This is a genomic window from Pseudomonas sp. LjRoot277, from assembly GCF_964253845.1.
Lineage (GTDB): Bacteria > Pseudomonadota > Gammaproteobacteria > Pseudomonadales > Pseudomonadaceae > Aquipseudomonas.
Genome location: NZ_CAXURI020000001.1, coordinates 4,532,004 through 4,589,151, shown reverse-complemented (window position 1 = coordinate 4,589,151; position 57,148 = coordinate 4,532,004). Strand labels below are relative to the sequence as shown.

The 57,148-nt window shown below is 59.0% G+C and carries 50 protein-coding genes and 1 pseudogene (2 of these 51 only partly in view); 17 read left to right on the top strand and 34 right to left on the bottom strand.

Annotated features, from left to right (window positions below; all coding sequences use genetic code 11):
* From ACSQ87_RS21605 to ACSQ87_RS21595, 3 genes are all read left to right on the top strand, one after another.
* Positions 1-1,285, top strand: partial view of an efflux transporter outer membrane subunit gene (locus ACSQ87_RS21605; protein ID WP_436274344.1) — the 3' portion only. It extends 185 nt beyond the left edge of the window; 1,285 of the gene's 1,470 nt are visible here — the last part of the coding sequence; its start codon lies off the left edge, out of view; it ends in the stop codon at positions 1,283-1,285.
* Positions 1,286-1,300: 15 nt separating this feature from the next.
* Complete coding sequence (locus ACSQ87_RS21600) at positions 1,301-2,503, top strand: HlyD family secretion protein (RefSeq protein WP_436274343.1); 1,203 nt, start codon at positions 1,301-1,303, stop codon at positions 2,501-2,503.
* A gap of 65 nt (positions 2,504-2,568) precedes the next feature.
* On the top strand, positions 2,569-4,098 hold the full coding sequence (locus tag ACSQ87_RS21595) for a DHA2 family efflux MFS transporter permease subunit (protein WP_095128971.1): 1,530 nt from the start codon (positions 2,569-2,571) through the stop codon (positions 4,096-4,098).
* Positions 4,099-4,221: 123 nt separating this feature from the next.
* On the opposite strand, the gene lpxH is transcribed toward ACSQ87_RS21595, so the two are convergent.
* On the bottom strand, positions 4,222-4,974 hold the full coding sequence (gene lpxH, locus ACSQ87_RS21590; protein ID WP_436274342.1) for a UDP-2,3-diacylglucosamine diphosphatase: 753 nt from the start codon (positions 4,972-4,974) through the stop codon (positions 4,222-4,224).
* A complete protein-coding gene (locus ACSQ87_RS21585; protein WP_008146076.1) occupies positions 4,971-5,474 on the bottom strand; it encodes a peptidylprolyl isomerase in 504 nt (167 codons plus the stop codon). The genes lpxH and ACSQ87_RS21585 overlap by 4 nt, the downstream gene beginning before the upstream one ends.
* 260 nt (positions 5,475-5,734) lie before the next feature.
* On the opposite strand from ACSQ87_RS21585, the gene ACSQ87_RS21580 reads away from it, so the two are divergent.
* On the top strand, positions 5,735-7,432 hold the full coding sequence (locus ACSQ87_RS21580) for a glutamine--tRNA ligase/YqeY domain fusion protein (protein ID WP_095129097.1): 1,698 nt from the start codon (positions 5,735-5,737) through the stop codon (positions 7,430-7,432).
* A 15-nt stretch (positions 7,433-7,447) separates the two neighbouring features.
* Entirely contained in the window at positions 7,448-8,830 is a 1,383-nt protein-coding gene (gene cysS, locus ACSQ87_RS21575; protein WP_223432578.1) for a cysteine--tRNA ligase, read from the top strand.
* A 276-nt stretch (positions 8,831-9,106) separates the two neighbouring features.
* Here the strand turns inward: cysS and ACSQ87_RS21570 are convergent, their stop codons facing one another.
* Positions 9,107-10,942 carry a sigma-54-dependent Fis family transcriptional regulator gene (locus ACSQ87_RS21570; RefSeq protein WP_436274341.1) on the bottom strand — a complete coding sequence of 612 codons (1,836 nt, stop codon included), beginning with the start codon at positions 10,940-10,942 and terminating at the stop codon, positions 9,107-9,109.
* A gap of 426 nt (positions 10,943-11,368) precedes the next feature.
* On the opposite strand from ACSQ87_RS21570, the gene ACSQ87_RS21565 reads away from it, so the two are divergent.
* Genes ACSQ87_RS21565 through ACSQ87_RS21540 form a run of 6 tightly spaced genes read left to right on the top strand, consistent with a single transcriptional unit; the run spans position 11,369 to position 17,305 of the window.
* The gene (locus ACSQ87_RS21565) at positions 11,369-12,463 is read left to right on the top strand and encodes an ABC transporter ATP-binding protein (RefSeq protein ID WP_008146067.1); all 1,095 of its coding nucleotides are present in this window, start codon (positions 11,369-11,371) and stop codon (positions 12,461-12,463) included.
* Complete coding sequence (locus tag ACSQ87_RS21560) at positions 12,463-13,560, top strand: ABC transporter ATP-binding protein (protein WP_150656285.1); 1,098 nt, start codon at positions 12,463-12,465, stop codon at positions 13,558-13,560. The genes ACSQ87_RS21565 and ACSQ87_RS21560 overlap by 1 nt, the downstream gene beginning before the upstream one ends.
* Positions 13,557-14,423, top strand: a complete 867-nt coding sequence (locus tag ACSQ87_RS21555; RefSeq protein WP_030130907.1) for a carbohydrate ABC transporter permease — start codon at positions 13,557-13,559, stop codon at positions 14,421-14,423. The genes ACSQ87_RS21560 and ACSQ87_RS21555 overlap by 4 nt, the downstream gene beginning before the upstream one ends.
* Before the next feature lie 8 nt (positions 14,424-14,431).
* Positions 14,432-15,232 (top strand): carbohydrate ABC transporter permease, encoded by an 801-nt coding sequence (locus tag ACSQ87_RS21550; RefSeq protein WP_017339615.1) that lies wholly within the window; start codon positions 14,432-14,434, stop codon positions 15,230-15,232.
* Positions 15,233-15,242: 10 nt separating this feature from the next.
* Positions 15,243-15,515: a DUF2160 domain-containing protein gene (locus ACSQ87_RS21545; protein ID WP_008146061.1), complete on the top strand. Its 273-nt coding sequence runs from the start codon at positions 15,243-15,245 to the stop codon at positions 15,513-15,515.
* A gap of 47 nt (positions 15,516-15,562) precedes the next feature.
* Positions 15,563-17,305 carry an ABC transporter substrate-binding protein gene (locus ACSQ87_RS21540; RefSeq protein WP_150656284.1) on the top strand — a complete coding sequence of 581 codons (1,743 nt, stop codon included), beginning with the start codon at positions 15,563-15,565 and terminating at the stop codon, positions 17,303-17,305.
* A gap of 191 nt (positions 17,306-17,496) precedes the next feature.
* On the opposite strand, the gene ACSQ87_RS21535 is transcribed toward ACSQ87_RS21540, so the two are convergent.
* Both ACSQ87_RS21535 and ACSQ87_RS21530 read right to left on the bottom strand, forming a co-directional pair.
* The gene (locus ACSQ87_RS21535) at positions 17,497-17,811 is read right to left on the bottom strand and encodes a helix-turn-helix domain-containing protein (protein WP_223432581.1); all 315 of its coding nucleotides are present in this window, start codon (positions 17,809-17,811) and stop codon (positions 17,497-17,499) included.
* Positions 17,801-18,151 carry a type II toxin-antitoxin system RelE/ParE family toxin gene (locus ACSQ87_RS21530; protein WP_223432597.1) on the bottom strand — a complete coding sequence of 117 codons (351 nt, stop codon included), beginning with the start codon at positions 18,149-18,151 and terminating at the stop codon, positions 17,801-17,803. Before ACSQ87_RS21530 ends, ACSQ87_RS21535 begins: the two co-directional genes overlap by 11 nt.
* Positions 18,152-18,358: 207 nt before the next feature.
* Between ACSQ87_RS21530 and ACSQ87_RS21525 the strand changes: the two are divergent.
* The 3 genes and pseudogenes from ACSQ87_RS21525 to ACSQ87_RS21515 all read left to right on the top strand — a co-directional run.
* Positions 18,359-18,535, top strand: a pseudogene (locus ACSQ87_RS21525) (efflux RND transporter permease subunit); the annotation flags it as partial.
* A 220-nt stretch (positions 18,536-18,755) separates the two neighbouring features.
* Positions 18,756-18,956, top strand: a complete 201-nt coding sequence (locus ACSQ87_RS21520) for a co-regulatory protein PtrA N-terminal domain-containing protein (RefSeq protein ID WP_223432582.1) — start codon at positions 18,756-18,758, stop codon at positions 18,954-18,956.
* Between the two features lie 67 nt (positions 18,957-19,023).
* Positions 19,024-19,356, top strand: coding sequence for a DUF2790 domain-containing protein (locus tag ACSQ87_RS21515; protein WP_436274340.1), 333 nt, complete (start codon positions 19,024-19,026; stop codon positions 19,354-19,356).
* Between the two features lie 138 nt (positions 19,357-19,494).
* On the opposite strand, the gene ACSQ87_RS21510 is transcribed toward ACSQ87_RS21515, so the two are convergent.
* The 23 genes from ACSQ87_RS21510 to ACSQ87_RS21400 form a co-directional block, all read right to left on the bottom strand.
* Positions 19,495-20,820, bottom strand: a complete 1,326-nt coding sequence (locus ACSQ87_RS21510; RefSeq protein WP_436274339.1) for an OprD family porin — start codon at positions 20,818-20,820, stop codon at positions 19,495-19,497.
* 395 nt (positions 20,821-21,215) lie between these two features.
* Entirely contained in the window at positions 21,216-22,679 is a 1,464-nt protein-coding gene (gene nuoN, locus ACSQ87_RS21505) for an NADH-quinone oxidoreductase subunit NuoN (RefSeq protein WP_223432585.1), read from the bottom strand.
* Positions 22,680-22,686: 7 nt separating this feature from the next.
* Positions 22,687-24,219, bottom strand: coding sequence for an NADH-quinone oxidoreductase subunit M (gene nuoM, locus ACSQ87_RS21500; protein ID WP_436274338.1), 1,533 nt, complete (start codon positions 24,217-24,219; stop codon positions 22,687-22,689).
* A gap of 40 nt (positions 24,220-24,259) precedes the next feature.
* Positions 24,260-26,113 (bottom strand): NADH-quinone oxidoreductase subunit L, encoded by a 1,854-nt coding sequence (gene nuoL / locus ACSQ87_RS21495; protein ID WP_008146051.1) that lies wholly within the window; start codon positions 26,111-26,113, stop codon positions 24,260-24,262.
* Positions 26,110-26,418 carry an NADH-quinone oxidoreductase subunit NuoK gene (gene nuoK, locus ACSQ87_RS21490; RefSeq protein ID WP_007946416.1) on the bottom strand — a complete coding sequence of 103 codons (309 nt, stop codon included), beginning with the start codon at positions 26,416-26,418 and terminating at the stop codon, positions 26,110-26,112. The genes nuoL and nuoK overlap by 4 nt, the downstream gene beginning before the upstream one ends.
* Before the next feature lie 2 nt (positions 26,419-26,420).
* Complete coding sequence (gene nuoJ, locus ACSQ87_RS21485) at positions 26,421-26,924, bottom strand: NADH-quinone oxidoreductase subunit J (protein ID WP_033057072.1); 504 nt, start codon at positions 26,922-26,924, stop codon at positions 26,421-26,423.
* A 9-nt stretch (positions 26,925-26,933) separates the two neighbouring features.
* A complete protein-coding gene (nuoI, locus tag ACSQ87_RS21480) occupies positions 26,934-27,479 on the bottom strand; it encodes an NADH-quinone oxidoreductase subunit NuoI (protein ID WP_218244071.1) in 546 nt (181 codons plus the stop codon).
* A 12-nt stretch (positions 27,480-27,491) separates the two neighbouring features.
* Positions 27,492-28,499 (bottom strand): NADH-quinone oxidoreductase subunit NuoH, encoded by a 1,008-nt coding sequence (gene nuoH / locus ACSQ87_RS21475; protein WP_436274337.1) that lies wholly within the window; start codon positions 28,497-28,499, stop codon positions 27,492-27,494.
* Entirely contained in the window at positions 28,496-31,210 is a 2,715-nt protein-coding gene (gene nuoG / locus ACSQ87_RS21470; RefSeq protein ID WP_223432588.1) for an NADH-quinone oxidoreductase subunit NuoG, read from the bottom strand. The genes nuoH and nuoG overlap by 4 nt, the downstream gene beginning before the upstream one ends.
* Before the next feature lie 136 nt (positions 31,211-31,346).
* Positions 31,347-32,702 carry an NADH-quinone oxidoreductase subunit NuoF gene (nuoF, locus tag ACSQ87_RS21465; RefSeq protein WP_008146041.1) on the bottom strand — a complete coding sequence of 452 codons (1,356 nt, stop codon included), beginning with the start codon at positions 32,700-32,702 and terminating at the stop codon, positions 31,347-31,349.
* The gene (nuoE, locus tag ACSQ87_RS21460) at positions 32,699-33,196 is read right to left on the bottom strand and encodes an NADH-quinone oxidoreductase subunit NuoE (protein ID WP_008146039.1); all 498 of its coding nucleotides are present in this window, start codon (positions 33,194-33,196) and stop codon (positions 32,699-32,701) included. The genes nuoF and nuoE overlap by 4 nt, the downstream gene beginning before the upstream one ends.
* 2 nt (positions 33,197-33,198) lie before the next feature.
* Positions 33,199-34,983, bottom strand: coding sequence for an NADH-quinone oxidoreductase subunit C/D (gene nuoC, locus ACSQ87_RS21455; RefSeq protein WP_223432589.1), 1,785 nt, complete (start codon positions 34,981-34,983; stop codon positions 33,199-33,201).
* A 72-nt stretch (positions 34,984-35,055) separates the two neighbouring features.
* Complete coding sequence (locus ACSQ87_RS21450; RefSeq protein WP_008146035.1) at positions 35,056-35,730, bottom strand: NuoB/complex I 20 kDa subunit family protein; 675 nt, start codon at positions 35,728-35,730, stop codon at positions 35,056-35,058.
* Between the two features lie 10 nt (positions 35,731-35,740).
* The gene (locus ACSQ87_RS21445) at positions 35,741-36,154 is read right to left on the bottom strand and encodes an NADH-quinone oxidoreductase subunit A (RefSeq protein ID WP_008146033.1); all 414 of its coding nucleotides are present in this window, start codon (positions 36,152-36,154) and stop codon (positions 35,741-35,743) included.
* Between the two features lie 540 nt (positions 36,155-36,694).
* Positions 36,695-38,020: an isocitrate lyase gene (aceA, locus tag ACSQ87_RS21440; protein ID WP_033057066.1), complete on the bottom strand. Its 1,326-nt coding sequence runs from the start codon at positions 38,018-38,020 to the stop codon at positions 36,695-36,697.
* Positions 38,021-38,520: 500 nt separating this feature from the next.
* Positions 38,521-39,282 carry a secretin N-terminal domain-containing protein gene (locus ACSQ87_RS21435; protein WP_223432590.1) on the bottom strand — a complete coding sequence of 254 codons (762 nt, stop codon included), beginning with the start codon at positions 39,280-39,282 and terminating at the stop codon, positions 38,521-38,523.
* 216 nt (positions 39,283-39,498) lie between these two features.
* Positions 39,499-39,924 (bottom strand): GNAT family N-acetyltransferase, encoded by a 426-nt coding sequence (locus ACSQ87_RS21430; RefSeq protein WP_033057062.1) that lies wholly within the window; start codon positions 39,922-39,924, stop codon positions 39,499-39,501.
* Positions 39,917-41,086 carry a ribosomal protein uL16 3-hydroxylase gene (locus ACSQ87_RS21425; RefSeq protein ID WP_008146029.1) on the bottom strand — a complete coding sequence of 390 codons (1,170 nt, stop codon included), beginning with the start codon at positions 41,084-41,086 and terminating at the stop codon, positions 39,917-39,919. The genes ACSQ87_RS21430 and ACSQ87_RS21425 overlap by 8 nt, the downstream gene beginning before the upstream one ends.
* Before the next feature lie 85 nt (positions 41,087-41,171).
* Positions 41,172-42,542, bottom strand: a complete 1,371-nt coding sequence (purB, locus tag ACSQ87_RS21420) for an adenylosuccinate lyase (RefSeq protein WP_027925117.1) — start codon at positions 42,540-42,542, stop codon at positions 41,172-41,174.
* Between the two features lie 126 nt (positions 42,543-42,668).
* Complete coding sequence (hflD, locus tag ACSQ87_RS21415; protein ID WP_033057057.1) at positions 42,669-43,292, bottom strand: high frequency lysogenization protein HflD; 624 nt, start codon at positions 43,290-43,292, stop codon at positions 42,669-42,671.
* On the bottom strand, positions 43,289-44,434 hold the full coding sequence (gene mnmA, locus ACSQ87_RS21410; RefSeq protein WP_223432592.1) for a tRNA 2-thiouridine(34) synthase MnmA: 1,146 nt from the start codon (positions 44,432-44,434) through the stop codon (positions 43,289-43,291). Before mnmA ends, hflD begins: the two co-directional genes overlap by 4 nt.
* Before the next feature lie 59 nt (positions 44,435-44,493).
* A complete protein-coding gene (locus ACSQ87_RS21405) occupies positions 44,494-44,940 on the bottom strand; it encodes an NUDIX hydrolase (protein WP_223432593.1) in 447 nt (148 codons plus the stop codon).
* Between the two features lie 211 nt (positions 44,941-45,151).
* A complete protein-coding gene (locus ACSQ87_RS21400; protein ID WP_436274336.1) occupies positions 45,152-47,377 on the bottom strand; it encodes an NADP-dependent isocitrate dehydrogenase in 2,226 nt (741 codons plus the stop codon).
* A gap of 496 nt (positions 47,378-47,873) precedes the next feature.
* Here ACSQ87_RS21400 and icd point away from each other — a divergent pair, with 496 nt between their 5' ends.
* Positions 47,874-49,130 carry an NADP-dependent isocitrate dehydrogenase gene (gene icd, locus ACSQ87_RS21395; protein WP_008146904.1) on the top strand — a complete coding sequence of 419 codons (1,257 nt, stop codon included), beginning with the start codon at positions 47,874-47,876 and terminating at the stop codon, positions 49,128-49,130.
* 62 nt (positions 49,131-49,192) lie between these two features.
* Here the strand turns inward: icd and ACSQ87_RS21390 are convergent, their stop codons facing one another.
* Complete coding sequence (locus tag ACSQ87_RS21390; RefSeq protein WP_150656278.1) at positions 49,193-49,474, bottom strand: cold shock domain-containing protein; 282 nt, start codon at positions 49,472-49,474, stop codon at positions 49,193-49,195.
* A 225-nt stretch (positions 49,475-49,699) separates the two neighbouring features.
* Between ACSQ87_RS21390 and clpS the strand changes: the two genes are divergently transcribed.
* Together clpS and clpA are read left to right on the top strand one after the other, a co-directional pair.
* Positions 49,700-50,062, top strand: coding sequence for an ATP-dependent Clp protease adapter ClpS (clpS, locus tag ACSQ87_RS21385; RefSeq protein WP_027925124.1), 363 nt, complete (start codon positions 49,700-49,702; stop codon positions 50,060-50,062).
* Positions 50,063-50,092: 30 nt separating this feature from the next.
* On the top strand, positions 50,093-52,363 hold the full coding sequence (gene clpA / locus ACSQ87_RS21380) for an ATP-dependent Clp protease ATP-binding subunit ClpA (protein WP_095129000.1): 2,271 nt from the start codon (positions 50,093-50,095) through the stop codon (positions 52,361-52,363).
* Between the two features lie 114 nt (positions 52,364-52,477).
* Here the strand turns inward: clpA and ACSQ87_RS21375 are convergent, their stop codons facing one another.
* The 5 genes from ACSQ87_RS21375 to aat form a co-directional block, all read right to left on the bottom strand.
* A complete protein-coding gene (locus tag ACSQ87_RS21375) occupies positions 52,478-53,782 on the bottom strand; it encodes an IS4 family transposase (RefSeq protein ID WP_436273568.1) in 1,305 nt (434 codons plus the stop codon).
* A 694-nt stretch (positions 53,783-54,476) separates the two neighbouring features.
* Entirely contained in the window at positions 54,477-55,781 is a 1,305-nt protein-coding gene (locus ACSQ87_RS21370) for an IS4 family transposase (RefSeq protein ID WP_436273568.1), read from the bottom strand.
* Between the two features lie 245 nt (positions 55,782-56,026).
* Complete coding sequence (gene infA / locus ACSQ87_RS21365) at positions 56,027-56,245, bottom strand: translation initiation factor IF-1 (RefSeq protein ID WP_002553999.1); 219 nt, start codon at positions 56,243-56,245, stop codon at positions 56,027-56,029.
* 111 nt (positions 56,246-56,356) lie between these two features.
* Entirely contained in the window at positions 56,357-57,064 is a 708-nt protein-coding gene (locus ACSQ87_RS21360) for an arginyltransferase (RefSeq protein ID WP_111448957.1), read from the bottom strand.
* Positions 57,065-57,120: 56 nt separating this feature from the next.
* Positions 57,121-57,148: the end of a leucyl/phenylalanyl-tRNA--protein transferase gene (aat, locus tag ACSQ87_RS21355; RefSeq protein WP_436274335.1), read on the bottom strand. It continues 653 nt past the right edge of the window; the window shows 28 of its 681 coding nt (coding positions 654-681); the start codon falls outside the window, past its right edge; the stop codon is at positions 57,121-57,123.

The window sequence follows — 57,148 nt, the reverse complement described above, 5'->3', positions numbered from 1 at the left end:
GAAAAGCCTCGGCGACCCACAGCTCGATGGCCTGATCCGCGAAGCCCTGCACGACAGCCCCGACATGCAAATCGCCGACGCCCGCGCTCACCAGGCCAACGCCGCCGCTTATGCAGCGGATGCCGCACGCATGCCGACCCTCGATGCCAGCGCTGGCGTCAGCCGTTCGCGTCTGGCCCGGGATCAGGACCCGAGCGGGCAGGGCGGGACTTACTCCACCGTTCGTAACCTTGGCGCCAGTTTCAATTACAACTTCGACCTCTGGGGCGGTCAGCGTGATGCCTGGGAAGCCGCACTGGGCCAGGCCCGTGCTGCCGAAGTCGATCAACAGGCCGCTCAGTTGACCTTGTCCGCCGACGTCGCTCGCGCCTACAGCGATCTGGGTCAGGCACACATCGTCTATGACCTGGCCAGTGAAGACCTCAAGCGCACCAGGCAAATGCTCGACCAGAGCCAGCGTCGCCTGAGCTCGGGGATCGACAGTCAGTACCAGTTCCAGCAAACCGAAAGTCTGGAAGCTACCTCCGAAGCCAGCCTGATCGACGCCGAAAAACGCCTGCAAAGCGCGAAAATCGCCTTGGCCGTCTTGCTCGGTAAAGGCCCGGATCGCGGCAATGAAATCGCCCGGCCGAAGATCCTTCAGGCCAGCGCTGTAGCGTTGCCATCGGTGCTGCCGGCCGAGTTACTCGGTCGGCGTCCAGACCTGGTGGCCGCCCGTTGGCGGGTCGAGGCGGCGAGCAAGAACATCGACGCCGGCAAAACCCGGTTTTACCCCAACCTCAACCTGAGCGCCGCAGCCGGGGCCGAGTCGTTGCTGGGCGATGCGATGTTCGGTTCGGCCAGTCGTTTCTTCAACATTGCGCCGACGATTTCGGTGCCGATTTTCGACGGTGGCCGCCTGCGCGCCGACCTCGATTCCCGCGACGCCGATTACGACCTCGCGGTGGCGCAGTACAACAAAAGCCTGGTGAAAGCCCTGGGTGATGTCAGCGACACCCTCAACCAGTTGCGCGATATCGGCCGGCAGATCGGTGCACAGCAGCACGCCACCGACATTGCCCAGGATTCTTACAACACCGTGGTCCAGCGGTACGGTTCCGGCATCGGGAATTACCTGGACGTGCTCAGCATCGAGCAGCAATTGCTCCAGGCCCAGCGTCAGCTGGCCAACCTGAATGCCGAGCAGATCGACCTGTCGATCCAACTGATGCAGGCGCTGGGCGGCGGCTTCCAGGGCGAGACCCTGACCGCAGCCAACGCAACCCCAGCCACGCAGCACAACTAATTCAAGGTATTCGTCATGGCCACTGCCGATAAAACCCAATCCCCTGACAACACTCAAGACACCAGCAATTCGCGCAAACGCAAAGTCATGCTGGTAGTGCTCGCGATCGTGGTGATCCTCGCCGGTGTCGGCGTCTGGGGGTATCACGAATTCTACGGGCGCTGGAACGAAAGCACCGACGACGCCTATGTGAACGGCAACGTGGTGGAAATCACTCCGTTGGTCACTGGTACCGTGGTCAGCATTGGCGCCGACGATGGCGACCTGGTTCACGAAGGCCAAGTGCTGATCAACTTCGACCCGAACGACGCCGAAGTCGGTCTGCAAAGTGCCCAGGCCAATCTGGCCCGCACCGTGCGTCAGGTTCGCGGTTTGTACAGCAACGTCGACGGCATGAAAGCCCAGGTCAACGCCCAACAGGCTGAAGTGCAAAAGGCTCAGGACAACTTCAATCGCCGGAAAAACCTCGCCGCTGGCGGCGCGATTTCCCAGGAAGAACTGTCCCACGCTCGCGACGACCTGACCTCGGCGCAAAACGCCTTGGCCAACGCCAAACAGCAACTGAAAACCACCAGCGCGCTGGTCGATGACACCGTGGTGTCGTCGCACCCGGACGTGATGTCTGCTGCCGCGCAATTGCGTCAGGCTTACTTGAACAACTCCCGCAGCACCTTGATCGCACCGGTCACCGGTTATGTCGCCAAGCGTTCCGTGCAACTGGGCCAACGCGTCCAGCCGGGCACGGCGCTGATGGCGGTCATTCCGCTGGATCAGCTGTGGATTGACGCCAACTTCAAGGAAACCCAGCTGCGTGACATGCGCATCGGGCAGCCGGTAGACATTGAAGCCGACCTCTATGGCAGCGATGTGAAGTTCAGCGGCACCATCGACAGCCTCGGCGCCGGTACCGGCAGCGCGTTTGCCTTGTTGCCGGCGCAGAACGCTACCGGTAACTGGATCAAGATCGTCCAGCGGGTGCCGGTGCGGATTCACATCAACGCCGAAGAACTGGCCAAGCACCCGTTGCGGGTCGGCCTGTCGACCCAGGTCGATGTGAACCTGCGTGACCAAAGCGGCCCGGTGCTGGCACAACAACCGCCGCAAAAGGCCTCGTTCAGCACCAATGTGTATGACCGTCAGTTGGCCGAGGCCGACGCGATGATCACTCAGTTGATCCACGACAACAGCGCTGCGGTCAGCAAAACCGTTCAACGCTGATTCGCCAATCCCTCAGCGGCGCCCATTGAAAGGCGCCGCGCCAGCCGAGTTCCAAAGGATTCGCGATGAGCAATAACGCGTCTTTCACGCCGCCCAGCCTGCTGCTCAGCACCATCGGCTTGTCGCTGGCGACCTTCATGCAAGTGCTCGACACCACCATCGCCAACGTGGCGCTGCCGACGATTTCCGGCAACCTGGGCGTGAGTTCGGAGCAGGGCACTTGGGTGATTACCTCGTTCGCCGTGAGCAACGCCATCGCGCTGCCGCTGACCGGTTGGCTCAGCCGACGGTTTGGCGAGGTGAAGCTGTTTCTCTGGGCGACGATTCTGTTCGTGCTGGCTTCGTTTCTGTGCGGTATCTCGACCTCGATGCCGGAGCTGATTGGCTTTCGGGTGCTTCAAGGTCTGGTGGCAGGCCCGTTGTACCCGATGACTCAAACGTTGCTGATTGCCGTCTATCCGCCCGCCAGGCGCGGCATGGCCCTGGCGTTGCTGGCGATGGTCACAGTGGTGGCGCCGATTGCCGGCCCCATCCTCGGCGGCTGGATTACCGACAGCTATAGCTGGCCGTGGATCTTCTTTATCAACGTGCCGATCGGTGTTTTCGCGGTGATGGTGGTGCGCCAGCAACTCAAGGCGCGGCCAGTGGAAACCAGCTACCAGCCGATGGATTACGTCGGTTTGATCACCCTGATCATTGGCGTCGGCGCGTTGCAGGTGATCCTCGACAAAGGTAACGACCTGGATTGGTTCGAATCGAACTTCATCCTCATCGGCGCGGCCATTTCAGTGATAGCGCTGGCGGTGTTCGTGATCTGGGAAATGACCGACAAACACCCGGTGGTCAATCTGCGGCTGTTCGCTTACCGCAACTTCCGCATCGGCACGATTGTGCTGGTGTTGGGGTACGCCGGGTTCTTCGGGATCAACCTGATCCTGCCGCAATGGCTGCAAACCCAGATGGGTTACACGGCGACCTGGGCGGGGCTGGCGGTGGCGCCGATCGGGATTCTGCCAGTGCTGATGTCGCCGTTTGTCGGCAAATACGCACATAAATTCGACCTGCGGCTGCTGGCAGGTCTGGCGTTCCTGGCAATTGGCCTGAGCTGCTTCATGCGTGCCGGGTTTACCAACGAAGTGGACTTCCAGCACATCGCCCTGGTGCAGCTGTTCATGGGGATTGGCGTGGCGCTGTTTTTCATGCCGACCTTGAGCATTCTGATGTCGGACCTGCCACCGAGCCAGATCGCCGACGGCGCGGGCCTGGCGACGTTCCTGCGGACCTTGGGTGGTAGCTTTGCGGCCTCGCTGACGACCTGGATCTGGATTCGCCGGGCAGATCAACACCACGCCTATATGAGCGAAAGCATCAGCACCTATGAGCCGGCTACCCGCGAGGCGCTGAACAGCCTGGGCGGGGCGAGCAATCCGGCGTATGCGCAACTGGATCATGTGCTGACCAGTCAGGCGTACATGCTCTCCACCGTGGATTACTTCACGTTGCTGGGGTGGGCATTCATGGGCTTGATTGTGCTGGTATGGCTGGCGAAACCGCCGTTTGCCGCTAAAGCAGGCCCGGCCGCCAGCGGTCACTGATCAGAAATGCGATCAATGTGGGAGCGGGCTTGCTCGCGAATGCGGAGTGTCATTCAGCATTGATGTGTCTGATACACCGCTTTCGCGAGCAAGCCCGCTCCCACAGGGGTTTTGTGTTCTGCATTAGATGGCGGGTGCTGCAAGCTGTGGCGGCGGGGCGAAGTCGAACGGGGCAAGCGCAAACCCGCTTTCATCTACCTGCAACGCCCACCCTTGACGATCCCAATCCCCCAGCACAATGCGCTTGGCCGCTTGCTCGCCAATCTGCAACTTGTGAATGGCCGGACGATGGGTATGCCCATGGATCAGCGTTTTCACGCCAAAGGCCTGCATGATCCGCGGCACTTCTTCCGGCGTGACATCAACAATGTCATTGGCCTTCATCCGCGTTTGCGCGCGGCTTTCACTGCGCAGTTTGCGCGCCAGTTTATGGCGAGTCCGCAATGGCAAGTGCCGCAGGATGAACAGGGTGATTGGGTTTCGTAGATAGCGACGCAGCTTCATATAAGCCTCGTCGCGAGTGCAGAGGCTGTCGCCGTGCATCAATAGCACCGGCTCACCGTAAAACTGCACGACACTCGGGTCTTTCAACAACGTGCAGCCGGCCTGTTTGCAAAAAGCCTGGCCGAGCATGAAGTCGCGATTGCCGTGCATCAGAAAAATGGCCGTGCCGCTGTCGCTGAGTTCGCGCAGGGCCTGGCAGATGGAACGCTGGAACGGCGTCATGGCATCGTCGCCAATCCACGCCTCGAAAAAGTCGCCCAGGATGTACAACGCACTCGCCGAGCGGGCGCGTCCGGCGAGCAAATCCAGAAACGCCCGGCTGATGTCCGGGCGCTCCTCTTCCAGATGCAAGTCTGAAATCAGCAGTATCACTCAATGATCTCGGCTTTCTCGATGATCACGTCTTCTGCTGGTACGTCCTGGTGGCCGGACTTCATGGTGGTGGAAACACCTTTGATCTTGTCCACTACGTCGGTGCCTTCAACGACTTTGGCGAATACCGCGTAGCCCCAGCCCTGAGTGGTCTTGGCGCTGTGGTTCAGGAAGCTGTTGTCAGCCACGTTGATGAAGAACTGGGCGGAAGCCGAATGCGGCTCCATGGTGCGGGCCATGGCGACGGTGTACTTCTCGTTCGGCAGGCCGTTGTCGGCTTCGTTCTGGATGCTTGGGCGCTTGTCTTTCTTTTCTTTCATGCCTGGCTCGAAACCGCCGCCCTGGATCATGAAGTTACCGATGACGCGGTGGAAAACAGTGTTTTCGTAGTGACCGGCTTTGACGTACTCGATGAAGTTGGCCACGGTGATCGGGGCTTTTTCAGCGTTCAGTTCCAGGACGATGTCGCCATGGTTGGTGGTCAGTTTGACTTGGGTCATGATCGGTACTCTTTCAATGAATTCGTGGGTTTCGGGGCTTTGCAGCCCTCAACCGGTCCGGCCAATTTTGGCCAAGGTGCGCAGTTTAGCGTGCCGGGCGCGAATTTCGAGGCTGTTTTTCATTTGCATCCGATTAAATGCAGCCGTTTTCGGGCCTGCTCTGTCAGCGACTTGACGGCATCGGCTATGATAAGCCCCTTTGTTTTAACCGCCGCTTTGATTTGGCCAACTGGCCGCGCACTTGTACGTTCAAGGATCCTATGAGCAAGCCCACTGTCGACCCTACCTCGAATTCCAAGACCGGCCCTGCCGTGCCGGTCAATTTCCTGCGCCCGATCATCCAGGCGGACCTGGACTCGGGTAAGCACACGCAGATCGTCACCCGTTTCCCGCCTGAGCCCAACGGCTACCTGCACATCGGTCACGCCAAGTCGATTTGCGTGAACTTCGGCCTGGCCCAGGAATTTGGCGGCGTCACGCACCTGCGTTTCGACGACACCAACCCGGCCAAGGAAGACCAGGAATACATCGACGCGATCGAAAGCGACGTCAAATGGCTGGGCTTCGAATGGTCCGGTGAAGTGCGCTATGCCTCGCAGTATTTCGACCAGTTGCACGATTGGGCCGTTGAGCTGATCAAGGCCGGCAAAGCCTACGTCGATGACCTGAGCCCTGAACAGGCCAAGGAATACCGTGGCAGCCTGACCGAGCCGGGCAAGAACAGCCCGTTCCGCGATCGTTCCGTGGAAGAGAACCTGGACTGGTTCGCCCGCATGAAGGCCGGTGAATTCAAGGACGGCGCACGCGTGTTGCGGGCCAAGATCGACATGGCCTCGCCGAACATGAACCTGCGCGACCCGATCATGTATCGCATCCGTCACGCTCACCACCACCAGACCGGTGACAAGTGGTGCATCTACCCGAACTACGACTTCACCCACGGTCAGTCGGACGCCATCGAAGGCATCACCCACTCGATCTGCACCCTGGAGTTCGAAAGCCATCGTCCGCTGTACGAGTGGTTCCTCGAGAACCTGCCCGTGCCGGCGCAGCCGCGTCAGTACGAATTCAGCCGTCTGAACCTGAACTACACGATCACCAGCAAGCGCAAGCTCAAGCAACTGGTCGATGAAAAACACGTTCATGGCTGGGACGACCCGCGCATGTCCACGCTGTCCGGCTTCCGCCGTCGTGGTTACACGCCGAAATCGATCCGCAACTTCTGCGAAATGATCGGCACCAACCGCTCCGACGGCGTGGTCGACTTCGGCATGCTCGAATTCAGCATCCGTGACGACCTCGACCACAGCGCCCCGCGCGCCATGTGCGTGCTGCGTCCGCTGAAAGTCGTGATCACCAACTACCCGGAAGGTCAGGTCGAAAACCTCGAATTGGCGTGCCACCCGAAAGAAGACATGGGCGTGCGCGTTCTGCCGTTCGCCCGTGAGATCTACATCGACCGTGAAGACTTCATGGAAGAGCCGCCAAAAGGCTACAAACGCCTGGAACCTGCTGGCGAAGTGCGTCTGCGCGGCAGCTACGTGATTCGCGCCGACGAAGCGATCAAGGACGCCGATGGCAACATCGTCGAACTGCGTTGCTCGTACGACCCGGAAACCCTGGGCAAGAACCCTGAAGGCCGCAAGGTCAAAGGCGTGGTTCACTGGGTGCCGGCCGCGGCCAGCGTCGAGTGCGAAGTACGTCTGTACGATCGCCTGTTCCGCTCGGCCAACCCTGAGAAGGCCGAAGACAGCGCCAGTTTCCTGGACAACATCAACCCTGACTCGCTGCAAGTCCTCACCGGTTGTCGTGCCGAGCCTTCGCTTGGCAATGCACAGCCGGAAGACCGTTTCCAGTTCGAGCGCGAAGGATACTTCTGCGCGGATATCAAGGACTCGAAACCCGGTCATCCGGTGTTCAACCGTACCGTGACCTTGCGTGATTCGTGGGGCCAGTGATTCAAGGAAACTAAAGTGCTTACGATCTACAACACGCTCACCAAGAGCAAAGAAGTCTTCAAGCCGCTGGATGGCAACAATGTGCGCATGTACGTCTGCGGGATGACCGTGTACGACTACTGCCACATTGGCCATGGCCGCAGCATGGTCGCGTTCGACCTGGTGACCCGCTGGTTGCGGTTCAGCGGTTACAACCTGACTTATGTGCGCAATATCACCGACATTGAAGACAAGATCATCAATCGGGCCAAGGAGAACGGCGAGCCGTTCGACGTGCTGACCGAGCGCATGATCACCGCGATGCACGAGGACGAGGCGCGCCTCAATATCCTCAAGCCGGACATGGAACCGCGGGCCACCGATCACATCGATGGCATGCAGACCATGATCCAGACCTTGATCGACAAGGGCTACGCCTACGCCCCGGGCAATGGCGACGTGTACTACCGCGTCGCCAAGTTCATGGGCTACGGCAAGCTGTCGCGCAAGAAAATCGAAGACCTGCGCATCGGTGCGCGGATCGAAGTCGACGAGTCCAAGCAGGACCCGCTGGACTTCGTGCTGTGGAAAGGCGCCAAGCCGGGCGAACCGAGCTGGCCTTCGCCTTGGGGCGACGGTCGGCCGGGCTGGCACATCGAGTGCTCGGTGATGTCCACCTGCTGCCTCGGCGAGACCTTCGACATTCATGGCGGCGGCAGCGACCTCGAGTTCCCGCACCACGAAAACGAAATCGCCCAGAGTGAAGCGGCCACCGGCAAGACCTACGCCAACGCGTGGATGCATTGCGGCATGATTCGCATCAATGGCGAGAAGATGTCCAAGTCCTTGAACAACTTCTTCACCATTCGCGACGTGCTGGAAAAGTACCACCCGGAAGTCGTGCGTTACCTGCTGGTGTCGAGCCACTACCGCAGCGCAATCAACTATTCGGAAGACAACCTCAAGGACGCCAAAGGCGCACTCGAGCGTTTCTACCATGCGTTGAAAGGCCTGCCGAGCGTGGCACCTGCTGGCGGCGAAGCTTTTGTCGAGCGTTTCACTCAGGTGATGAACGACGACTTCGGCACGCCGGAAGCCTGCGCGGTGCTGTTCGAGATGGTTCGCGAGATCAACCGTCTGCGCGAGAGCGATCTCGATGCGGCGGCGGGTCTGGCGGCGCGCTTGAAGGAATTGGCCAGCGTGCTGGGTGTGTTGCAGCTCGAAGCTGATGACTTCCTGCAGGCCGGTGCCGAAGGGCGGGTTGATGCGGCTGAGGTTGATGCGCTGATTGCCGCGCGTCTGGCGGCTCGTGCCGGTAAAGACTGGGCCGAATCCGACCGTATCCGCGACCAGCTCACCGCCATGGGCGTGGTGCTGGAAGACGGGAAGGGTGGGACGACCTGGCGTCTGGCTGACTGATTGCTGAAATTGCTATAAAACAAATCCCGCCTTGTGCGGGTTTTTGTTTATGGTTTGTCCGCGAGTGCAGCGGCATCCTGAGATTCCCCCCTCACCCTAACCCTCTCCCCCAGGAGAGGGGACTGATTGGGGGATGTTCGGCATATTTTGCGACCTGAAAGTCTTGTAGTGAATCCATTATCGACTCGGTTTTTCAGGTCGATGTATGACGCCAGACACCTCGGTCGGCTCCCTCTCCCCCTGGGAGAGGGCTGGGGTGAGGGTAGTCTGGCTCACTCAATCTCCAAGTTGTCGCAACCGTTTATAAAGGGTATTTCGGCTAACCCCGAGCCTGCGGGCCAAATGGGAGATATTCCCCCCGGCCGCCTGCAACTGCCGATTCAAATCCTCGGCATCATTCAAATCCACCGCCAACGGCTCCGGTAAATCCACCGGCTCCATCTCCAGATCAACAAAAAAATCATCCGGCAAATGCTCCGGCCGCACCGGCTGCTCCTCGGCCATGGCCAGGGCTACCTGCATCACGCTGCTGACCTGTCTTAGATTCCCCGGCCACGGATGACGGCTGAACAACTCCAGCACCTCTCTGCTCAGTCCGGCCCACTGGCTCGGTTCGCGGTGCTGTTCCCACAGACGTTTGAACAAGGCCTCTTTATCACTGCGTTCTCTTAACGGCGGCAGTTCCAGGGTCAAACCACCAATCCGGTAATACAAATCCTCACGAAACCGCCCCAACTGCACCTGTTCGCGCAATGAGCGGTTGGTCGCGGAAATAATCCGTATATCCACAGGGAACAACTCGCTGCTGCCCACCGGTTGCACGCAACGCTCCTGCAACACTCGCAGCAGTCGAGCCTGAGTCGGCAACGGCATATCGCCGATTTCATCGAGGAACAGGGTGCCTTTGTCGGCCTTGCGGATCAGCCCGATGCTGCCTTTCTGGTTGGCACCGGTGAACGCGCCTTTCTCGTAGCCAAACAGCTCAGACTCCACCAGTTCGGCGGGGATCGCTGCACAGTTGACGGCAATGAAGGGCTTTTTGCTCCGGGAACTGGCTTGATGCAGGGCTTTGACGAAGACTTCCTTGCCGACCCCGGTTTCGCCGTGGATCAACAACGGAATGTCTTTTTCCAGCAACCGCTCTGCCTGGCGCACGGCTTTTTCCACGCGGCTGTCACCGAAATGCAGGGTATTGAGGCTGATCGCTTCGGACGCTGCCACCACCGGCTCGGCAAAGACGCGCGGCTGAATGGGCACTTGTTTCGGCCGTTTTAACAGGCATTGAAAACGGTTGCGCCCCGAGGTTTGCAAGGCGAAGGGCAGGCCATCCGGTTGGTTCAGCAACTCCAGCAGTGAGACTTTGAACAGGCTTTCGACGCTGCCCCGCGACAGGCTGATGCCCAGCAGATTGTCGGCCCGGCGGTTGGCGGACAGCACCTGACCGGTTTCATCAAAGATCAGCAGCCCGGCCCATTGGCTGTCGAGGTTGTTCAGCCCGGTGTTGAAAGTCAGCTGGAAATGCTGGCCATGGAACAGGTTGAGGATCAGCCGGTTTTCCACGGTCTGACTCATCATCTTGACCATGCCAAGCGTGTGGGACGGCGGCAGGTAACTGTCGCTGGACACATCCAGCACCGCGATGACCTTGCGTTCGGCATCGAAAATCGGTGCGGCAGAACCGGTCATGAATCGATTGGCCTTGAGGAAATGTTCATCGTGTTCGATGTGCACCGCCTGCTCGCAGGCCAGCGCGGTGCCGATCGCGTTGGTGCCGCTGCAGCGTTCCATCCAGCTGGCGCCGGCGCTGAAACCGCGGGTCAGGTTCGGCTCGATAAAACGCTGGGTACCCCAGGACGTCAGCACCTGGCCCTGATTGTCGGCGAGCATGATCAGGCAGTTGGAGTTGCTGAGGATGTTCTCGTAGTACGGCAGGACTTCCTGGTGAGTGGTTTGCACCAGTGAGTGCTGGCTCTCCAGCAATTGCGCAATGCCCTCGGCCGGCAACTGATCGAACGCCGGGGTGCTCTGATGATTGAGGCCGAACGCGCGGCAACGGGACCAGGAGTCCTGGATGATGGCGTCGTGGGAGAGCGGCAAGGCGGGTGCGGCCATGGCAGTCGATCTCTGAGCATTATTATTTTTGTTATGAGTAACGCGATCCTGTAGCAGCTGGCGAAGCCTGCGTTCGGCGACGCAGTCGTCGTAAAACCTGTATACGCGGTCTTCCTGATACACCGCGACACCTGATATCACGACGACTGCGTCGCCGAACGCAGGCTTCGCCAGCTGCTACAAGGGCGTGCGCGATTCAGAATTTCCCGCAGTAAAAACATCCGTAGAGTGTTGTTCACTATTGTTCATTGTCAACCACCGGATTGTTCAATTGTTCAGTCGCGGTTGTTCATTTCTGTTCAGCAACGAACGCTGTTTTTCTTTCACTTGAAGGATTCTCAAGCCGGATCAACGGCTTGCATTTTCTGGCACGAATGTCGCTCTGTAGCTCCGGTCGCTTGACTCCAATAATAAAAAGGCCGAGCCATGTCATTAACCCTGGAGCACGTCAGCCGCACCGTCGAGGGCCAGACCTGGATCGACGATGCGTGCCTTAGTTTCGAAGCCGGATCCTTCAACGTTTTGCTCGGGCGCACGCTGTCCGGCAAAACCAGTCTCATGCGCTTGATGGCCGGTCTGGACAAGCCCGACAGCGGCCGCATCCTGATGAACGGCGTCGACGTCACCCAACGTCCGGTGCGTTTGCGCAACGTGTCGATGGTCTATCAGCAATTCATCAATTACCCGACCATGACGGTGTTCGAGAACATCGCCTCGCCCTTGCGCCAGGGCGGTGTGTCCAATGAGCTGATCCAGAGCAAAGTGCTGGAAACCGCGAAGATGCTGCGCATCGAGAAATTCCTCCAGCGCCATCCGCTTGAACTCTCCGGCGGTCAGCAACAACGCACGGCGATGGCCCGGGCGCTGGTCAAGGATGCCGAGCTGATCTTGTTCGACGAGCCGCTGGTGAACCTCGACTACAAACTGCGCGAAGAACTGCGTCAGGAAATGCGCGAGCTGTTCAAGGCTCACCACACCATCGCCATCTACGCCACCACCGAACCCAACGAAGCCCTGGCGCTGGGCGGCACCACCACCATTCTTCACGAAGGCCGGGTGATCCAGAGCGGCAAGTCTTCCGAGGTGTATCACCAGCCGCAAACCGTGCTGGCGGCAGAGCTGTTCTCCGAGCCGCCGATCAACCTGATGCCGGGGCGTATCGCCGGCAACGAAGTCAGCTTCGCCAATTTCGTGCACTTCCCGCTCAACGTCGATCTGCGGCCGGTAGGCGAGGGCGAGTTTCGTTTCGGCGTGCGACCGAGCCACATCTCATTGGTGCCGAGCAACGACGATGATCTGGAACTGGCGGTAACCGTCGAGGTGGCCGAGATCAGCGGGTCGGAAACGTTTCTGCACGTGCGAAACGAACATTTCCTGCTGGTGCTGCACTTGCCCGGCGTCCACGAATACGACGTCGATGCGCCGATTCGTATCTATATCCCGACCCATAAACTGTTTGTCTTCGATACGCAGGGGCGGCTGGTCCAGGCGCCCGGTCGCCGTATCGCGAGGGTTGCCTGATGGCCGAAATCCGTTTGCAGCACCTCGCCCACAGCTACACCCGCACGCCGGCCGGCCCCGAGGATTATGCGATTCGCGAGATGGACCACGTCTGGGAGCAGGGCGGTGCCTATGCCTTGCTCGGGCCTTCGGGCTGCGGCAAGTCGACCTTGCTCAACATCATTTCCGGATTGCTCAGTCCGTCCCAGGGCCAGGTGCTGTTCGACAGCAACGTGGTCAACGACCTGACTCCGGAGAAGCGCAACATCGCTCAGGTTTTCCAGTTTCCGGTGGTCTACGACACCATGACAGTGTTCGACAACCTGGCCTTCCCGTTGCGTAATCAGGGCATGGCCGAGGCGAAAATTCACAGCAAGGTGCAGGAAATCGCCGAAGTCCTCGACCTTCAGGCGTTGTTGTACAAGAAGGCGCGCAACCTCACCGCCGATGAAAAGCAGAAAGTCTCCATGGGCCGTGGGCTGGTGCGCGATGACGTGTCGGCGATCCTGTTCGATGAGCCGCTGACCGTGATCGACCCGCACCTGAAGTGGAAGCTGCGACGCAAGCTCAAGCAGATCCACGAGCAGTTCAACATCACCATGGTCTACGTCACCCACGATCAGCTCGAAGCCTCGACCTTCGCCGACAAGATCGCGGTGATGTACGGCGGGCAGATTGTGCAATTCGGTACGCCGAGAGAGCTGTTCGAGCGGCCGAGCCACACCTTTGTCGGCTATTTCATCGGCAGTCCGGGGATGAACCTGATCGAGGTGCAGCCGCAACCGGGTGGCGTCGGGTTCGCCTCGACTCATCTGCCGCTTTCCGAGGCTCAACAGAAACGCATCGCCGAGTCCGAGTGGAAAACCCTGAAGGTAGGCATCCGTCCGGAGTTCGTGCATGTGTGGGACGAACCTTTTGATGAGGCGATGCAGGCACAGGTCGTACACGTCGAAGACCTTGGCACCTACAAGATCATGACCCTGAACCTCGACGGTGCCCCTTTGAAAGTGCGCCTGGCCGAAGACAAGCCAGTGCCCGAGGGAACCGCCTACATCAGCTTTCCGGCGCAATGGTTGATGGTGTATGCCGACGAATACCTCTTGGAGACGCAGCCATGAACAAGGTGCAGAACAACAAGGCCTGGTGGCTGGTGTTGCCGGTGTTTTTGCTGGTTGCGTTCAGTGCGGTGATCCCGATGATGACGGTGGTCAACTACTCGGTGCAGGACATCTTCGACCAGTCCAGCCGCTACTTCGTTGGCGCCGACTGGTACAAGCAAGTGCTGCTCGATCCGCGCCTGCATGACTCGTTGCTGCGCCAGTTCATCTACTCCGGCTGTGTGCTGCTGATCGAAATCCCGCTGGGCATCGCCATCGCCCTGACCATGCCGATCAAGGGCCGTTGGTCGTCGCTGGTGCTGATCATCCTGGCGATTCCATTGCTGATTCCGTGGAACGTGGTGGGGACGATCTGGCAGATCTTCGGTCGGGCAGACATTGGTCTGCTGGGCGCCAGCCTCAAGGCCATGGGCCTGAACTACAACTACGCGGCCAACACCATGGACGCCTGGGTCACGGTGTTGGTGATGGACGTCTGGCACTGGACGTCGTTGGTGGCGCTGTTGTGTTTCTCGGGGCTGCGGGCGATTCCGGACGTGTACTACCAGGCGGCGCGGATTGATCGGGCCTCGGCCTGGGCGGTTTTCCGACACATCCAGTTGCCCAAGCTCAAGAGCGTATTGCTGATCGCGGTGATGCTGCGGTTCATGGACAGTTTCATGATCTACACCGAGCCGTTTGTGCTGACCGGTGGCGGTCCGGGGAATGCCACGACCTTTCTGAGTCAGACCCTGACGCAAATGGCGATCGGGCAGTTCGACCTCGGCCCGGCGGCGGCTTTCTCGCTGGTGTACTTCCTGATCATCCTGTTGGTGTCCTGGCTGTTCTACACCGCCATGACTCACTCTGACGCCAACCGCTGAGGTCTGCCATGAGCAAGAGAAAGCTGATTCCGTTGCTGATTTATATCCTGTTCCTGCTGGTGCCGATCTACTGGTTGCTGAACATGTCCTTCAAGAGCAACACCGAAATCCTCAGCGGCCTGACGTTGTTTCCGCAGGATTTCACCTTCGCCAATTACAAGGTGATCTTCACCGATCCGGCCTGGTACACCGGTTACCTCAACTCGCTGTACTACGTGAGCCTGAACACGGTGATCTCGCTGAGCGTGGCATTGCCGGCGGCGTATGCGTTCTCGCGCTATCGGTTCCTCGGTGACAAGCACCTGTTCTTCTGGCTCCTGACCAACCGCATGGCACCACCGGCAGTGTTTTTGCTGCCGTTCTTCCAGCTGTATTCCTCGATCGGTTTGTTCGATACGCACATCGCCGTCGCGTTGGCTCATTGCCTGTTTAACGTGCCGCTGGCGGTGTGGATCCTTGAGGGCTTCATGTCCGGCGTTCCGAAGGAGATCGACGAAACGGCCTACATCGACGGCTACAGTTTCCCCAAGTTCTTCGTGAAGATTTTCGTTCCGCTGATTGGCTCCGGGATCGGTGTGACGGCGTTTTTCTGCTTCATGTTTTCCTGGGTCGAGCTGCTGCTGGCGCGAACGCTGACGTCGGTCAACGCCAAACCGATTGCGGCGGTGATGACGCGCACAGTCTCGGCGTCCGGTATCGACTGGGGCGTGCTGGCGGCGGCGGGGGTGTTGACTATCCTGCCAGGCATGCTGGTGATCTGGTTTGTTCGCAACCACGTGGCCAAGGGCTTTGCCCTGGGCCGGGTCTGAGGAGCTGATGATGGAATGGATGAGTTGGACCGGCCCTACGGCGGCATTCTTCAGTGTCATTGCCTTGATCCTGGTGGGCATGACGACCTGGGAACTGCGTTCGCCGAGCATTCTTCGGCGTGGTTTGTTGCCGATTGCCACCACCCGTGGCGATCGGTTGTTTATCGGTCTTCTCGGCAGCGCCTACCTGCATTTGCTGGTAATCGGCGTCACCGACTGGAGCATCTGGGTTGCGTTCGCGTTGTCCCTGGTGTGGCTGTTGGCTGTGATGCGTTGGGGCTAGTCGAATCGCTCGGCAAAGTTGCTCCGAAACCCTAAAAGGAGGTCTCTATGTTCGACAAAAACAATAAGCTGCGACATAGCGTTTCATTGGCAGCCATGCTGGCACTCAGCGGGCTGAGCGCTGCAGCCTGGGCCGATGCCTATGAAGACGCCGCCAAGAAATGGATTGGCAGCGAATTCAAACCGTCCACCCTGACCGAAGCCCAGCAGCTCGAAGAGTTGAAGTGGTTCATCAAGGCGTCCGAGCCGTTTCGCGGGATGAGCATCAAGGTGGTCTCGGAAACCATCGCGACCCACGAATATGAATCCAAAGTGCTGGCCAAAGCCTTTACCGAGATCACCGGGATCAAGCTGACCCACGACTTGCTGCAAGAAGGCGACGTGGTGGAAAAGCTGCAGACCCAGATGCAATCGGACAAGAACATCTATGACGGCTGGGTCAATGACTCGGACCTGATCGGCACGCACTTTCGCTACGGCAAAACCGAATCGATCACCGACCTGATGGCGAACGAAGGCAAGGCCTACACCTCGCCGACCCTGGACATCAAAGACTTCATCGGCATCTCGTTCACCACCGCGCCGGACGGCAAGATCTATCAACTGCCCGACCAGCAGTTCGCCAACCTCTACTGGTTCCGCGCTGACTGGTTCGAGCGGGCGGATCTGAAAGCAAAATTCAAAGAAAAATACGGTTATGAACTGGGCGTGCCGGTGAACTGGTCGGCCTATGAAGACATCGCCAAATTCTTCAGTGAAGACATCAAGGAAATCGACGGCAAGCGCGTCTACGGTCACATGGACTACGGCAAGAAAGATCCGTCCCTGGGCTGGCGGTTCACCGATGCCTGGTTCTCCATGGCGGGTGCTGGCGACAAAGGCATTCCCAACGGCTTGCCGGTGGACGAGTGGGGCATCCGCGTCGAGGACTGCCATCCGGTCGGCTCCAGCGTGACCCGCGGCGGCGACACCAACGGCCCGGCGGCGGTCTATGCAACGACCAAATACGTCGACTGGCTGAAGAAATATGCGCCACCGGAAGCGGCGGGCATGACCTTCTCCGAATCCGGTCCGGTGCCGTCCCAGGGCAACATTGCGCAGCAGATCTTCTGGTACACCGCGTTTACCGCCGACATGACCAAACCGGGCTTGCCGGTGATGAACGCCGACGGCACGCCGAAATGGCGCATGGCACCGTCGCCGAAAGGTCCGTATTGGGAAGAGGGCATGAAACTCGGTTATCAGGACGCCGGTTCCTGGACCTTCCTCAAATCCACGCCTGAGAAGCAAAAACTCGCGGCCTGGTTGTACGCGCAGTTCGTGACCTCGAAAACCATATCCCTGAAGAAAACCATCGTTGGCCTGACGCCGATCCGCGAGTCGGACATCAACTCGCAAGCCATGACCGACCTGGCACCGAAACTCGGTGGTCTGGTGGAGTTCTATCGCAGCCCGGCCCGCGTGCAATGGACCCCGACCGGGACCAACGTGCCGGACTATCCGCGTTTGGCACAACTGTGGTGGAGCCACATCGCCGAAGCGGCCAGCGGCGAGAAAACCCCGCAACAGGCGCTGGATGGTTTGGCCAAGGATCAGGACGCGATCATGACCCGTCTGGAACGCTCGAAGGCGCAAGCCACCTGCGCACCGAAAATGAACCCCGAGCGCGACGCTCAGTACTGGCTAGACCAACCGGGTGCACCGAAGCCAAAACTGGCGAACGAGAAGCCTAAAGGTGAAACCGTGAGCTATGCCGAACTACTGAAATCGTGGGAGGCGGCGCGTAAGTAAGTGTCTGTAATGTGAAACGCAAACGGCACCGAAAGGTGCCGTTTTTGTTTGTGCCTGTTCCGCCGCCATCGTCGGATCGCCGCCCGGAGCAGGCTCGCTCCCACATTGAACTGCATTCTTTCTGACAAAACGTGGTCCCCTGTGGGAGCGAGCCTGCTCGCGATGGCGTCATTGAAAACGCAGCGGGCACTTCAGGTCAGCGCCGCCAGTTGTTGAACCGTCTCCGGAAAGCGCTCAACCAGCCGGATCAATGTTGTCGCCTGAGCATTAGGTTTCGCCCGTCCTTGTTCCCAGTTCTCCAGCGTCCGGGTATTCGTACGTAAATACATCGCGAATACCGAACGGGAAAGGTTGAGCTGTTGGCGTATGGCTACCACTTCCTCGGCAGTGATTGGTAGCAGTTTTGGCAGTTTTACCTTGTGGCTCCGCAGCGTGACCTTACCTTGGCGCTCGTCGGCCAAGGCTTCGAGGCCCTCCATCAGTTCGGAAAAAATGTCACGTTTCATAGTGGGTTCTCGTATTGATTTCTCTATCCAGCGTTTGTCTGAAAAGTTTTTTCTGGGCAGGCGTCAGGTCGTCTTGCTCGTTTTTGCTGTACACCGTGAACAGCCAGAATTGATCGAAACCTGACCACCAGTAATAAATCACCCGTAATCCGCTGCGCTTGCCTTTGCCTCGTCGCTGGTCGGAGAAGCGGACTTTGCGCAAACCGCCCGTACCTTCCAGGAGATCGCCCGCTTCCGGGTTTTTCAGCAGCTCCAGTTGAAAGCTGCGAAACAGTTCGTCGTCCAGGTAGTCATTTCTGTGCTTTTGAAATGCGGGTAATTCGATAAAAAGAGCGTCCATGTTCTGTACGTTACCTGCGTATATTTCTATCACAAGAATCGAATAGGTCAAGGCTTCTGTTCCTGCCAAATTCGGTCAAGTCATTACGTTAAAGTCGAAGGCAGGATCGGGATGTAGGACGCGGCTGATTCACCCGCGAGGCGATTCTGGATATCGGGGAGGAGGAAGAAGCGGGCCAGCCTTAAGACCCGAAACTTGCGCTTGCTCGCCCTGGGCTTCATTCCGATGGCCCTGGCAACCGGCACAGGTGCGGAAGTGCAGCTTCCGCTGGCAACGGTGGTGATTGGCGGGATTCTGTCTTCGACCATTCTGACGCTGCTGATATTGCCTGCGTTGTATCAGTTGGCGCACCGACGCGACGAAGACGCAGCTTCAACTAAGTAGATGATCTCCCTGTGGGAGCGAGCTTGCTCGCGATAGCGATCTGTCAGTCGGCGATGATGCTGACTGATCCACCGCCATCGCGAGCAAGCTCGCTCCCACAGGTTTTGTGTCTTGTATCAGAGCTGCGGCCACATAACGGATATGTAATCTCCACGCCACCGTCACGAAAGGTTCGGATTGTTACCTTGATCCCGTCAGTTAATTAAACGAGGAATCAAACATGAAACTTGCACAACTGAGTGCGTTTGCGGTGGCGTTGGTGATGTCTTCCATGGCATTGGCCGAAGGCGGTGGCGACCGAGCTTTCGAAAGAATGATGACCGCCAATGACCGCTCCGTAGAGCTGTTCGTAGCCAAGGAACAGGCCCGCGACCCAGTCGTCGTCAATGAAAAGAAGGACGACAACACCAAAGACTTGTAAGCGTGTCGCACTTGAACAAGCCCGTCGTCGAGTCCCGATGCCGGGCTTTTTTATGAAGGTATTGAGCATGAAACTTATCAAGTTGATGACGTTCGCCGGTGTGATGGCGATGTCCCTGAATGTGCTGGCTGAAGGGGGTGGCGACCGGACGTTCGAGAGAGCGCTCAGTGCCAACACCAAAGCCATGGAGCAATACGCGGCCAGCCAGGGCAAACCGGCGCCGGTGGTCAAGGATTATGAATACGGGATGAAGCTGGACGTGGTGAAAGTGGTGAGTGTTGTGCGTCCGCAAGTTGCCTGCGCTGTAGTTCCCACCGCAATGACCTACGAAGACTCGAAGGGCCAACTCAACACCATCAAATACACCGTGGCAGGCGATTGCCTCAATCTCGGCGGCTGACATTGGATCCCCCTTCGGCAACGCCTACAGATTCTCAATCTACGGGCATAAAAAAGGCGCCCCGAAGGACGCCAAAAGATTCACCTCCTACCAAAGGAGCAAGGAGCTTCTAAAGGTGAATTTGCATCAACCGTAAAGTCAGAGAATCGCCAGTGGATACTCGATAATCACCCGTACCTCATCCAGATCCGACTCAAATGCCGTGGCTCGGGTTGTGGCCTGGCGCAGGCGCAACGACATGTCCTTCAGCGAGCCGCTCTGCACCACGTATTTGACTTCGATGTCGCGCTCCCAGCGCTTCTGATCGGTCAGCGGATTGCCGTCGGCATCGCGGCGCATGTACACGGCGTTGGCACTGGAATAGTCGGCGTCGGTGCCGCGGGCGTAACGGGTCATGAACGACAAGCCCGGCACGCCATAGCTGCTCATGTCGAGGTCGTAACGCACCATCCACGAACGTTCCTTGGGCGAGTTGAAGTCGCTGTACTGGATGGAGTTGTCGAGGAAGATCGAGTCGGACTGGCGCAGGTAGTCGAAGTCGTCGTTGCCGTTGTTGCGCTGGTGCGATAACGCAACGGAGTGGGCGCCGAGTTTCACCCCGACCCGGCCGCTCCAGATGTTGTTGTCGAACTTGCCGAGCAGTTGTTTGCCTTCGTCGACCGCCTTGTAATAGTTCAGGCCACCGAACAGCGACAGGTCATCCGACAGTGGGTAAGTCCACGCGGTGCCGGCGTAGTACTGATTCCAGGCATCCTTGAGGCGACTGGAATACAGGCTGAAACTGAGGTTTTTGTTCAGCGTGTAGTCGCCACCGAAATAGCCGACCCACGGCGAGTTGACCGGGCCTGCGTAGAAGGTCGCGAAGTTCTCGCGCATGTCGCTGGACACCGGTTGGCTCATCGCATGCAGGCGACCGCCCTGTACCGACAGACCTTCGATACTGGTGTTGGTGGCCGTGACACCCCGAAAGCTTTCCGGCAACAGTCGGGAGTCACCCGCCGCAACCACCGGGTTGGCAGGGAACACATCGCCGACCTTCACCACCGTATCGAAGGCGCGCACTTTGGCGGCGCCACCGACCTTGGTGTATTCGTCCCGTGCTTGGCCATTACTGTCGACTGGCAGCACATCAAACGAACTACGGCCACCGTTGCGCCCGTCACCGGTATCAAGCTTCAAACCGATCATCGCAAACGCATCGACACCGACCCCGACGGTGCCCTGTGTAAACCCTGATTCGAACTTGCTGATGACCGCATGGGCCCAGGCCTCGGAATAACCATTGCCGGTGGGGCTGGACTGGCCGTCACGGTTCTCACGATTGAAGTAGAAGTTGCGGTTGAGCACCGTCAGGCTGCTGCCCTCGATAAACCCCTCGGCTTTATCTTCCGCCGACACCATGGACGGCCCGGAGCCGACAACCACAGCTAAAGCGGCTATCGACATTTTTGTATTGTTAACCATCAATCACTCCTTGGGTTCGGCAGAACGGGAACGTGCTTCGGCGTGGGTTTTATTGTTCGGCGGGCAAGGGCCCGCCGGCATGGTCGCCGGGTGACATCGTTGCAAGCTGCGGATAACGCCAAGGTGATGGGGGAATTACAATTTCGTCATGTGGGGCGAGCCCAAGTACAGCGAATCCTTGTAGGAGTGAGCCTGCTCGCGATGGCGGAGTGTCAGGCAATGAAGATGTTGATTGTGCCGACGCCATCGCGAGCAGGCTCGCTCCCACAGTGGTCAGAGGTGCATTCCGATTTCGCGTACGACACAAACCCCCTGTGGGAGCAAGCTTCCTCGCCACAAAAAAAACGGCACCCGAAGGTGCCGTTTCTGTTTTCTACCGAGTGTCGCTTAAGCGATCAACCAGCCAACCCCGCCTGCTGAACCAGAATCAGCAACGGCTGCGGGTACAGACCAAGGAAGAACGCCAGTGCAGCGATCGCCAGCAGCATCACGCCGCCTGCACGTTGTTCCCAGTGCAGTTGCGCATCGTGGCGACGCAGGTTCGGTTCGATCAGGAACAGGGTGACCATCACACGCAGGTAGTAGAAGACGCCGATGGCGCTGCCCAGTACCAGGGAACCGACCAGCCACCATTGGTGCGACTCGACGCCGGTAGCGATGATGTAGAACTTGCCGATGAAGCCCGCGGTCAGCGGGATACCGGCCAGGGACAGCATCATCACGGTCAGCACGGCGGTCAGGTACGGACGGCGCCAGAACAGGCCACGGTATTCGTACAGGGCATCCGCATCACGGCCGTTGTACGGCGAGGACATCAGCGTGATCACGCCGAACGCGCCGAGGCTGGTGATCACGTAGGTGACCAGGTACACGCCGATGGCTTCCACGGCCAGACCCTTGCTCGCCACCAGGGCGATCAGCAGATAACCGAAGTGAGCGATGGACGAGTAACCCAGCAGACGCTTGAGGTTGCTCTGGGTCAGTGCCAGCAGGTTGCCGAACAGGATCGACGCGATGGCGATGATGGTCAGCACGTCGCTCAGTACACCGCTGCTCGCCGCGGGCGAGATCTGGAACAGACGCACCATCACTGCGAACACCGCGACTTTCGAAGCGGTGGCCAGGAACGCGGCCACCGGTGCCGGAGCACCTTCGTAAACGTCCGGAGTCCAAAGGTGGAACGGTACCAGCGACAGCTTGAACGCCAGACCGATCAGCATCATGCCCAGGCCCAGTTGCGCCAGCGAGCTTGGCAGACCAGTAGCCGCCAGGGCCTGGCCGATACCGACGAAGCTCAGGGAGCCGGAGTCGGCGTACAGCAGGGCCATACCGAACAACAGGAACGCGGAACCGGCGGCAGACAGCACCATGTACTTGATACCGGCTTCCAGCGAACGCTTGTTGAAGAAGGCATAAGCCACCAGACCGTAGACCGGTACCGAGAGCAGTTCCAGACCGACGAACAAGCCGGCCAGGTGCTGCGCGCTGACCAGTACCAGGCCACCGGCGGCGGCCATCAGGATCAGCAGGTAAAGTTCTTCACGGTTGCCCGGGTAACCCGAACCGCCATCGCCGAGGTAGGCGTGGGCGAGGGTCACACAAGCGAGGGTGGCGACCAGGATCAGCGCCATGTACAAGCAAGCGAAGCTATCGATTTGCAGCAGTGGGGTCACGGCCAATGGCGCGACTTTCAAGGCTGGCAGGATCGACAGCAACGCCAGGTTCAGACCCGCCACGGAAATCAGGAAGGTCTGCGAGTGGTTGCGGCGCCAGGCGATCGCCAGCATCACCACGATGATCGTGGCGCTGGTGATCAACAACGGCGCTAGCGCGATAAAGTGTTGAGTCGTGAATTCCATAGCGCTCTTACCGGGCCGAAGCGAGTTGAGTGAAGGCGGTGCCGAGCCACTGCTGCACGCCATGCATCGTCGCGGCAGAGGTGTCGAGGAACGGTTGCGGGTACACGCCGATGTAAATCAGCAGTGCCGCCAGACCGACCACCATGATCAGTTCGCGACCGTCCATGCCATGCATCACCGCGTCCGATTTGGACGCGCCGAAGTAGGCACGGTGGATCATGATCAGCGAGTAGACCGAACCGAACACCAGACCGGACGTCGCGATGATAGTGATCCATGGGGCGGTAGGGAACGTGCCGATCAGGATCAGGAATTCGCCGACGAAGTTACCGGTCGCCGGCAAGCCCAGGGAGGCCGCCGCGAAGAACAGGCTGACGCCTGGCAGGTAGGCGATCTTTGACCACAGGCCACCCATCTCACGCATGTCGCGAGTGTGAGTGCGCTCGTAGAGCTGGCCACACAGGATAAAGAGTGCCGCCGCCGACAGGCCGTGCGCGAGCATCTGCATCACCGCGCCCTGCAGCGCCAGTTGGCTGCCGGAGTAGATGCCGATCAGCACGAAGCCCATGTGCGAAACGCTGGAGTACGCGACCAGACGCTTGATGTCAGTTTGCGCGAACGCCAGGAACGCACCGTAGAAGATCCCGATCAGACCGAGGGTCATGGCGAACGGCGCAAACTCGGCCGACGCATTCGGGAACAGCGGCAGGGCGAAACGCAGCAGGCCGTAAGCAGCGGTTTTCAGCAAGATACCGGCCAGGTCGACCGAACCCGCTGTCGGCGCCTGGGCGTGAGCGTCAGGCAACCAGGAGTGGAACGGCACCACCGGCAGCTTCACCGCGAAAGCGATGAAGAAACCGAGCATCAGGATGTACTCGGTGGTCAGCGACATCTTGGTTTTCAACAGGTCGGCGTAGTTGAAGGTAATTACGCCGGTGTCGTTGAAGTTGACCAGGACCAGACCCAGGATCGCCACCAACATGATCAGGCCGGAAGCCTGAGTGAAGATGAAGAACTTGGTCGCCGCGTAGATCCGGGTTTTCTTGCCGTCCGAAGAACTGTGACCCCAGAGCGCGATGAGGAAGTACATCGGCACCAGCATCATTTCCCAGAAGAAGAAGAACATGAACAGGTCGAGGGCGAGGAACACGCCGACGACACCGCCCAGGATCCACATCAGGTTCAGGTGGAAGAAGCCAACATGACGCTGGATCTCCTTCCACGAACACAGTACCGAGAGAACACCCAGCAGACCGGTCAGCATGATCATCAGGAGCGACAGGCCGTCGAGGGCCAGGTGCACGCTGATGCCGAAACGCTGGATCCAGACATGCTTGAACTCAAGCACCCAGGTCGGGTCGGCGCCAGGCGCCGGGGCAAGTGAATAGTCACCGTTGGCCCACAGCCAGAGGCCGAGGGAGAGCAACAGGGACATGGTGATCAGCGCAATCCAGCGGGGGAGGGTAGCGCCGAAGCGCTCACCCATCCAGCACAGCAGGCCGCCGATGAAGGGGATCAGGATTAGCCAAGGCAGAATCATGACGGGCTCAATTCCTTTCGCAAGTTCGCAAGGTTCATATTCAGACCGCTACCAGCACGATGGCGCCGATGACCAGCACGGAGCCGGCTGCCATCGATGCCGCGTACCAACGCAGTTGACCGGTTTCGGTACGGCTCAGGGCGGTGTGACCGCCTTTGGCCATACGCGGGATCAGACCGATGGTCTGGTCGAGCGGGTCTCTGCGCAGTACGTGGCTGATCGCAAGGTATGGCTTGACGAACAGTTTGTCGTAGATCCAGTCGAAGCCCCAGGCAGCGAACCACCAGGCCGAAAGGAAGCGGCCGATGCCGCTGTTGGCGATTGCAGTGACGAAACGACGCTTGCCGAGGAACAGCAGCGCGGCCAGCAGGATACCGGACAGGGCGATGGCGCCCGACGCGATTTCCAGACTGTGCTTGGCTTCGCCGCCGGCATGGCCGACGCTTTCCGGCAGCACGCCGTGCAGCGGTGGAACGATCATCGCGCCAATGGCGGTAGACAATACGATCAGCACCGACAGTGGCAGCCAGTGAGCGATGCCGTGACCGGCGTGCGCTTCGGTTTTCACTTCACCGTGGAACGCGATGAAGATCAGGCGGAAGGTGTACAGCGAAGTCATGAACGCACCGACCAGACCTGCGTACAGCAGACCGTGGTTGCCGCTGGCGAACGCTTCCCAGAGGATTTCGTCCTTGGAGTAGAAGCCTGCGGTCACCAGTGGCAGGGCTGCCAGAGCGGCACCACCGACGATGAAGCTGGCGTAGGCCAGCGGCAGTTTCTTCCACAGGCCGCCCATCTTGAAGATGTTCTGCTCGTGGTGGCAGGCAACGATCACCGAACCGGACGCAAGGAACAGCAGCGCCTTGAAGAAGGCGTGGGTCATCAGGTGGAAGATCGCGCCATCCCACGCACCAACGCCCAGCGCCAGGAACATGTAGCCGATCTGGCTCATGGTCGAGTAGGCAAGGATACGTTTGATGTCGGTCTGAACCAGTGCGGCAAAACCGGCGAGTACCAGGGTCACACCGCCGACGACGCCCACCAGGTGCAGGATATCCGGCGCCAGGGAAAACAGGCCGTGGGTACGGGCGATCAGGTAGACACCGGCGGTCACCATGGTTGCGGCGTGGATCAGTGCCGAAACCGGAGTAGGACCGGCCATCGCGTCCGCCAGCCAGGTTTGCAGCGGCAGTTGCGCGGATTTACCGACCGCGCCGCCCAGCAGCATCAGGGTCGCCATGACCATCCAGAAGTCGCCGGCCTGGAATTTCTGCGGCGCCAGCACCAGCAGTTCCTGGATGTTCAGCGTGCCCAGTTGCGCGAACAGGATGAACAGGCCGATGGCCATGAACACGTCGCCGATACGGGTGACGATGAAGGCTTTCAGTGCCGCGTTACCGTTGTTGCGATTGCTGTAGTAGAAACCGATCAACAGGTACGAGCACAGGCCCACGCCTTCCCAACCGAAGTACAGGAACAACAGGTTATCGCCCAGGACCAGGAACAGCATGCTGGCGATAAACAGGTTGGTGTAGGCAAAGAAGCGCGAGTAACCGGCTTCACCGCGCATGTACCAGGACGCGAACAGGTGGATCAGGAAGCCGACGCCGACCACCACACCGAGCATGGTCAGGGACAGACCATCCAGGTACAGCGCGAAGTTAGGCGTAAAGCCTTCCACCGCCATCCACTGCCACAACACCATGGTGTAGTGACCACCTTCAGGTGGCGCGACGTTGAATTGCCAGATCACATAAGCCGTGACGATGGCAGACAAGCCGATGGAACCGACGCCAATCAGCGCCGACAGGTTTTCCGAGAGGCGGCCGCGTGAGAACGCCAGCAGCAGGAAACCTATGAGAGGGAATACGAAAGTCAGATAGAGAAGATTCATCCGCGCATCTCGCTGGCAGCGTCGATATCGAGAGTGTGGAAGCGGCGATACAGCTGCAACAGAATCGCCAGGCCAATACTGGCCTCGGCGGCTGCCAGGCTGATCACCAGGATGAACATGATCTGTCCATCCGGCTGCGCCCAGCGGCTACCGGCAACGATGAACGCCAGTGCGGAGGCATTCATCATGACCTCCAGGCTCATCAGCACGAAGAGAATGTTGCGGCGGACCATCAGGCCGACCAGACCGAGGCAGAACAGGATGCCGGCGACGGCAAGACCATGCTCCATAGGGATAGCAGGCATCGTCATTGCTCCTTGGCTTCGTTGCGGCCCAAGTGGAACGCCGTGACGGCTGCGGCGAGCAGCAACATCGAGGCGAGTTCGACCACCAGCAGATAAGGACCGAACAGGCTGATGCCCACGGCCTTGGCGTCTACGGTGGTGTGGCCGACGGCCTGACCGCTGGAGTGGCTGAACAGCACGTACAGCAGTTCAACCAGCAGCAGGGCGCCGAGCGCGACCGGGCCGAGCCAGATGCCGGGTTTGAGCCAGACGCGCTCCTGCTGAACCGAGGCGGGCCCCAGGTTCAGCATCATCACCACGAACACGAACAGCACCATGATGGCGCCAGCGTAGGCGATCACTTCCAGCACACCGGCAAACGGTGCGCCGAGGGCGAAAAACGTCATCGCCACGGCAATCAGCGAAATGATCAGGTAGAGCAGGGCGTGCACGGGGTTGGTGTTGGTGATCACGCGAAGCGTGGACACAACAGCGATACCCGATGCGAAATAGAAAGCGAATTCCATCTTTCTTCCTTAAGGCAGCAAGCTCTTCACGTTGATCGGCTGGGCTTCATTCTGCGCGGCGCCTTTCGGCTTACCGGCAATCGCCATACCTGCAACACGATAGAAGTTGTAATCAGGGTTTTTGCCGGGGCCGGAGATCAGCAGATCTTCTTTCTCGTACACCAGGTCCTGACGTTTGAACTCGGCCATCTCGAAATCCGGTGTCAGCTGGATTGCGGTGGTCGGGCAGGCTTCCTCGCAGAGGCCGCAGAAAATGCAGCGCGAGAAGTTGATACGGAAAAACTCCGGGTACCAGCGACCGTCATCGGTTTCAGCTTTCTGCAGCGAGATGCAACCGACCGGGCACGCTACAGCGCACAGGTTGCAGGCTACGCAACGCTCTTCGCCGTCGGGGTCGCGGGTCAGCACGATACGGCCACGGAAGCGCGGCGGCAGGTACACCGCCTCTTCCGGGTATTGCAGCGTGTCGCGCTTGCGGAAGGCGTGGCTGAAGATCATCACCAGGCTGCGAAGCTGGGTGAAGAAGCCATGCACGATGTCAAATATGTACTTCATGATTCTCTATCCTCACTGAGCCGCGACGGCGGGCGTGTTGAGCAACACGATCGCAGCGGTCACCAGCATGTTGATGAGGGTCAGCGGCAGGCAGAACTTCCAGCTGAAATCCATCACTTGGTCATACCGTGGGCGCGGAATCGAGGCGCGCAACAGGATGAAGAACATGATGAAGAACGCGGTTTTCAGTGCAAACCAGATGAACGGGATCTGCGGCAGAATGCCGAACGGACCGTGCCAGCCACCGAAGAACAAGGTTACCAGCAGCGCCGAAATCAACACGATGCCGATGTACTCGCCGACGAAGAACATGCCCCATTTCATGCCAGCGTATTCAATGTGGTAACCGTCGGCCAGTTCCTGCTCCGCTTCCGGCTGGTCGAACGGGTGACGGTGAGTCACGGCGACGCCGGCAATGAAGAAGGTCAGGAAACCGAAGATCTGCGGGATCACGAACCACAGGTTCTGCGCCTGGTATTCAACGATGTCGCGCATGTTGAACGAGCCAACCTGGATCACGATGCCCATCAGCGACAGGCCCATGAACACTTCGTACGACACGGTTTGTGCCGAGGCCCGCAAGCTGCCCAACAGGGCGAACTTGTTGTTACTCGACCAGCCAGCGAACAGCACCGCGTAGACCGACAGACCGGCCATGGCGAAGAAGAACAGGATGCCGATGTTGATGTCCGCCACACCCCAGGTCGGGGTGATCGGGATGATCGCGAAGGCAATCAGCAAGGCGCTCATGGCCACGACCGGCGCCAAGGTGAAGATCACTTTGTCGGCGAACGGCGGGGTCCAGTCTTCCTTGAAGAACATCTTGATCATGTCGGCCGCGATCTGGAACGCGCCGAACGGGCCGACGCGGTTCGGACCGTAACGGTCCTGCCAGAGGGCGAGCAAACGACGCTCTACCCAGCTCAGCAACGCGCCGCACACCACGACGGCGAGCAGAATCACGATGGCCTTGAGGACCGCGATGATCACGTCAATCACTTCAGGCGTGAACCAGGTCATTGAGCTGCCTCCTGCAGACCGTCAACGGATTTGCCAAAGATCGCGGGCGGAATGCCGGCGATACCAGCCGGCAATGCGACCAGACCGGCACCCAGCTCTTCGTTGATGCGCAGCGGCAGACGCAGGGTCTGGCCAGCAACGCTCAAGCTCAGCAGGGCGCCGTCATTGACACCCAGACGGTCGGCTTCGGATTTGGCCAGCGACACGTAAGCGGCCGGGATGCGTTCCTGAACCGGCGCGGCTTTGGAAGAGTTCTCTTCGCTGCCGAACAGGTGGAAGAACGGCACAACCTGCCAGGTGCCCGGAGCCGGGTTGAACGCACGAGGAACACTGGCGAACCAGTTCAGCGAGTCACCGGTGCTTTCGATCAGGCGGGTGCCCGGGTCGCCAGCGCGGATGTGACCACCGACTTCGTCCTGGAACTTGTTCCAGGCTTGTGGCGAGTTCCAGCCCGGAGACCAGGCGAATGGCACTTGCTGACGCGGTTCGACCGAGCCCGAGTAACCTTCCATGGAGAACGAGAACGCGGTGTCGTTGTCCTGGGAAGTACGCGGTTCGTGCACGCTGATGTCGGCGCGCATGGCGGTCCGGCCGCTGTAACGCAGCGGTTCGCGAGCCAGTTTCAGGCCTTTGATGCGGAACGCGGCAGACGGTGCGGCGCTGACGATGCCGGCCAGTTGCGGAGTGCTGGCGGCACAGGCAGCGGTGACGTGGTCCAGTTGGGTCCAGTCGATCGGCTGGTTCAACAGGGTAGCGCGCAGGGCATGCAGCCAGCGCCAGCCTTCGTGAACCATGATGCTGGCGTCGAGGTAAGTCGGGTCGAAGACCTGGAAGAAGCGCTGGGCGCGGCCTTCCTGACTGACCAGCGTACCGTCGCCTTCAGCGAAGCTGGCGGCTGGCAGAACCAGGTGCGCGCGATCGCTGGTGGCGGTCTTCTGATGGTCCGCCACGATCAGCACTTTCGCGGCGTTCAGGGCTGCATCGACACGGGCTTTGTCGGTACGGGTGTACAGATCGTTTTCCAGCACGACGATGGCGTCGGCCTTGCCGTCGATCACCGCTTGCAGGGCTGCGTCGACCGATTCACCACCGAGCATGGCCAGGCCGAGGCTGTTGGCCTCAGGCACGATCAGGCTGATGGAACCGTTCTTCTCGCGCAGCTTCAGGGCTTTGGCGATGTTTGCCGCGGCTTCGATCAGCGCCTTGGAACCCAACGAGGTACCGGCAATGATCAGCGGACGCTTGGCGGCGAGCAGGGCGTCGGCAATGCGCTTGGCCAGCTCAAGAGCTTCAGCGTCCAGACCTTCAACGGCAGGTGCGCTGGCGTCGAGGGCGTGAGCCACGGCGAAACCGATGCGGGCCAGGTCGTCTGGCGCAGCGTGAACGCATTCTTCAGCGATGTCGTCGAGCTTGGTTTCAGCCAGGCTGGCGATGAACAGCGGGTTCAGCGCGTTCTGACCGATGTTCTTCACGGCGGCGTCGAGCCAAGGCTGAACGCGCATGGCGTCGGCCATGTCTTCGGCTTTGCCTTTGACCGATTGACGCAGGGACAGGGCCATGCGCGCAGCGGTCTGGGTCAGGTCTTCACCGAGGACGAAGATCGCATCGTGGTCTTCGATGTCGCGCATGTTCGGGATCGGCAGCGGGCTGTCTTTCAGCACCTGCATCACCAGACGAATGCGTTCCAGCTCAGCGGCTTCGATACCGGAGTAGAAGTGCTCGGCGCCGACCAGTTCGCGCAACGCGTAGTTGCTTTCGAGGCTGGCACGAGGCGAACCGATACCGACGATGTTGCGACCGCGCAGCAGGTCGGCAGCTTTATCCAGCGCTTCGTCGAGGGTCAGCTTGGCGCCGTTGGCCAGCAATGCCTGACGCGGGCGGTCCTTGCGGTTGACGTAGCCATAGCCGAAACGGCCACGGTCGCACAGGAAGTACTGGTTTACCGAACCGTTGAAACGGTTTTCGATACGACGCAGTTCACCGTAACGCTCGCCCGGGGAGATGTTGCAACCGCTGGAGCAGCCATGGCAGATGCTCGGCGAGAACTGCATGTCCCACTTGCGGTTGTAGCGCTCGGAGTGAGTCTTGTCGGTGAACACACCGGTCGGGCAGACCTCGGTGAGGTTGCCGGAGAACTCGCTTTCCAGGGTGCCGTCTTCAACGCGACCGAAGTACACGTTGTCGTGGGCGCCGAACACACCGAGGTCGGTGCCGCCAGCGTAGTCCTTATAGAAGCGTACGCAGCGGTAGCAAGCGATGCAGCGGTTCATTTCGTGGGAAATGAACGGGCCCAGTTGCTGGTTCTGGTGAGTACGCTTGGTGAAGCGATAACGGCGCTCGTTGTGGCCGGTCATCACCGTCATGTCTTGCAGGTGGCAGTGACCGCCTTCCTCACAGACCGGGCAGTCGTGAGGGTGGTTGGTCATCAGCCATTCAACGACGCTGGCGCGAAACACTTTCGCTTCTTCGTCGTCGATGGAGATCCAGCTGCCGTCGGTAGCTGGCGTCATGCACGACATGACGATCCGACCACGCTTGTCGTTTTCGTCGGTGTATTGCTTGACCGCGCACTGGCGGCAAGCGCCAACGCTGCCTAGGGCTGGGTGCCAGCAGAAATAAGGGATATCGAGGCCTAGCGACAGACATGCCTGTAACAGGTTGTCTGCCCCATCGACTTCGAGCTCTTTGCCGTCTACGTGGATAGTGGCCATGGTTCAAAGTTCTTCGTTGGCCCGGTGTCAGCGGGCGTGGCTAATGGAATCTTGTTATTCGCGTGAATCAACACAGCCGCTTGCGGCGTCATCACACGAAAAGCTGCGGGCACGGACCCTTCGCTTTTTTAAGCGTTTACGCGCCGACTACGATCGGCCTTGCCAGAGGCGGGACGACGGCGCTGGTAGGCGCGATGCCGGCTTCGAACTCATGGCGGAAGTATTTGATTGCGCTGCCCAACGGCTCCACGGCACCCGGTGCGTGAGCACAGAAGGTCTTGCCTGGGCCGAGGAAGCCGACCAGACCCAGCAGGGTCTCGATATCGCCGGCTTGCCCTTCACCGTTCTCGATCGCGCGCAGAAGCTTGACGCTCCACGGCAGACCGTCACGGCACGGGGTGCAGAAGCCGCAGGATTCGCGGGAGAAGAACTCTTCCATGTTGCGCAGCAGGGAAACCATGTTGACGCTGTCGTCCACCGCCATGGCCAGGCCGGTACCCATACGGGTGCCCACTTTGGCGATGCCGCCGGCGTACATTTGTGCGTCCAGGTGTTCCGGCAACAGGAAACCGGTACCGGCGCCGCCTGGCTGCCAGCACTTGAGCTTGTAACCGTCGCGCATGCCGCCGGCGTAGTCTTCGAACAACTCGCGACCGGTGACGCCAAACGGCAGTTCCCACAGGCCCGGGTTCTTGACCTTGCCGGAGAAGCCCATGAGCTTGGTGCCCATGTCTTCACTGCCTTCGCGGGCCAACGATTTGTACCAGTCCACGCCGTCGGCAATGATCGCCGGCACGTTGCACAGGGTTTCAACGTTGTTCACGCAAGTCGGCTTGCCCCACACGCCAACGGCGGCAGGGAAGGGCGGCTTGGAGCGCGGGTTGGCGCGGCGGCCTTCGAGGGAGTTGATCAGTGCGGTTTCTTCACCGCAGATGTAACGCCCGGCGCCGGTGTGGACGAACAGCTCGAAATCGAAGCCGCTGCCCAGGATGTTTTTACCCAAAAGGCCCGCTGCCTTGGCTTCTTCCACGGCACGGTTCAGGTGCTTGGCGGCGGTGGTGTATTCGCCACGCAGGAAGATGTAGCCACGGTAGGTTTTCAGCGCGCGAGCACTGATCAGCATGCCTTCGATCAGCAGATGGGGCAGTTGCTCCATCAGCATGCGGTCTTTCCAGGTGTTCGGTTCCATTTCGTCCGCGTTGCACAGCAGGTAGCGGATGTTGATGGATTCGTCTTTGGGCATCAGGCCCCACTTAACACCCGTGGGGAAGCCTGCACCGCCGCGACCTTTAAGGCCCGAGTCTTTCACGGTCTGGACGATGTCGTCCTGAGCCATGTCGGCGAAAGCCTTGCGCGCAGCCGCGTAACCGTTCTTGGCCTGGTACTCGTCGAGCCATACGGCTTCGCCGTCGTCACGCAGACGCCAGGTCAGCGGGTGAGTCTCGGCCGAACGCTTGATGCGGTTGGCTGGACCGAAGGAAGTCAGGGTCATACGTAGCCCTCGAGCAATTTGGCAACGCCGGCAGGCTGCACATCACCGAAAGTGTCGTCGTCGATCATCAACGCCGGCGCCTTGTCGCAGTTGCCGAGGCAGCAGACCGGCAGCAGGGTGAAACGACCGTCGGCGGTGGTCTGACCCAGGCCGATGCCCAGATTGCTCTGGATTTCGCTGACGACCGATTCATGGCCGCCGATGTAGCAGACCATGCTGTCGCAGACGCGAATGATGTGACGGCCGACCGGCTGACGGAAGATCTGGCTATAGAACGTCGCCACCCCTTCAACGTCGCTGGCCGGGATGCCGAGGATTTCGCCGATGGCGTAGAGCGCGCCATCAGGCACCCAGCCACGTTCCTTCTGGACGATCTTCAGGGCTTCGATCGACGCCGCGCGCGGGTCTTCGTAGTGATGCAGCTCGTGCTCGATGGCCGAGCGCTCGGTTTCGCTCAGGGCGAAACGGTCTGTCTGGATAAGCGTGCTGTTCATGCTTAGCGGTCCACGTCGGCCATAACGAAATCGATACTACCCAGGTACGCGATCAAGTCCGCGACCATGCTGCCTTTGATCACCGAAGGGATCTGCTGCAGGTGCGGGAAGCTTGGAGTGCGAATCCGGGTGCGGTAGCTCATGGTGCCGCCGTCGCTCGTCAGGTAATAACTGTTGATGCCCTTGGTCGCTTCGATCATCTGGAAGGATTCGTTGGCCGGCATGACCGGGCCCCACGAAACTTGCAGGAAGTGCGTGATCAAGGTCTCGATGTGTTGCAGGGTGCGCTCTTTCGGCGGCGGCGTGGTCAGCGGGTGATCCGCCTTGTACGGGCCTTCCGGCATGTTGCGCATGCACTGCTCGATGATCTTCAGGCTCTGGCGCATTTCTTCGACACGCACGATGCAACGGTCGTAGGCATCGCCATTGGCCGCCAGCGGCACTTCGAATTCGAAGTTCTCGTAACCGGAGTACGGACGAGCTTTACGCAGGTCGAAATCGCAACCGGTCGAACGCAGGCCGGAACCGGTGACGCCCCATTCCAGGGCTTCTTTGGTGTTGTAGGCGGCGACGCCGATGGTCCGGCCACGCAGGATGCTGTTGTCCAGTGCAGCTTTCTGGTATTCGTCCAGACGCTTTGGCATCCACTCGACGAAATCCTTGACCAGTTTTTCCCAGCCGCGCGGCAAGTCGTGAGCGACGCCACCGATGCGGTACCAGGCCGGGTGCAGACGGAAACCGGTGATGGCTTCGATCACCGTGTACGCCTTCTGACGGTCGGTGAAGGTGAAGAACACCGGGGTCATGGCGCCCACGTCCTGGATGTAAGTCCCCAGGAACAACAGGTGGCTGGTGATCCGGAAGAACTCGGCCATCATGATGCGGATGACGTCGACCTTCTCAGGTACCTTGATACCGGCCAGCTTCTCGACCGAGAGCACGTACGGCAGGTTGTTCATCACGCCGCCGAGGTAGTCGATACGGTCGGTGTACGGAATGAAGCTGTGCCAGGACTGACGCTCGGCCATCTTCTCGGCACCACGGTGGTGGTAACCGACGTCCGGTACGCAGTCGACGATCTCTTCACCGTCCAGCTGCAGAATGATGCGGAACGCACCGTGCGCGGAAGGGTGGTTAGGACCGAGGTTGAGGAACATGTAGTCCTCGTTCGCACCGGAACGCTTCATGCCCCAGTCTTCAGGCTTGAAGCGCGCGGCTTCTTCCTCAAGCTGTTGCTTGGCCAGTGTCAGGCTGAACGGGTCGAACTCGGTGGCACGGGCCGGGAAGTCCTTGCGCAGCGGGTGACCTTCCCAGGTCGGCGGCATCATGATGCGGGTCAGGTGCGGGTGACCGGCAAAGTTGATGCCGTACATGTCCCACACTTCACGCTCGTACCAGTTGGCGTTCGGCCAGATGCCGGTCACGGTCGGCACGCTGAGGTCGCTCTCGGACAAGGCGACCTTGATCATTACGTCACTATTACGTTCGATCGACATCAAGTGATAGAACACAGTGAAGTCGGCGCCGTTAGGCAGCCCTTGACGCTTGGTGCGCAGACGCTCGTCCACGCCGTGCAGGTCATAGAGCATGACGTACGGCTTGGGCAGGTTGCGCAGGAAGGTCAGGACTTCGACGAGTTTGGCACGGGCAACCCAAAGCACCGGCATGCCGGTGCGGGTAGGCTGGGCGGTGAACGCCTCGGGGCCAAAACGGTTGTTCAGTTCGACGACCACATCCTGGTCGTCTGCCTTATAAGGCGGGATGTACAGAGCACTGCCTGTAGTCATGGTTATTTATCGCTTTCGGTCAACGTAAAGAATGAAGCCAGGTTCTCGTTCTATAAAAGAAGCAGGTCTGGATCAGACTTCGTCGGGGCTGCGCAGGTTGGTGACTGCGATTCGCTGTTCGCGGCGCTGTTCCTTTTGCGAAGGCATCTCGGCGCGGTACACGCCTTGATCGCCGACGACCCAGGAAAGTGGGCGACGCTCCTGTCCAATCGACTCTTGCAAAAGCATCAAGCCTTGCAGAAAAGCTTCAGGGCGGGGCGGGCAGCCAGGCACGTAGACGTCCACGGGCAGGAACTTGTCCACCCCTTGAACGACTGAGTAGATGTCGTACATGCCACCGGAGTTGGCGCACGAACCCATGGAGATAACCCATTTAGGTTCGAGCATTTGCTCGTAGAGACGCTGAATGATCGGCGCCATCTTGATGAAGCAGGTACCGGCGATAACCATGAAATCCGCCTGACGCGGCGATGCCCGGATAACCTCGGCGCCAAAGCGCGCGATGTCGTGGGGCGCCGTGAAGGCGGTGGTCATTTCCACGTAGCAGCACGAAAGACCGAAGTTATACGGCCACAGGGAGTTCTTGCGCCCCCAGTTGATCGTGCCGTTAAGCACGTCTTCGAGCTTGCCCATGAAAATGTTTTTGTGGACTTGATCTTCTAACGGATCGGAAACGGTTTCCCGTTCGCCAATCGGATACTGCTCGTTAGGAGCATCGGGGTCGATCCTGGTGAGATTGTATTGCATTGCCAAAGCCTCATTGTTTCAGCTTCGCTTGCCGCTTAAGACGAGCTGCCGGAGCCCAGTCAAGGGCGCCCACTCGAAATAGGTAGACAAGGCCTGCCAACAGAATTGCTATGAAAACGAGAGCTTCGACGAATCCGGTCCAGCCGCTTTCGCGGACGGACACAGACCAGGCAAAGAGAAAAAGGGCTTCGATATCGAAGATCACGAAGAGCATCGCGACCAGATAGAATTTTGCAGAGAGCCGCAGACGGGCGCCACCTGTAGGCAGCATGCCGGATTCGAACGGTTCGTTTTTGCTGCGGCCCCAGGCTTTTGACCCGAGGAGGCTGGAGACGCCGAGCATGAAGGCACAAAGGCCGACGACGCCCAGAAGGAAAATGGCAAAGCCCCAGTTGTGGGCCATGAGTCCTGTCGCTTCGGGCATGCTGGTAATCCTTAACAGAGAGCAAAGGTCTCTGAGCTTGAAAAGAAACAAAGCAGTGACGATATGTCGCAGCAATCAATCCCGCTGATTTTATGGCACAACACCGTGCAAGTAAAATTCCTATAGCGAAATTATTTATAGGATTAAGGACATAGCGCACCTCCAAAACCCCGCAGCCCATGCGGTTCGGGCATTAGCCGGGATTTCATCAATATTGTTTTGTTGGGAATGTAACGAACATAGTTATGGCTAAATGATAATCAATATTGTTTGTGGTGGTTTTTAAACTGTTTAATGGGATAAGAACCGGAAAGTTGTCTTATATGCGCGTTACTGCAAGAAATTGGCGGGGTCGTTTTACCTTCTTTTCCTGATCGAGAAACTGCTCTGGATCAATGATTTTGAGCGCGTTGTGTGAGAGCGATCGTGTGAAATCGCAGGCAAAAAAAAACGCCCCGAACCAGTCGGGGCGTCAGATGTGCGGCGTTGCGGTTAGCTTTCTATTCGGTCCGCAACGGCCGTTTGCTCAGGTGAAGCAGATCAGTGGAACTGTTCTTCTTCAGTCGAACCGGTCAGTGCGGTTACCGAAGACGAGCCACCTTGAATCACAGTGGTCATGTCGTCGAAGTAGCCGGTGCCCACTTCCTGCTGGTGAGCCACGAAGGTGTAGCCCTTCGAAGCGTCAGCGAACTCTTGCTCTTGCAGCTTCACGTAGGCAGTCATGTCGTTGCGGGCGTAGTCGTGCGCCAGGTTGAACATGCTGTGCCACATATTGTGAATGCCGGCCAGGGTGATGAACTGGTGCTTGTAACCCATGGCGGACAGTTCGCGCTGGAACTTGGCGATGGTCGCGTCGTCCAGGTTTTTCTTCCAGTTGAAGGAAGGCGAGCAGTTGTACGACAGCAGTTGGTCCGGGTATTCCTTTTTGATCGCTTCAGCGAAGCGACGAGCCTCGTCCAGATCCGGCTTGGCGGTTTCGCACCAGATCAGGTCGGCGTACGGAGCGTAAGCCAGGCCACGAGCGATCGCCTGGTCCAGGCCGGCGCGCACTTTGTAGAAGCCTTCCTGGGTACGTTCGCCAGTCACGAATGGCTGGTCGTACGGGTCGCAATCCGAAGTCAGCAGGTCAGCCGCGTTAGCGTCGGTACGCGCCAGGATGATGGTCGGCGTACCGGCAACGTCAGCTGCCAGACGAGCAGCGGTCAGCTTCTGTACAGCTTCCTGGGTAGGAACCAGTACCTTGCCGCCCATGTGGCCGCATTTTTTCACGGAAGCCAGTTGGTCTTCGAAGTGAACGCCGGCGGCGCCTGCTTCGATCATGCTTTTCATCAGCTCGTAAGCGTTCAGTACGCCGCCGAAACCGGCTTCAGCGTCAGCCACGATTGGCGCGAAGTAGTCGATGTAGCCTTCGTCGCCCGGGCCTTTGCCGGCTTTCCACTGGATCTGGTCAGCACGACGGAACGAGTTGTTGATGCGCTTGACCACGGTTGGAACCGAATCCACCGGGTACAGCGACTGGTCCGGGTACATCGATTCGGCGGAGTTGTTGTCCGCAGCGACTTGCCAGCCCGACAGGTAGATCGCCTGGATACCGGCTTTAACTTGTTGTACAGCCTGGCCGCCGGTCAGGGCGCCCATGCAGTTGACGAAATCTTTATCAGGACGGAAGGACGGCTTGGCGCCCTGGGTTACCAGGTTCCAAAGCTTCTCGGCGCCCAATTTTGCAAAGGTGTGCTCAGGTTGAACCGAGCCACGCAGGCGGACGACGTCAGCAGCGGAGTAAGCGCGTGTCACGCCTTTCCAGCGTGGGTTTTCAGCCCAATCTTTTTCGAGGGCTGCAATTTGCTGTTCGCGTGTCAGTGCCATGGAGATAAACCTCGTCGCATAGGTCTGGGGTGGAAAATTCCTTGCTCCTGCCAAATACGCATTTCCAAGAGGCGTACGAGGCTGCTCGCTGACCAGAAGCTTAGGTGGTCAAGTCGGATTCGGCGGGGATGGCGACGGGATGAACGATGGGCTCGAGGGGAAGTGAGCAGGTAAGGGCGAACTGGCGAGCGCATTCGGGCGTCGTGGGCCTTGGTGCGAACTTCAGTGTGGAGCCGGGTTACCTAATTACGCTTCCGTCCCTCGGGACAACTTCGTTCCAGTCGGCAACCTCGTCAAACACACCTTGTGGGCGGTACAGACACGAAGCGGCTCGCGGGGTAGGTGCGAACGGCGCCTCGAAGGCCCTTGCCAGGGCCCCTGATTAGCGGGAGCGAGGCCATCATGCCTTTGCTTTTTTCGATCGTCAAACGTTTTGTAGTGCTTTTTTTCAAGCACTACATCTTTGGTCTAATACGACTAATCAGTCAGTTTTCGGTGGTTTAGTCCAAAGTATCGACTTTCACCCGCAGGGTCATGTCATCGCGGCCCTGAGTCGAGTAGCTGCGGGTCTGGCCCTGTTTGTCGGCCTGAGTCTGGCGGTTCACGCCGGCCAGGGTGATCCATTCACCCAGTCGTCCCGTGACAGTTGTGTCGGTACTTTGCACATTCACTACATCGGGACGTTCCTGGCTCATGCGGTCACGATTGGTGCTGATCGCCAGGTGAACGATGTCGCCGGTGACGCTGGCGGTGACATAGAAACCCTGGGTGACGTTGCGGTATTCGGTCTGGCTGCGCAGGTCGCCGTAGGAATCGGTCTGAGAGCTGGTGAGCGGGACGCTCTGGCCGACCTGGATCAGTGCCGGCGCCCCTTCGCTGGCCTGGATCTGCTGAATCCCGCCGTCACGGCTGTCGGTGCTGCGATTGATGATGCGGGTCTGACTCGGTTTCGCGCCGTTTACCGAGTAGCCCTGATCGCCCTGGAAGTTGTTTTCGTTGGTGTCGACAGTGATCAGCAGGCGTTTGGCGGCCACATCGAGTTGCGTAATCAAGGCTTTAAGTTCGTCGATCTTGCGCTGATCGGCATTGACGATCAGTTGGTTGCCGTAGGCGCTGACCTGGCCGTCCTTGCCGATGAAATCCTGGGCCATCGGCAGCATGTCGGCACTGGTGCGGTAGTTCAGTGGCACGATCTCGGTGGCGGCCATGACCGAAAAACTGCAGGTCAGCAGCAGCGTGGTGAGCAGGGTGCGTAGGGACATATCCGTTATCTCCGACATCTTGAAGTGTTGATATTGCCAGTTTGTCGGCCCGGCGTGGGGCAAGTTGAATCGTAGACAGCAAAACGCCCCGGCATCCGAAGATGGCGGGGCGTTTTGTGGTGTTCTTTCGGGCCTCTTCGCGAGCAAGCCCGCTCCCACAGGGAAATGCATTCCAATTGTGGGAGCGGGCTTGCTCGCGAAGGGTGCGACTCGGTATTAAGCCGAATGCCGCACCATGTCCACATGCGGAATGCCTGCTTCCAGGAATTCCTCGCTGACCAGGCTGAAGCCCAGGCGCTCATAGAACGCCGTGGCCTGTACCTGTGCGCTCAACATCTGCTGCTTGAGCCCGCGCTTCTCGGCTTCACCGATCACCGCGTGCATCAGCGCATCGCCGACTTTCAATCCGCGCCAGTCTTTCAACACCGATACCCGGCCGACGTGGCCATCGGGCAGCAGGCGGGCGGTGCCAATCGGAAAGTCGCCTTCGAAGGCCAGAAAATGCACCGCCGTCGCGTCATCAGCATCCCATTCCAGCTCAGGCGGAACGGATTGCTCGGCGATGAACACCGTCTCACGAATGCGCCGGATCTCGGCGTTGTCCTTTTGCCAGTCTGCGACACGTACGTGAATTTTATTCATCAGCAAACCCCAGGCTTCCCTGTTTGACCAGCTCGCACAGCAAGCCGCGGCCGTCTTCGTCGCTCAGCCAGTCGCCGAGGTTATCGGTGTGCAGGGCGTCGGCAGCGCAGATCAATTTCAGCAGCTCGCGCAGTTTGCCCGGCAGGTAACGGCTCTGGCCGCTGGCGAACAGCAGCAGGTCGTCATCGACTTCGGACCAGGCCATGCGCGCGCTCGGGTTGCGGATCAGCACAGCGCCTTGTTCCAGGCTGGCGAGAAAGTCTTCTTCTTCGACTTCTTCCGGGCCGACGACCAGTTCCGGGTAGCGCGGCTCAGTCATGTACTGGCCGAACCAGGTCAGCAGCAGGCGTTCGTCGCTCATGTGCTCAGCCAGCAAAGCTTTCAGGCGATCAAGGGCGTCGTGCTGAATCTGGTGTGGATCGACCGCCGGCAGGGCGTCAGCATCGGTGTAGCGCTCTTCATCGGTCAGGAACTGGCTGAGGAAGTCGGTGAAGTGAGTCAGCACTTCAGAGGCGCTCGGGGCGCGGAAGCCGACCGAGTAGGTCATGCAGTCATCCACCGCAACGCCGCAATGGGCCAGGCGCGGCGGCAGGTAGAGCATGTCGCCCGGCTCCAGAACCCACTCATCGGTGGCTTCGAAGTCGGCGAGGATGCGCAGGTCCGCGTGTGGCAGCAGCTTGCTCTCGGAGTCGCACATCTGGCCGATCTTCCAGTTGCGCTTGCCGTGACCTTGCAGCAGGAACACATCGTAGTTATCGAAATGCGGACCGACGCTGCCACCCGGGGCGGCGAAGCTGATCATCACGTCGTCGACGCGCCAGCTCGGCAGGAAGCGAAAGTTTTCCAGCAACTCGCTGACTTCTGGCACGAATTGGTCGACCGCTTGCACCAGCAGGGTCCATTCGGTTTCCGGCAGCTTGCTGAATTCGTCTTCGGCAAACGGGCCGCGACGCATTTCCCAAGGACGCTCGCCGTGTTCGATCACCAGGCGCGATTCAACTTCTTCTTCCAGCGCCAGGCCGGCCAGTTCGTCTGGGTCGATCGGGCTTTCGAAATCAGGGATCGCCTGGCGGATCAGCAGCGGTTTTTTCTGCCAGTAGTCACGCAGGAATTCGCGCGCCGTGATGCCGCCCAGAAGTTGAAGAGGAATATCAGGATTCATGTGTAACCTATTGAAAAAAAGCACTTTTCAGACGGGAATAAAAACGCCCGGCGCTGCCGGGCGTCTCAAAAGGTAAAGCGGTCGATCAGATGCGTTTGGCTTGCTCTACAGCGTTGCCGATGTAGTTCGCCGGGGTGAGCAATTTCAGCTCGGCCTTGGCGGCGGCTGGCATGTCCAGGCCGTCGATGAAAGTTTGCAGTGCTTCAGGGCTGATGCCCTTGCCACGGGTCAACTCTTTCAGTTTTTCGTACGGGTTTTCGATGTTGTAGCGACGCATCACGGTCTGGATTGGCTCGGCCAATACTTCCCAGCACGCGTCCAGGTCAGCAGCGATTTTCTGAGCGTTGAGCTCCAGTTTGCTGATGCCTTTGAGGCTGGCTTCGTACGCGATCACGCTGTGGGCGAAGCCGACACCGAGGTTGCGCAGTACGGTGGAGTCGGTCAGGTCGCGCTGCCAGCGGGAAATCGGCAGCTTGCTCGCCAGGTGCTGGAACAGTGCGTTGGCGATGCCCAGGTTGCCTTCGGAGTTCTCGAAGTCGATCGGGTTGACCTTGTGCGGCATGGTCGACGAACCGATTTCGCCAGCGATGGTGCGCTGCTTGAAATAACCCAGGGAGATGTAGCCCCAGATGTCGCGGTCGAAGTCGATCAGGATGGTGTTGAAGCGCGCGATCGCGTCGAACAGCTCGGCGATGTAGTCGTGCGGTTCGATCTGCGTGGTGTACGGGTTGAAGCCCAGGCCCAGTTCGTCTTCGATGAAGGCGCGGGCGTTCTCTTCCCAATCGATCTCAGGGTAGGCCGACAGGTGAGCGTTGTAGTTGCCGACAGCGCCGTTGATCTTGCCCAGCAGCGGAACGGCAGCGACTTGAGCGATTTGACGCTCCAGACGGTAAACCACGTTCGCCAGTTCTTTGCCCAGGGTGGTCGGCGAGGCCGGTTGACCGTGGGTGCGCGACAGCATTGGCACGTCAGCGAAACGGATGGCCAGTTCGCGGATGGCTTCAGCGGTTTGGCGCATCAGCGGCAGCATCACGTCATCACGGCCTTCGCGCAGCATCAGGGCGTGGGACAGGTTGTTGATGTCCTCGCTGGTGCAGGCAAAGTGGATGAATTCGCTGACAGCAGCCAGTTCCGGCAGCTTGGCCGCTTGCTCTTTGAGCAGGTATTCGATGGCTTTGACGTCGTGGTTGGTGGTGCGCTCGATCTCTTTGACACGCTCGGCGTGCTCCAGAGCGAAGTTTTCCGCCAGGGTGTTCAGCACAGCGTTGGCTTCGGCGGAGAACGCCGGCACTTCGCTGATGCCTGGGTGAGCGGCCAGGCGCTGGAGCCAGCGCACTTCAACCAGAACGCGAGCACGGATCAGGCCGTATTCGCTGAAAATCGGGCGCAGGGCCTGGGTTTTGCCGGCGTAGCGGCCGTCAACAGGGGAAACCGCAGTGAGCGAAGAAAGCTGCATGGGGTGTTCTCGGACAGTCGGGCAACGAAATGGGGCGCGTATCATACATGAAAAAATCCGCCGGTCCGTTGCCAACTGACCAGCGTCTTACGCGTTACAAATTACACAAGGTCTTGCGGGTGCGGTTCAGCTGCTGCGCATCAGCGGGTAAAGCTCTTTTAGCAGCTTGCGACGGCTGATCACCAGCTGCCAGCGATGACCGCCCAACTGCCGCCACAGGCGTGCCGAACGAATTCCGGCCAGCAACAGGGCGCGGATCTTCGAAGCGTTGCTCGGTTGTTGCAGGTTACGCATGTCGCCATGCACCTGAATTCGCTGGCGCAGGGTGCTCAGGGTGTCCTGGTACAGCGCACCGCAGGCGGCAATCACGTTTTCGTGCGCCGGACCGAAGTGCTCGACCTGGGACTGAATCTGCGGCAGACGCTTGCCGATTACGTCCAGCATGTCGTTGCGCTTGGCCAGCTGGCGCTCCAGACCAAGCATCGCCAGCGCATAGCGCAGCGGTTCGCGCTGAAGGGTGCTTGGGTCGCGTTCCAGGGCGCCGATCAATGCGCGGTAACCTTCGCGCAGATTGATGTCGTCGCCGCCGTAGACTTCCAGGGTGTCCTTTGGGTCGCGAATCAGCAGGCTGCCGAGCATGCACGTCAGGCCGGCTTCGGCGGTCTGGCCGGTCTTGGCGATCTTGTCGACCAGCACGGCGGCGAGGAACACGCCGCCCAGTGCCGTCAGTTGCTCCTGAGTCGGGCTCATTGCTGCTCGCCTTGAGCCGTGCCTTTGCTGGTCCACGGCTCCGCGACTTCGATCACGCCGCCGCCGAGGCAGATTTCACCGTCGTAGAACACCACGGACTGGCCCGGGGTGACCGCGCGTTGCGGGTCATCGAAGGTCGCGCGGTAGCCAGTGGTGGTTTTTTCCAGCGTGCATGGCTGGTCGCCTTGGCGATAGCGGACTTTAGCGGTCAGCCGGCGTGGTTCGCTCAGGTCGACCGGGTTGACCCAATAGATGTCTGAAGCGAGCAGGGCGCGGGAGAACAGATACGGGTGGTCATTGCCCTGGCCAACGATCAATTCGTTGTGTTTCAGGTCTTTGATCAGCACGTACCACGGCTCGTCACTAGCGTCTTTCAAGCCGCCGATGCCCAGGCCCTGACGCTGGCCGATGGTGTGATACATCAAACCGTGGTGACGGCCGATGACTTCACCTTCGGTGGTCTTGATCTCGCCGGGTTGAGCCGGCAGGTATTGCTTGAGGAAGTCGCTGAAGCGGCGTTCGCCGATAAAGCAGATCCCGGTGGAATCCTTTTTCTTCGCGGTGGCGAGTTCGTGTTTCTCGGCAATCGCGCGGACTTCGGGTTTTTCCAGCTCGCCGACCGGGAACAGGGTCTTGGCGATCTGTTCGCCGCCGACGGCGTGCAGGAAGTAGCTCTGGTCCTTGTTCGGGTCCAGGCCCTTGAGCAGCTCGGTTCGACCATCGATGTCGCGGCGACGCACGTAGTGACCGGTGGCGATCAGGTCGGCGCCGAGCATCATGGCGTAGTCGAGGAACGCCTTGAACTTGATCTCGCGGTTGCACAGGATGTCCGGGTTCGGCGTGCGGCCGGCCTTGTATTCGGCCAGGAAGTGCTCGAACACGTTGTCCCAGTACTCGGCGGCGAAGTTGGCGGTGTGCAGTTTGATACCAATCTTGTCGCACACGGCCTGAGCGTCCGCCAGGTCATCCATGGCGGTGCAGTATTCCGTTCCATCGTCTTCTTCCCAGTTCTTCATGAACAGGCCTTCCACCTCATAACCCTGCTCGATCAGCAGGAGAGCGGAAACGGAAGAGTCCACGCCGCCGGACATGCCGACAATGACGCGCTTCTTTTGTGTGTCAGAAGGGGCTGGATCACGCATAGGGATTCAATGAGTGTCTTGAAAAAGGACGCGATTCTAACAGGCCGAAGCCCGCAAGGCTAAAGAGAAGGGCGGATCAGTTCGAGGCCGAAGAGTTTGCCGTCCAGATAATCATCGATACAGCGGATGATCAGCTCACTGCGCCAGTTTGCGCGCTGTGCCAGCAGTTCGTCACGCGTCAGCCATTTTGCGCCAACGATGCCGTCGTCCAGTTGATAGTCGGGGTGATGCTTGAGCGGTTTTGCGGTGAAGCAGACTCGCTGATAAGTCACGCCGTTGCTAGGGGCGGTGTAGAGGTAAATGCCCACCACGCCAGTCGGCTCGACATCCCAGCCGGTTTCCTCGAGGGTTTCACGCACGGCGGCTTCGATCAGGGTTTCGTTCGGGTCCAGATGACCGGCGGGTTGGTTGAGCACCGTTCGTCCGCCCTTGGATTCTTCGACCATCAGGAAACGGCCGTTGTCTTCGACGATGGTGGCGACGGTGATGTGGGGTTTCCAGTCCATAGGACTTCCTCGATTTCAGGTGTTGCGAAATTTTAATGTGGGAGCGGCGGTGCGACGATTCGACTTGCTCGCGAATGCGGTGGGTCAGTCAATAGAGATGTTGAATGATAAACCGCATTCGCGAGCAAGCCCGCTCCCACATTGGATCTGTGGTGAGTCCGGAAACAGAAACCCCGGCACGGGGCCGGGGCTTCTTTGCATCCTTACAACCTTAAACCAGCGCAGCGATCGCGGCGTTGAAGGTGTTGCTTGGGCGCATGGCCTTGCTGATCAGCTCGGCATTGGCGTGGTAGTAACCGCCGATGTCTACTGGCTTGCCCTGAACGGCGTTGAGCTCGGCAACGATGGTTGCTTCGTTCTCGGTCAGGGTCTTGGCCAGTTCGCCGAACTGCGCTTGCAGTGCAGTGTCTTCGGTCTGGGCAGCCAGGGCTTGAGCCCAGTAAAGCGCCAGGTAGAAGTGGCTGCCGCGGTTGTCGATGTTGCCGACTTTACGCGATGGCGATTTGTTGTTGTCCAGGAACTGGCCAGTTGCCTGATCCAGGGTCTTGGCCAGAACCAGCGCCTTAGGGTTGTTGTAGGTAACACCCAGGTGCTCAAGGGAAGCGGCCAGGGCCAGGAACTCGCCCAGGGAATCCCAGCGCAGGAAGTTCTCTTCCAGCAGCTGCTGAACGTGCTTCGGTGCCGAACCGCCAGCGCCGGTTTCGAACAGACCGCCGCCGTTCATCAGCGGAACGATCGACAGCATCTTGGCGCTGGTGCCCAGTTCCATGATCGGGAACAGGTCGGTCAGGTAGTCGCGCAGTACGTTGCCGGTCACCGAGATGGTGTCCTTGCCTTCGCGGGTACGGCCCAGAGTGAAGGCCATCGCGTCGACTGGCGACATGATGCGGATGTCCAGGCCGGAAGTATCGTGATCCTTCAGGTAAGCCTGAACTTTCTCGATCACTACACCGTCGTGGGCGCGCATTGGGTCCAGCCAGAAAATCGCTGGAGTGGCGCTTGCGCGAGCACGGTTGACGGCCAGTTTGACCCAGTCCTGGATCGGTGCGTCTTTGGTCTGGCACATGCGGAAGATGTCGCCGGCTTCAACCGACTGCTCCAGCAGAGTGCGACCGGCGCCATCGGAAACCCGAACCACGCCGTTGGCCTTGATCTGGAAAGTCTTGTCGTGCGAGCCGTACTCTTCGGCTTTCTTCGCCATCAGGCCAACGTTTGGCACGCTGCCCATGGTGGTTGGATCGAAAGCGCCGTGCAGCTTGCAGTCTTCGATCACCGCCTGGTAGATGGTGGCGTAGCAGCGATCCGGGATCACAGCCTTGGTGTCGTGCAGCTGACCGTCAGTGCCCCACATTTTGCCGGAGTCACGGATCATCGCCGGCATCGAGGCGTCGACGATAACGTCGCTCGGCACGTGCAGGTTGGTGATGCCTTTGTCGGAGTTGACCATGGCCAACGACGGACGAACGGCGTAGACCGCCTGGATGTCCGCTTCGATCTGCGCTTGCTGCTCAGCCGGCAAAGCCTTGATGCGAGCGTACAGGTCGCCGATGCCGTTGTTCAGGTTGAAGCCGATCTGCGCCAGCACGTCAGCGTGCTTGGCCAGTGCGTCTTTATAGAACTCGGCAACGATCTGGCCGAACATGATCGGGTCGGAGACCTTCATCATGGTGGCTTTCAAGTGAACCGACAGCAGCACGCCTTTGGCTTTAGCGTCTTCGATCTCGGCAGCAATGAAGCTGCGCAGAGCGTTTTTGCTCATGACCGCGCAATCGAGGATCTCACCGGCTTGTACGGTGGTTTTTTCTTTCAGGACGGTGGTGGTGCCGTCTTGAGCGATCAGTTCGATTTTGACGGCGTCAGCGGCGTCGATCAGGGCAGCTTTTTCGCTACCGTAGAAATCGCCGGTGCTCATGTGCGCTACGTGGGACTTGGAGTCCGCAGCCCAGGCGCCCATTTTGTGCGGGTGCTTGCGCGCGTAGTTCTTGACCGACAGCGGTGCACGACGATCGGAGTTGCCTTCGCGCAGAACCGGGTTCACGGCGCTGCCCTTGATCTTGTCGTAACGCGACTTGGCGAGCTTGTCGGCGTCGCTGGTCACGGTTTCCGGGTAGTCAGGCAGTGCGAAGCCCTGGGCTTGCAGTTCCTTGATCGCGGCTTGCAGTTGCGGAACCGAGGCGCTGATGTTCGGCAGCTTGATGATGTTGGCTTCAGGCGTAACGGCCAGGTCGCCCAGTTCGGCGAGGTGGTCGGCTACGGCTTTGTCACCCAGTTGCTCGGGGAAGCTGGCCAGGATGCGCCCTGCAAGAGAGATATCGCGGGTTTCCACGGCGATATCAGCGGAGGCGGTGAAGGCCTCTACGATAGGCAACAGTGAATAGGTGGCGAGGGCGGGAGCTTCGTCGGTGAAGGTATAGATGATCTTCGAGCGGGTGGGCATATTCGGATTAACTCTCTCTTCTTTGCTAAAGCGTGCGCAGAAAACCTCGAGGGGCGCCGGGTAAGCGCGTTCGTTCAAAGTCATCCATGAGCCGAATGTCGAGATTTCTTCGCGGTGATGTTGGGTGCATCAGTCGAGCGTCAAGCGGGTGGGCTGCGGTAACAACCCGGCTTTTTCAGGCCCCAAGCCTCGTAATAGAGAGGTCGGCCATCGTGACTCTGTGGTCAGCGGGCGGCATTATACATAGGTAGCTGGCAATCTGCCGATGGTTCATATGCAACGATTGTCGTCCATTGGTCTAAAGGTCGCAGGGGCGAGCGGGGCGTAGAGTCTTGCACCGTGCTTGAGTTTGGCGCTTTTCCCTTTGCTTTCAGGCTTGTACGTCGCGAACTGTGCAGCTTTGCGGCAGATGGATGGAACATAGGGTTTGCGTGCCGATTTAACTGGGGTACGCTCGAACGAAGCCAGATGTTCAATCCAAACAATGGAGTTCAGCATGGGATACAAGAAGATTCAGGTTCCAGCAGTCGGCGACAAAATCACCGTCAACGCGGACCATTCTCTCAATGTTCCTAACAACCCGATCATCCCCTTCATCGAAGGTGATGGTATTGGCGTTGATATCAGCCCGGTCATGATCAAGGTTGTCGATGCTGCTGTTAAGAAGGCTTACGGCGGCGAGCGCAAAATTTCCTGGATGGAAGTCTACGCCGGGGAGAAAGCGACTCAGGTTTACGATCAGGACACCTGGCTACCCCAGGAAACCCTGGACGCAGTTAAAGATTACGTGGTTTCCATCAAGGGCCCTCTGACCACCCCGGTCGGTGGCGGCATCCGTTCCCTGAACGTGGCCCTGCGTCAGCAACTCGACCTTTATGTCTGCCTGCGCCCTGTGCGTTGGTTCGAAGGTGTGCCTAGCCCGGTCAAGAAGCCAGGCGACGTCGACATGACGATCTTCCGTGAGAACTCGGAAGACATCTACGCCGGTATCGAGTGGAAAGCCGGTTCGCCGGAAGCGACCAAGGTCATCAAGTTCCTCAAAGATGAAATGGGCGTCACCAAGATCCGTTTCGACGAAAACTGCGGTATCGGCATCAAGCCGGTTTCGCTGCAAGGCACCAAGCGTCTGGCGCGAAAAGCGCTGCAGTATGTGGTCGACAACGACCGTGACTCGCTGACTATCGTGCACAAAGGCAACATCATGAAGTTCACCGAAGGTGCCTTCAAGGAATGGGCCTACGAAGTGGCGGCTGAAGAGTTCGGCGCGACCCTGCTCGATGGCGGTCCGTGGATGCAGTTCAAAAACCCGAAAACCGGCAAGAACGTTATCGTCAAAGACGCCATCGCCGACGCCATGCTCCAGCAGATCCTGCTGCGCCCGGCCGAATACGATGTGATCGCGACCCTGAACCTGAACGGCGACTACCTCTCCGACGCCCTGGCGGCAGAAGTGGGCGGTATCGGTATCGCACCGGGTGCCAACCTGTCTGACACCATTGCGATGTTCGAAGCGACCCACGGTACTGCGCCGAAGTACGCTGGCAAGGACCAGGTCAACCCCGGCTCCCTGATCCTGTCCGCAGAGATGATGCTGCGCCACATGGGCTGGACCGAAGCTGCCGATCTGATCATCAAGGGCACCAACGGCGCAATTTCCGCCAAGACCGTGACCTATGACTTCGAACGTCTGATGGAAGGCGCGAAACTGCTGTCTTCGTCCGCGTTTGGTGATGCGCTGATTTCGCACATGTAAGCGAATAGGCATTAAAAAAACCGCCTTCGGGCGGTTTTTTTATGACTGGATGACGGGTTGCGTCAGCTCGACACCGTTTCTTGCTGGGTGGCAGGTGCGGTCTGCTCGTTCTCGGTCGTGGCGGGCGTAATCTTCACTGCATGCAACCCTTTGGGTCCCTGGACGATTTCGAAATTTACAGCTTGCCCGGCCTTGAGAGTCTTGTACCCGCCCATATCAATGGCCGAATAGTGGGCAAAGAAATCGATTTCCTTGCCATCCTCGTCACGGCCTTCTCTGGCATCGGTGTTAATGAAACCGAACCCCTTGGCATTGTTGAACCATTTCACCTTACCGACTGACATACCCATATCCCTCTGCAACAGACTCCATCACTGGAGTATCATCCAGTTCATCCGCAGTCATTTCCTGGAAATAAGATTGACTCCGCGGACCTTTTTTACCCACTGTGGGCTCTATTGGTTGTAACACCGATTTCCCGATAGTCAAGGTGACCGGGCAGTCGGAGTTGAAATCGTCCATAGCCGCCCCCACCACTGTATTTGCACAACTGACGAACCTTTCTTTCCATGCATGCAATCAGCCAGATTCGACTAACATTCAATCAGGATCACCCTGATTCACACGACGACGATTCCGCAGGCATTGCTGTTCAGGAGGCAAAGCCTGCTTTACAGGCGCCGCCGATGTACAAGGTGGTTTTGTTCAATGATGACTACACACCGATGGATTTCGTCGTCGAAGTACTCGAGGTGTTTTTTAACCTGAATCGCGAGCTGGCGACCAAGGTCATGCTGGCCGTCCACACAGAAGGACGGGCAGTATGTGGAGTGTTTACCCGCGACATCGCCGAGACTAAGGCCATGCAGGTCAACCAGTACGCCAGGGAAAGCCAGCATCCGCTACTCTGTGAAATCGAGAAGGACGGTTAATCGCCGACCACTTGGGTATGAGGTGAAGCTATGTTAAACCGCGAGCTCGAAGTCACCCTCAATCTTGCCTTCAAGGAGGCACGTTCGAAGCGTCATGAGTTCATGACCGTCGAACACCTCCTGCTGGCCCTATTGGACAATGAGGCTGCCGCCACCGTTTTGCGTGCCTGCGGCGCAAACCTCGACAAACTCAAGCACGATCTGCAGGAGTTCATCGACTCCACCACGCCATTGATCCCCGTCCATGACGAGGATCGTGAGACCCAGCCAACCCTGGGCTTCCAGCGTGTTCTGCAACGTGCTGTCTTTCACGTACAGAGCTCGGGCAAACGCGAAGTGACTGGCGCCAACGTACTGGTCGCGATCTTCAGTGAGCAAGAGAGTCAGGCAGTGTTCCTGCTGAAACAGCAGAGCGTTGCGCGCATCGATGTCGTCAACTACATCGCACACGGCATTTCCAAAGTGCCGGGGCATGGCGATCACTCTGAAGGTGAGCAAGATATGCAGGACGACGAGGGCGGTGAGTCTTCTTCTTCAGGCAATCCTCTGGATGCTTATGCCAGCAACCTCAACGAACTCGCGCGCCAGGGTCGTATCGATCCATTGGTAGGCCGTGAGCTGGAAGTCGAGCGCGTTGCGCAGATCCTGGCGCGTCGGCGCAAAAACAATCCGTTGCTGGTGGGTGAGGCGGGCGTGGGTAAAACCGCGATTGCCGAAGGCCTGGCCAAACGCATTGTCGACAACCAGGTGCCGGACCTGCTGGCCAACAGCGTGGTGTATTCCCTCGATCTGGGGGCCTTGCTGGCAGGGACCAAGTACCGCGGCGATTTCGAGAAGCGCTTCAAAGCGTTGCTCAATGAGCTGAAAAAACGTCCGCAGGCGATCCTGTTCATCGACGAAATCCACACCATCATTGGTGCGGGTGCTGCGTCCGGTGGGGTCATGGACGCCTCGAACCTGCTCAAGCCGCTGCTGTCGTCGGGTGATATCCGTTGCATCGGTTCGACCACGTTCCAGGAATTCCGCGGGATCTTCGAGAAGGACCGTGCTTTGGCCCGGCGCTTCCAGAAGGTCGATGTGTCGGAACCTTCGGTGGAAGACACCATTGGCATCCTGCGCGGCCTGAAAGGTCGTTTCGAAGCGCATCACAACATCGAATACAGCGATGAAGCGTTGCGTGCGGCGGCCGAACTGGCCTCGCGCTACATCAATGATCGGCACATGCCGGACAAAGCCATCGACGTCATCGACGAGGCGGGCGCCTACCAGCGTCTGCAGCCAATCGAGAAACGCGTGAAACGCATCGAAGTGCCTCAGGTCGAGGACATCGTCGCGAAAATCGCGCGAATTCCGCCTAAGCACGTCACCAGCTCCGACAAAGAGCTGCTGCGTAACCTTGAGCGTGACCTGAAGCTGACCGTATTTGGCCAGGATGCCGCGATCGACTCACTGTCGACTGCGATCAAACTGTCCCGTGCCGGCCTCAAGTCGCCTGACAAGCCAGTCGGTTCGTTCCTGTTCGCAGGGCCTACCGGTGTCGGTAAAACCGAAGCGGCGCGTCAGCTGGCCAAAGCGTTGGGCATCGAACTGGTTCGCTTCGACATGTCCGAGTACATGGAGCGCCACACCGTATCGCGTTTGATCGGTGCACCTCCAGGCTATGTCGGGTTCGACCAGGGCGGTCTGCTGACCGAAGCCATCACCAAGCAGCCTCACTGCGTGCTGCTGCTCGATGAGATCGAGAAGGCGCATCCGGAAGTCTTCAACCTGCTGTTGCAGGTCATGGATCACGGTACGCTGACCGATAACAACGGGCGCAAGGCGGACTTCCGTAACGTGATCGTCATCATGACGACCAACGCCGGTGCCGAAACGGCAGCTCGCGCTTCGATCGGTTTCACCCATCAGGACCACTCGTCCGATGCGATGGAAGTGATCAAGAAGAGCTTCACGCCAGAGTTCCGCAACCGTCTGGACACCATTATCCAGTTTGGTCGCCTCAGCCATGAGGTCATCAAAAGCGTGGTGGACAAGTTCCTTACCGAGCTTCAGGCGCAGCTGGAAGACAAGCGGGTGCAGCTGGAAGTGACCGACGCGGCGCGCAGCTGGCTGGCAGCGGGTGGCTACGATACGGCAATGGGCGCTCGACCAATGGCGCGTTTGATTCAGGACAAGATCAAGCGTCCGCTGGCGGAAGAGATCCTGTTTGGCGAACTGGCCGACCATGGTGGTGTGGTTCACATCGATCTCAAGGACGGCGAGCTGACCTTCGACTTCGAGACCACGGCTGAAATGGCCTGACGGCTGTAAAGCGAAAAGGCGCCTTCGGGCGCCTTTTTGTTGTCTATTAGATTGGGTGTATATCCGTTGCTGCGGTAACGGCTGCTTAGGGTTTCGCCCTTACGGCCAGCCCTTTCAAGGTCTTTTGACTTTAGCGGCCTTGAGCACCCGATCCGTCGACACGTGGGCATTCGCGGCTTTGCCTTCAAGCCACTCCTTTGTTTTGGGCACCTTCGGACCTCGTTTGCTCTTGACGACCGCTTTGGGCTGGATGTTTCGAGCGAGTGCAAGCAGGTACTGAGCCAGCCCTCCTGCGGGGATCGGAATGGATGAGTGCTCTGCTGGCAGAGCTATTTGCATACCCTCGTAACCGCTGCGTACCTGTACCGTCAGGTGGAAAATCGATGCTTCCCAATCGTCGGGCAGGGTCTGGCGATGAGCCTGTTCAACGCTGCGCTTGAGCACGGCCAAGACGTTGTAAGCCAACACGGCCGACGCAAATCCCAGCAGGGCGGCCTTAGGGTTGCCCAAGGTTTCGATTTCGCTGTCCAGCACCGATTCCAGGCGCTGGAACATCCCTTCGATGCTCCAGCGACGGCGGTACAAATCGGCGATTTGCTCGGCACTGATGGAGTCGGGCAAGTTGCTCCAGAACAACAGCGTGGTGTCGCCAGATTCGGTGGGGGTTTGCAGATTCAGTTCGACACGCCGCCACTGGCGACCACCTTTAACTTCGATGATTTGCTCGCGCACGCTGCCTGCCCCGACCGCGACAGACTCCTGCCAGTCGCTTTCCTTAAGTAGGCGTGGATGTTTGCTCGGTTCGCGAATGATGAACGAGGCTCCGGACTCTTCGCAGGCGTCCATGACGGGGAGCGTGCAATAGAGTCGATCAGCCATCCACAGCTGCCCCGCACAGGCTTTTTCCAGCAACGGCAGAACGCTGACGCGCTCACTGGCATAGGCATCTTCACAGGGCTGAAGATCGACGACCTGATCCAGATCGGGGTCGTAAACCACTACTGAAAAACCAGGCCGGGCGGCCCCCCGTTCACGGCGCAAAGCGCCCAGGCGTTTTTCGCTGGAAGGCAGGTGGTTGCCGTCGACGACCCGCAGTTGCCAGCCCGGCAAAATGGCTGAGTGCCCCAGCTCTTTTATCGTCGGGGCCAAGCGCTCTGCGCTGCCGGTGACCAGGGCGCGCAGCAGCGCAGGTTCTGTGCGGCTGACCTTGTCATACAGCGCCGCCAAGCTGACGGGAAGATCCTCCATCTGCCGTGCAGCAGCATGTAGCGATGGTCGCAAGCCCAATGAAACAAGGGACATCAGTTCAACGATGGTTGAGAACAGAAGCTCACGCGGGTATTGCCGCTGACGATGTTCTTCGAACACCTGATCGACCCATTCGGCAGGAACAGCCTGCTCCAGTATCACTCTTGTCATGACACTGGCCGGTGTTTTTTTCTCAAACCGCGCTAGAACTTCTGCCCACATCGCTTTCGTCACCCTGACTGGAGTTTTGGGGGATTTTATCAAAGACCTTGAAAGGGCTGGCCCTTACGGCGACTCACTTTTTTTACAAGCGTCTAAAAAAAGTAAGCAAAAAAACGCTCGCCCCGAGCGTCCGGCCCCTCGCTTGGGCTCGGCGTTCCTTCGTTCCGGCATTCATCTGGGGGCATCGCCTCCGGTCGGCTTCGCTTCGACCTCCTCTCGATGTGTGCGGCTTCGCCGCACGGCGCTACGCGCCTATCCCCCAGATGAACACCTCCACTCAGCCTCCCGAAGGGGCGGGCAGATCAAAATCAGCCGAGGCGGCCTGATAGCCGGCCTGTTCTTGCGGGTGTGCCCGCGATCTTTTGATATTGCTTTGGCTTTTGACGTTGATCCAGCTTTTGACCTTTTGCCCCTTCGGCAGGCCGAGCGTAGGTGTTCATCAGGGGATTAGGCGCGTAGCGCCGTTCGGCGAAGCCGAACACATCGAGAGGAGGTCGTCGCGAAGCAGACCGTAGGCGATGTCCCCTGATGGATACCGTAGCGAGGGAACACTGAGCTTTAGCGAAGTGCCGTACGCCGGGGCAAAGCCTTTTGGTTTCTTTTTGGCGTTTGAAAAAGGGACTCGCTGTAAGAGCCAGCCCTTTCAAGGTCTTTTGACTTTAGCGGCCTTGAGCACCCGATCCGTCGACACGTGGGCATTCGCGGCTTTGCCTTCAAGCCACTCCTTTGTTTTGGGCACCTTCGGACCTCGCTTGCTCTTGACGACCGCTTTGGGCTGGATGTTTCGAGCGAGTGCAAGCAGGTACTGAGCCAGCCCTCCTGCGGGGATCGGAATGGATGAGTGCTCTGCTGGCAGAGCTATTTGCATACCCTCGTAACCGCTGCGTACCTGTACCGTCAGGTGGAAAATCGATGCTTCCCAATCGTCGGGCAGGGTCTGGCGATGAGCCTGTTCAACGCTGCGCTTGAGCACGGCCAAGACGTTGTAAGCCAACACGGCCGACGCAAATCCCAGCAGGGCGGCCTTAGGGTTGCCCAAGGTTTCGATTTCGCTGTCCAGCACCGATTCCAGGCGCTGGAACATCCCTTCGATGCTCCAGCGACGGCGGTACAAATCGGCGATTTGCTCGGCACTGATGGAGTCGGGCAAGTTGCTCCAGAACAACAGCGTGGTGTCGCCAGATTCGGTGGGGGTTTGCAGATTCAGTTCGACACGCCGCCACTGGCGACCACCTTTAACTTCGATGATTTGCTCGCGCACGCTGCCTGCCCCGACCGCGACAGACTCCTGCCAGTCGCTTTCCTTAAGTAGGCGTGGATGTTTGCTCGGTTCGCGAATGATGAACGAGGCTCCGGACTCTTCGCAGGCGTCCATGACGGGGAGCGTGCAATAGAGTCGATCAGCCATCCACAGCTGCCCCGCACAGGCTTTTTCCAGCAACGGCAGAACGCTGACGCGCTCACTGGCATAGGCATCTTCACAGGGCTGAAGATCGACGACCTGATCCAGATCGGGGTCGTAAACCACTACTGAAAAACCAGGCCGGGCGGCCCCCCGTTCACGGCGCAAAGCGCCCAGGCGTTTTTCGCTGGAAGGCAGGTGGTTGCCGTCGACGACCCGCAGTTGCCAGCCCGGCAAAATGGCTGAGTGCCCCAGCTCTTTTATCGTCGGGGCCAAGCGCTCTGCGCTGCCGGTGACCAGGGCGCGCAGCAGCGCAGGTTCTGTGCGGCTGACCTTGTCATACAGCGCCGCCAAGCTGACGGGAAGATCCTCCATCTGCCGTGCAGCAGCATGTAGCGATGGTCGCAAGCCCAATGAAACAAGGGACATCAGTTCAACGATGGTTGAGAACAGAAGCTCACGCGGGTATTGCCGCTGACGATGTTCTTCGAACACCTGATCGACCCATTCGGCAGGAACAGCCTGCTCCAGTATCACTCTTGTCATGACACTGGCCGGTGTTTTTTTCTCAAACCGCGCTAGAACTTCTGCCCACATCGCTTTCGTCACCCTGACTGGAGTTTTGGGGGATTTTATCAAAGACCTTGAAAGGGCTGGCTGTAAGAGCGAAACCATATTCAGCCGTTACCGCAGCAACGGATATACACCCAAAACCCAAGAACCCAAGAACCCACCAAATCGCAGACAAACAAAAACGCCCGGCATAAACCGGGCGTTTTGTATTGACTTGATTAGCGAGCGCGGTAAGTGATGCGCCCTTTGCTCAAGTCATAGGGCGTCAGCTCGACGCGCACTTTGTCACCGGTAAGAATACGAATGTAGTTCTTGCGCATCTTGCCGGAGATATGCGCGGTTACGACGTGCCCATTTTCCAACTCCACACGAAACATGGTGTTGGGCAGGGTGTCGACGACAGTGCCTTCCATTTCGAAGCTGTCTTCTTTCGACATGCAGTAAAGCCCTCGGTGTCCAATGAATGGCCCGGTGCAACTGCGCCAGGCAAAAGCGGCGTGCATTGTGCCCGAAAAATGGGGTTTAAGCCAAGGGGTTTACGGCTCGCTCTAGTTCAGGATGACCCAGCGCTGATTAATCAGCAGTTCGATTGGGCGATATTGAGTCTTGTAACTCATTTTTTTGCAGTTTTTGATCCAGTAGCCCAGATAGACGGCTTCCAGCCCCAGACGCTGAGCCTCGGCGATTTGCCAGAGAATCGCATAACGCCCCAGGCTGCGGCGTTCTTCAGCGGGCTCGTAGAAGGTGTAAACGGCCGACAGACCGTTCGGCAGCAAATCGGTGACGGCCACCGCTACCAGTCGTCCTTCGAGGCGGAATTCGTAGAATCGGGAAAACGGCAGGTCACGTACCAGGAACGTCGCAAACTGATCGCGACTCGGCGGGTACATATCGCCATCGGCGTGACGCTGTTCGATATACCGCTGATAAAGGTCGAAATACTCTTCGCTGAACTGCGGCCTGGCAGGGCGCACCTGTAGGTCGACGTTGCGTTTGAAAATGCGTTTCTGCTGGCGGTTGGGCGAAAATTGCGCCACAGGGATGCGCGCCGGTACGCACGCATTGCAATTCTGGCAATGAGGCCGGTAAAGATGATCGCCGCTACGACGGAAACCCATTTCAGACAGGTCTGCATAGACATGCACATCCATGGGCTGACTAGGGTCGAGAAACAGGGTTGTGGCCTGCTCCTCGGGCAGATAACTGCAAGAGTGGGGCTGAGTGGCATAAAACTTCAAACGCGCCAACTCGGTCATGATCAACCCTCGGGATAAGCTTTGAATTAAGTGTAAGCCACGCGCGCAAAAGTCGCTCAGCAAACCCAGGTCGCGCGACTGGGT

Coding starts and splice junctions, on each gene's coding strand:
- ACSQ87_RS21600 (WP_436274343.1), top strand. CDS start 1,301: ATGGCCACTGCCGATAAAACCCAATCCCCTGACAACACTCAAGACACC.
- ACSQ87_RS21595 (WP_095128971.1), top strand. CDS start 2,569: ATGAGCAATAACGCGTCTTTCACGCCGCCCAGCCTGCTGCTCAGCACC.
- ACSQ87_RS21585 (WP_008146076.1), bottom strand. CDS start 5,474: ATGACCCAAGTCAAACTGACCACCAACCATGGCGACATCGTCCTGGAA.
- ACSQ87_RS21580 (WP_095129097.1), top strand. CDS start 5,735: ATGAGCAAGCCCACTGTCGACCCTACCTCGAATTCCAAGACCGGCCCT.
- ACSQ87_RS21570 (WP_436274341.1), bottom strand. CDS start 10,942: ATGGCCGCACCCGCCTTGCCGCTCTCCCACGACGCCATCATCCAGGAC.
- ACSQ87_RS21565 (WP_008146067.1), top strand. CDS start 11,369: ATGTCATTAACCCTGGAGCACGTCAGCCGCACCGTCGAGGGCCAGACC.
- ACSQ87_RS21560 (WP_150656285.1), top strand. CDS start 12,463: ATGGCCGAAATCCGTTTGCAGCACCTCGCCCACAGCTACACCCGCACG.
- ACSQ87_RS21555 (WP_030130907.1), top strand. CDS start 13,557: ATGAACAAGGTGCAGAACAACAAGGCCTGGTGGCTGGTGTTGCCGGTG.
- ACSQ87_RS21550 (WP_017339615.1), top strand. CDS start 14,432: ATGAGCAAGAGAAAGCTGATTCCGTTGCTGATTTATATCCTGTTCCTG.
- ACSQ87_RS21545 (WP_008146061.1), top strand. CDS start 15,243: ATGGAATGGATGAGTTGGACCGGCCCTACGGCGGCATTCTTCAGTGTC.
- ACSQ87_RS21540 (WP_150656284.1), top strand. CDS start 15,563: ATGTTCGACAAAAACAATAAGCTGCGACATAGCGTTTCATTGGCAGCC.
- ACSQ87_RS21535 (WP_223432581.1), bottom strand. CDS start 17,811: ATGAAACGTGACATTTTTTCCGAACTGATGGAGGGCCTCGAAGCCTTG.
- ACSQ87_RS21530 (WP_223432597.1), bottom strand. CDS start 18,151: ATGGACGCTCTTTTTATCGAATTACCCGCATTTCAAAAGCACAGAAAT.
- ACSQ87_RS21520 (WP_223432582.1), top strand. CDS start 18,756: ATGAAACTTGCACAACTGAGTGCGTTTGCGGTGGCGTTGGTGATGTCT.
- ACSQ87_RS21515 (WP_436274340.1), top strand. CDS start 19,024: ATGAAACTTATCAAGTTGATGACGTTCGCCGGTGTGATGGCGATGTCC.
- ACSQ87_RS21510 (WP_436274339.1), bottom strand. CDS start 20,820: ATGGTTAACAATACAAAAATGTCGATAGCCGCTTTAGCTGTGGTTGTC.
- nuoN (WP_223432585.1), bottom strand. CDS start 22,679: ATGGAATTCACGACTCAACACTTTATCGCGCTAGCGCCGTTGTTGATC.
- nuoM (WP_436274338.1), bottom strand. CDS start 24,219: ATGATTCTGCCTTGGCTAATCCTGATCCCCTTCATCGGCGGCCTGCTG.
- nuoL (WP_008146051.1), bottom strand. CDS start 26,113: ATGAATCTTCTCTATCTGACTTTCGTATTCCCTCTCATAGGTTTCCTG.
- nuoK (WP_007946416.1), bottom strand. CDS start 26,418: ATGCCTGCTATCCCTATGGAGCATGGTCTTGCCGTCGCCGGCATCCTG.
- nuoJ (WP_033057072.1), bottom strand. CDS start 26,924: ATGGAATTCGCTTTCTATTTCGCATCGGGTATCGCTGTTGTGTCCACG.
- nuoI (WP_218244071.1), bottom strand. CDS start 27,479: ATGAAGTACATATTTGACATCGTGCATGGCTTCTTCACCCAGCTTCGC.
- nuoH (WP_436274337.1), bottom strand. CDS start 28,499: ATGACCTGGTTCACGCCTGAAGTGATTGACGTGATCATCGCGGTCCTC.
- nuoG (WP_223432588.1), bottom strand. CDS start 31,210: ATGGCCACTATCCACGTAGACGGCAAAGAGCTCGAAGTCGATGGGGCA.
- nuoF (WP_008146041.1), bottom strand. CDS start 32,702: ATGACCCTGACTTCCTTCGGTCCAGCCAACCGCATCAAGCGTTCGGCC.
- nuoE (WP_008146039.1), bottom strand. CDS start 33,196: ATGAACAGCACGCTTATCCAGACAGACCGTTTCGCCCTGAGCGAAACC.
- nuoC (WP_223432589.1), bottom strand. CDS start 34,983: ATGACTACAGGCAGTGCTCTGTACATCCCGCCTTATAAGGCAGACGAC.
- ACSQ87_RS21450 (WP_008146035.1), bottom strand. CDS start 35,730: ATGCAATACAATCTCACCAGGATCGACCCCGATGCTCCTAACGAGCAG.
- ACSQ87_RS21445 (WP_008146033.1), bottom strand. CDS start 36,154: ATGCCCGAAGCGACAGGACTCATGGCCCACAACTGGGGCTTTGCCATT.
- aceA (WP_033057066.1), bottom strand. CDS start 38,020: ATGGCACTGACACGCGAACAGCAAATTGCAGCCCTCGAAAAAGATTGG.
- ACSQ87_RS21435 (WP_223432590.1), bottom strand. CDS start 39,282: ATGTCCCTACGCACCCTGCTCACCACGCTGCTGCTGACCTGCAGTTTT.
- ACSQ87_RS21430 (WP_033057062.1), bottom strand. CDS start 39,924: ATGAATAAAATTCACGTACGTGTCGCAGACTGGCAAAAGGACAACGCC.
- ACSQ87_RS21425 (WP_008146029.1), bottom strand. CDS start 41,086: ATGAATCCTGATATTCCTCTTCAACTTCTGGGCGGCATCACGGCGCGC.
- purB (WP_027925117.1), bottom strand. CDS start 42,542: ATGCAGCTTTCTTCGCTCACTGCGGTTTCCCCTGTTGACGGCCGCTAC.
- hflD (WP_033057057.1), bottom strand. CDS start 43,292: ATGAGCCCGACTCAGGAGCAACTGACGGCACTGGGCGGCGTGTTCCTC.
- mnmA (WP_223432592.1), bottom strand. CDS start 44,434: ATGCGTGATCCAGCCCCTTCTGACACACAAAAGAAGCGCGTCATTGTC.
- ACSQ87_RS21405 (WP_223432593.1), bottom strand. CDS start 44,940: ATGGACTGGAAACCCCACATCACCGTCGCCACCATCGTCGAAGACAAC.
- ACSQ87_RS21400 (WP_436274336.1), bottom strand. CDS start 47,377: ATGCCCACCCGCTCGAAGATCATCTATACCTTCACCGACGAAGCTCCC.
- icd (WP_008146904.1), top strand. CDS start 47,874: ATGGGATACAAGAAGATTCAGGTTCCAGCAGTCGGCGACAAAATCACC.
- ACSQ87_RS21390 (WP_150656278.1), bottom strand. CDS start 49,474: ATGTCAGTCGGTAAGGTGAAATGGTTCAACAATGCCAAGGGGTTCGGT.
- clpS (WP_027925124.1), top strand. CDS start 49,700: ATGCATGCAATCAGCCAGATTCGACTAACATTCAATCAGGATCACCCT.
- clpA (WP_095129000.1), top strand. CDS start 50,093: ATGTTAAACCGCGAGCTCGAAGTCACCCTCAATCTTGCCTTCAAGGAG.
- ACSQ87_RS21375 (WP_436273568.1), bottom strand. CDS start 53,782: ATGACAAGAGTGATACTGGAGCAGGCTGTTCCTGCCGAATGGGTCGAT.
- ACSQ87_RS21370 (WP_436273568.1), bottom strand. CDS start 55,781: ATGACAAGAGTGATACTGGAGCAGGCTGTTCCTGCCGAATGGGTCGAT.
- infA (WP_002553999.1), bottom strand. CDS start 56,245: ATGTCGAAAGAAGACAGCTTCGAAATGGAAGGCACTGTCGTCGACACC.
- ACSQ87_RS21360 (WP_111448957.1), bottom strand. CDS start 57,064: ATGACCGAGTTGGCGCGTTTGAAGTTTTATGCCACTCAGCCCCACTCT.